Consider the following 57,671-nt stretch of genomic DNA (forward strand, 5'->3'; position numbering starts at 1 on the left):
ATTGCGCTGGACGCCAGCTGGGCCAGCGCGCGGGACGACCGCGCGCAACGTGCTCTGCTCGACGGTGTTCTGGCCGAGGCGGGCCGCGACGGACGTACCGTCGCGCTGCTGCAACTTAGCGATCCGCAGCCGCCCGTCTTTCAGGCAGCCGAGACGTGGCGCAGTCGGCTTGCTGGGATCGTACCTGCAGCTTGGGCGCCGACGCCCGACATGATGGAGGAAGCCGCCGGGATGCTGGGCGAGGATCGTTTCGACACCCTCTGGCTCTCCGATGGGCTCAGCCGGATGGGCCGCGATACGCTGCTGTCGGCGTTTGAGGCGCGCGGCGACGTGATCATCCGCCAAGGCGCCGCGCCGCTGCTGGCGTTGTTGCCTGCGCAGGCAAAGGATGGCGCACTCGAATTGATGGCTCAGCGCCTCGTCCCCGGCGCCGCACGGGAGGTCAATGTTCTGGCGCATGGCCGTGATCCATCCGGCGCGCCGCGCGTTCTGGCCACGCTGCCTTTGACGTTTGAGGACGGCGCGCGCGAGGTGACTGGCGCGCTGACGCTACCATCCGAGCTACGCGCCCGCCTGACGCGGTTCGAGATCGCGGGTCAGGGGCACGCGGCCGCCGTGACACTGATTGGTGACGATCTGGGCCGCCGCGAAGTCGCGCTGATTGCAGGCCGCGAGGATCGCGAGGGGCTAGAGTTACTGTCGCCGCTGCACTATCTGGACCGCGCGTTGGACCCCAGCGCCGACATTCTGACAGGCGCGCTGATGGATGTTTTACCCGCCAACCCGGATGCCATCGTTCTGGCCGACGTTGCCACCCTATCAGCGGCCGAGAAGGCTGGCCTTATGGAGTGGGCCGAGGCGGGCGGCACGCTGGTACGTTTTGCCGGGCCTCGTCTTGCGGCCAGCGACCTGTCGCGCGGCGCCGAGGATGCGCTGATGCCCGTACGGCTACGCGCCGGGGGCCGCAGCGTCGGCGGCGCGATGAGTTGGGGGGCGCCCAAATCGCTTGCGCCGTTCGCGGCCGATAGCCCCTTTGCCGGGCTGGCGATCCCTAGCGACGTCACCGTTACCGCGCAGGTGATGGCCCAGCCCGATCCTACACTCGCGGACCGGGTTATCGCGCAACTTAGCGACGGCACTCCGCTCGTCACCCGCAAGCGGCTCGGGCAGGGGCAGATCGTGCTGTTTCATGTCACTGCCAACGCCGAGTGGAGCAGCCTGCCGCTGTCGGGCCTGTTCGTGCAGATGCTGGAACGGCTGGCTGTATCAGGTAGTGCCGAGGTGCCGGACCCCGCTGAGTTGGTCGGCACGACATGGCAACCAGCCGAGGTACTCGACGGATACGGCGTGCTGCGCGGCGCCGACACCCTGCCGGGGGTGCCGGGCGAGGAGCTGATTGCCGCGCCTCTTGGCCCCGATTTGCGGCCGGGGATCTACAATGGTGAGGACCGCCGCATCGCGCGCAACATTATGGTGACAGGTGACGTGCTGGAGCCTGCCGCATGGCCCGCGCGCGCGAATGTCATCGGGATGGAACGGCTCGCTGAGACGCCGCTGGCGGGCTGGCTTTTGGCGCTGGCGACCTTGCTGCTGAGCGCCGATATTCTCGCTTCGCTAGGGCTGTCTGGACGCCTGCTTCCCGTTCGCGCCGCCGCGCTGATCGCGGCGTTTTTGTTGCTGCCAGATCCCTCCTCCGCACAGGACCGTCCGCCCGAGGCGCTGGCTGATGAGGTGACGCTGGCGCATGTCATCACCGGCGATGCCGCGCTGGATGATATGGCTGCCGCCGGGCTGGAGGGGCTGGGCCAGACGCTGTTTTTTCGCAGCACGGTAGAACCTGCCGCGCCCGAGGCCGTCAATCTGGAGGCGGACGAGCTGGCGTTTTTCCCGCTGCTATATTGGCCGATCACGCCCGCACAGCCGATCCCTTCGGATGCCGCCTACGTCAAGCTAAACGCATATCTGCGCAGCGGCGGCATGATCCTCTTTGATACGCGCGATGCCGATATTGCGGGCTTTGGCGCGTCCTCGCCCAATGGCGCGATGCTTCAGCGGCTGGCCGCCCCGCTGGATATCCCCCCGCTAGAGCCCCTGCCGTGCGATCATGTCCTTACGCGCACGTTCTATTTGTTACAGGACTTCCCCGGTCGCTATTCTGGCCGCCCCGTTTGGGTCGAGGCGTCGCCTGAGGATGCTGAGGCGGCCCCCGGTATGCCATTTCGCAATTTGAACGACGGTGTGACGCCTGTCGTGATCGGCGGCAATGACTGGGCCGCGGCATGGGCGGTGGACGAGCGGGGCAATGCCATATTCCCCGTCGGGCGCGGATATGCGGGCGAACGGCAGCGCGAGATGGCGTACCGGTTTGGCGTTAATCTGGTGATGCATGTGCTGACGGGCAACTACAAATCCGATCAGGTGCACGTGCCTGCACTGCTCGATAGGCTGGGCCAATGACCGGCAGCATCGTCTTTGATCCGTCCCTGCCGATCTGGTTGATCGCCTGCCTTGGTGGCATGGCGCTGGCGGCGCTTGCGCTGGCAGCGTGGCGCGGCCTGTCGGGTTGGGCGCTGCGCGGTATGGGCGCGGCGGTGATACTGGCGGCTCTGATGGGCCCCAGCCTTAGCCGCGAGGACCGCGAAGATCTGAGCGATATCGCCATACTGGTCGAGGACGCGAGCGCCAGTCAGGGGCTGGCAGACCGCGGCGATTTGACGGCAACTGCGGCAGATACGCTGGACGCCCGGTTGGCTGCGCGGGGGCTAGAGGTGCGCCGCGTCAAGGTGGCGGATGGCGAGGGCAACAGCGGCACGCAACTGATGACTGCGCTGGGCGACGCATTGGCGAGCGAGCCGCAGGGCCGCATTGCAGGAATGTTCCTGCTGAGCGACGGACGCCTGCACGATCTGGACCGCGCTCCAAACCTGCCGGCGCCCCTGCATTTGCTGCACACTGGCCGCAAGGCCGATTGGGATCGCCGCCTGATCGTCGAAGGCGCCCCGGCTTTTGCCATTCTGGACGAAGAAATCACCCTGACCCTGCGGATCGAAGATAGTGGCGCCGCCCCCGCAGGCGTGACCGAAGTGCCGCTGGACGTGTCGGTAGATGGCGAGCGGCCTCAACGCTTTACCGTGCCCGTCGGGACCCCGATTAATTTGCCACTCGCGCTGCCGCATGGCGGGCGCAACGTGCTGGAATTTATAACGCCCGAAGCGGACGGGGAGTTGACCGCGCGCAACAATACCGCGCTGGTCCAGATCAATGGCGTGCGCGACCGGCTGCGCGTTCTGCTGGTCTCGGGCGAGCCGCATGCAGGCGGGCGCACTTGGCGCAACCTGTTGAAATCAGATAGCTCTGTCGATCTGGTCCACTTCACCATTTTGCGCCCCCCGGAAAAGCAGGACGGCGTCCCGGTCGACGAGCTAAGCCTGATCGCCTTTCCCACGCGCGAGCTGTTTTTGGAAAAGATCGACGATTTCGATCTGATCATATTTGATCGCTACAAACGGCGCGGCATCCTGCCGGCGCTCTATCTCGAAAACGTCGCTGACTATGTGCAAAAGGGAGGTGCCGTCCTCTTTGCCGCCGGGCCGGACTTTGCCGGGGCAAACAGCCTCTATCGCTCGCCCCTAGAGGCGATTGCGCCCGCCCGCCCCACCGCACGCGTAATCAGCGGCGCGTACCGCCCCAAAACCACCGATCTGGGTGCGCGCCATCCCGTCACAGCGGGGCTGGAGGCAATGCATGACGGCCCGTGGGGCCGGTGGCTGCGCCAAATAGAAGTAGATGAGACGGCTGGCGATGTCCTGATGTCGGGCGCCGAAGAAAAGCCGCTGCTGGTGCTGAACCGCGTTGGCGAAGGGCGTGTATCGCTGCTGGCGTCCGATCATGCGTGGCTGTGGAATCGTGGATATGAGGGCGGCGGTCCGCAGCTGGAGCTGCTGCGTCGGCTTGCCCACTGGATGATGAAGGAGCCGGAGTTGGAGGAGGAGGCCCTATGGGCCGAGGCCACGGGCCAGACGATGCGTATCATCCGCCGCACGCTGGGCGAGGGCGCAGAGGACGTGACCGTTACTGCGCCCGATGGCTCTGAGGTGACTTTGCCGCTCAGGGAGGTCTCTCCGGGCCGGTTCGAGGCGCTGTATGACGGGCCGCAGATTGGCCTTTATCGGCTGGCCAGTGGCGACAAAAGCGCCGTTATCGGCCTTGGCCCCGCCTCTCCGCTGGAGTTTGAGCAGACGATTGCAGATCTAGAGACGCTTGACCCGCTGATTGATGGCGCCAATGGCGGCATTCGCGCGATTGAGGAGGGTGTGCCTGCTATCCGCGAGGTGCGGACGGGCCGCCCCGCCGCCGGGCGTGGATGGCTGGGCATTACGCCGCGCGCCGCCTATGCAACGCGGTCCGTGACGCAAACCGCGCTGCTGCCCGCGTGGCTGGTACTGGTGCTGATTGCCTCACTGGTGACCAGCGCATGGCTACGCGAGGGGCGCAGATAAAGCGCGATACTAGAGCGGGATATCGACTGCCACTACGGGTTCGGAAAGATCGCTCTCGGTGCACCTTGCGCGGACAAAAACCCGCCGGGTACCGTCTGGTAGCGCGACCTGATGCAGGCTGCGGGTAAACGGCTGCTCGTTCACATGCGGATGGCGCAACGTACGCGTCGCCAGCACGGTGCCGTCCTCAGCCAGAATATCCCAGCGATCGGCGTAATGATCCCAGCCGGTGTCGCCATGCTGGAGCGTCACAGAGAATTGCCAGCCCATGTCATCATGCGCGACGGTTACGCCTGTCACCACAGGTGCCTCTGCCAATGCGGCGACGGGTATAACGGCAAAAAGGGCGACGCTGAGAATCGATTTCATACAGCCTGTATACAGATCCCATTGGCGCGCGCACAGGGCCGCGCCATGCCTTGCCTTGGCCGGGCGGTCACAATACCGTGGGTGTCTAGAGGAGGATGGTCCATGGACATGCCCGTACCCGACGCTGCCATCGTCACTGGCAAAGAGCGCATCGTTGCGAGGCTGGCGGCAGCATTGCCGCCCGGCACAGTCATATCCGACCCTGCGGAGACGCGCGCCTATGAATGCGATGGATTGGCGGCCTACCGCTGCGCGCCGCTTGCCGTGATCTTGCCGCGCACGACCGCCGAGGTATCGGCGGCGTTGAAAATCTGCCATGAAATGCGCGTTCCTGTCGTGCCGCGCGGCGCCGGTACGTCGCTGGCCGGAGGCGCGCTGCCGACCGCTGATTGTGTTATCTTGGGCATCGCGCGGATGACCGAAGTGCTGGAGGTCGATTTGGACAGCCGCATTATCCGTGTCGAAACGGGGCGCACCAATCTGGCGGTGACAGGCGCTGTCGAAGAGCATGGATTTTTCTATGCACCCGACCCCAGTAGCCAGCTGGCCTGCGCCATAGCTGGCAATATCGCGATGAATTCGGGCGGGGCGCATTGCCTGAAATACGGTGTGACCACGAACAATCTGCTGGGTGTAACCATGGTCATGATGGACGGCACAGTCACCGAAATCGGCGGGGCTTATCTGGATGCAGGCGGGCTGGACCTGCTGGCGCTGATCTGCGGCTCCGAAGGGCAACTGGGCGTCGTGACCGAGGCGACCTTGCGCATCCTGCCAAAGCCTGAGGGCGCGCGCCCCGTGCTGATCGGATATGACAGCAACGAGGTCGCCGGCGCCTGCGTGTCGGATATAATCAAGGCAGGCGTTCTGCCCGTTGCGATCGAATTCATGGACCGCCCTTGCATCCGCGCGACCGAGGCGTTTGCGAGTGCAGGATACCCCGATTGTGAGGCGCTTCTGATTGTTGAGGTCGAAGGGAGCCCGGCGGAAATCGACGAACAGCTGGCGATAATCCTTGAGATCGCCCGCCGCCATGACCCGGTGGAACTGCGCGAAAGCGCATCGCCCGCGGAGAGCGCGCGCATTTGGCTGGGCCGAAAATCAGCGTTTGGTGCGATGGGGCAACTGGGCGATTACATGTGCCTCGATGGCACAATCCCGGTCAGCCAACTGCCCTTTGTGCTGCGCCGGATTGGCGAGTTGAGCGAGGAATACGGCCTGAAGGTCGGCAATGTGTTTCACGCCGGCGATGGCAATATGCACCCGCTGATCCTCTATGACGCCAACACGCCCGGCCAACAGGAGCTGTGTGAGGCGCTGGGCGCCGAGATCCTGAAGCTGTGCGTCGACGTGGGCGGCTGCCTGACAGGCGAGCATGGTGTAGGCATCGAAAAGCGCGACTTGATGGAATATCAATACGCGCCGGACGATCTGGAGATTCAGATGGCGGTCAAGGATGTGTTTGACCCCAGCTGGCTGCTGAACCCGGCCAAGGTGTTTCCGCTGGGGGCCAGCGCGGTCCGTCGAATGGCCTCTGCGTGATGGGTCAGAGATTCGCGCCCGTAGCGACCGTTTTTTGGATATTTAAGGCAAGAAGAAAGTGATGCGTCCCGAAACCGAAGCAGAGTTAGCGCGCATGATTGCGGGCGCAAACGGCCCCTTGCGGATTGTCGGCGGCGGCACGCGCGGCTTTGGCGCGGGGACAGGCGAGGCGCTGTCGACGGCGGGGCTGAGCGGCGTGACCCTTTACGAGCCGGGCGCGCTGACGCTGGTGGTGCGCGCGGGCACACCGCTTGCTGAGGTCGAGGACGTGCTGGCCGCCGAGGGGCAGCGTCTAGCATTTGAGCCGATGGACCACCGCGAACTGCTTGGTACGTCCGGTGTGCCGACGATTGGCGGAATGGTTGCGGCGAATGTTTCGGGGCCGCGCCGGATAGCGATTGGAGCGTGCCGAGACTTCCTTTTGGGCGTGCGCTTTGTTGATGGCATGGGGCGCGTGTTGAAAAACGGCGGCCGTGTGATGAAGAATGTCACTGGCTATGATCTGACGCGGCTCATGGCAGGCAGCTATGGCACGCTGGGCGTGATCAGCGAGGTGTCGCTGAAGGTATTGCCGATCCCGCGTGCCTCGTTGACCTTAGCCGTAAGCGGATTGGACGGGGCGCGCGCCGTGACGGCGCTGTCGCAAGCGCTGAGCTCGCCTTTTGAGGTGTCGGGCGCAGCGCATGTGGCGGCGGGCAGCATGCGCACCCTGATCCGCCTCGAAGGCTTTGAGGCGTCGGTGGCCTACCGCGCCGATCAACTGCGCGCACGGCTGGCCGAATTTGGCAACTGGCAGCTGGAGGAAGATTACGCGGTATGGCGAGAGATCCGCGATGTTTCGGCCCTTCGAGGTGGCGGCGATGTCTGGCGTGTCTCGGCGCGGCCAACGGATGGGCCTGTGCTGGCGGCAAGAGTGCCCTGCGCGGATGTGGTATATGATTGGGGCGGCGGCCTGATCTGGCTGCGAGTGCCCGAAGGGACGGATGTGCGCGCGGCGCTCGGTAACTTTGCAGGCCATGCGACGCTGGTACGCGCGGCGCCGGAGGTCAAGGCGCGCCTTGGGGTGTTTCATCCAGCAACGCCGCCCATTGCCGCCATCGAGGCAGGGCTGCGCGCGCGATTCGACCCGCGCGGCATCCTCAACCCCGGCCTCATGTCACCGCGAGAGGGAGCCGACTGATGCAGACGCATTTTACGCCCGAGCAGTTGGCCGATCCCGATACCGCGCAGTCTAACCAAATCTTGCGCGCCTGTGTGCATTGCGGATTTTGTACCGCGACATGCCCCACATATCAGATACTTGGCGATGAATTGGACAGCCCGCGAGGGCGCATCTATCTGATCAAGGATATGCTGGAGAACGACCGCGTGCCAGATGCCAAAACGGTCAAGCATATCGACCGCTGTCTGTCGTGCCTGGCTTGCATGACGACCTGCCCGTCGGGCGTGCATTACATGCATCTGGTCGATCATGCGCGGGCCTATATCAACGAGCATTACAAGCGACCGCTGGGTGATCGCGCCCTGCGCTGGATGCTGGCGCGAATCCTGCCCTATCCTACGCGCTTTCGCCTCGCGCTTCTGGGGGCCAAGGCGGCGCGTCCCTTTGCCCGATTGATGCCCGATCCACGGCTGCGGGCGATGCTGGAAATGGCGCCAAAGCGTATTCCGCCGGTTAGCCGCAATGACGACCCGCAAACGCATTCCGCGCGCGGTACCCCGCGTAAGCGCGTTGCGCTGATGACGGGCTGTGCACAAAAGGCACTGAACACCGACATCAATGACGCTACGATTCGCCTGCTGACGCGGCTGGGTTGCGACGTGGTGGTGGCTCGCGGTGCAGGCTGCTGCGGTGCGCTGGTGCATCATATGGGCAAAACCGGGGAAAGCCACGCAGCGGCGGCGCAGAACGTCCGCGCTTGGGGCGCTGAGATGGATGCAGGCGGCCTGGATGCCATCGTCATCAATACGTCTGGCTGCGGCACAACGGTCAAGGATTACGGGCATATGTTTCGCGAAGATCCGCTGGCGGAGCAGGCCGCGCGGGTATCTGGAATTGCGATGGATATCAGTGAGTTGCTGATGCAGCTGGACATGCCGGAAGCTGCGCCAAAATCGCAGGTCGTCGCCTATCATGCCGCGTGTTCGCTGCAGCATGGGCAGCAGATAAAGACCTATCCCAAAGACCTGCTGCGCCGCGCCGGATTTACCGTGACGGAGCCTGCGGAAAGCCACCTGTGCTGTGGATCTGCCGGCACCTACAACTTGATGCAGCCTGAGATTTCAAAGCAGCTAAAAATGCGCAAGGTAAAGGCGCTGGAGGCACGAACGCCCGATATCATAGCGGCGGGCAATATCGGATGCATGATGCAGATCGGTAGCGCCACGGACATCCCTATTGTCCATACTGTCGAGCTGCTGGATTGGGCGACGGGCGGTCCTTTGCCCCCCGCTCTTGCCAATGTGCCAAATCGTGCGATTGGCGCCTAAGTTTCGCCCCAAACCGCCGCTATCTCGGCACGAACAAACATAATTTTCCGGAGATACCGCATGCTGCGCACCCTGCTTTTCGCCCTCTCGCTGGGCCTGACTTGGGGTGGCGCACCGATTCCCGGCCATGCGGAGGAGTCAGCGCTAAAGCGCCTTGATACCGGCGACGATGGGCGCGGCTGGGAGGCTGTAGGCCGGCTAGAGCTGGCTGGGCGCGGGTTTTGCACCGGGGCGCTGATTGCGCCGGATTTGGTGCTGACGGCTGCCCACTGCCTGTTTGATAGCGAAACAGGCGTTCGGCTAGACCACGAAAAGATCGAGTTTCTGGCTGGCTGGCGCAATGGACGAGCCTCGGCCTATCGCTGGGTCAAGCGCGCTGTCGTACATCCTGATTATGCACATGACGGCGAAGTCGTGGCCGAGCGGGTGCGCAATGACGTTGCCCTGCTGGAACTGCGCCAGCCCATCCGTAACGCGCGGGTCGAGCCATTTGACACGGACAAGCGCCCGAAGCCCGGCCAGCGGGTCGGCGTGGTCAGCTATGCACGTGGACGCTCTGACGCGCCGTCCTTGCAGGAGGTTTGCGAGGTGATTGCACGGCAAGAGGGCGTGCTGGTCATGTCTTGTGACGTCGACTATGGCAGCTCAGGCGCGCCGATATTTACCTTCGACGGGGGCGCGCCGCGCGTCGTATCAGTCGTGTCTGCAATGGCCGAAGTGGACGGTAAAAAGGTATCGCTGGGCACCCAGTTGCAAGCACCATTAGAGGTGCTGAAGGCCGAGTTGGCCGCCGGCATGGGCGGACGGTCCGGCGTGGGGCCGTTTATGGCCGAGGTTGGCACGGTGCGCGACACCGGCGCCAAGTTTGCCAAACCATGAGGGTACGGGACGCGATATATGCCGCGCTAATCTGCGCGCCAATTCTGTCGCTGGCCGCTCCGGCGCTGGCAGGCGGGCTGATCCGGCTGACAGACCGCGATGATCTATTCGGCTGGGAGGCTGTGGGCCGGCTAGAGCTAGAGGGCAAAGGATATTGCACCGGCTCGCTGATCGCACCTGATTTGGTCCTGACAGCGGCGCACTGCGTTTTTGACGATGCAGGCGCGCCCATCCCGCCTGAGCGAATTTCCTTTCGCGCCGGGCTTCGCGATGGTGTTTTCATCTCTCAAAGCGGGGTCGCGCAGGTCGCAGCGCACCCGGATTATACCCCCGGCCCGCGTGTGACCAGCGACATGGTGCGCCATGATGCAGCCCTGTTAAAGCTGTCTCAGGCAATCCCTGCTGCGGTCGCCAGTCCTTTTGTCTTGGCTGGTGCTGAGGCGCGGCAGGGCTTGCGCGTGAGCGTGGTCAGCTATGGGCGGGGCCGCGATGCGGCGCTGTCGTGGCAGCGCGATTGCGGCGTAACCGGCGCGGGGCGCGGCCTGCTGGCATTCGATTGTGACGTCACTTTCGGTTCGTCCGGGGCGCCTGTGTTTTCGCGTAGGCAGGGGCAGCGCGCGCGCATCGTTTCGCTGATCTCTAGTGGGGGCGCGGATATCGCCTATGGCATGACATTGCCCGGCATCGTGGCCGACCTAAAGGTAGCCTTGCGCGCCGCGCCGCGCCAGCAAGTTGCCAGTCCGCGCCGTGTGCAAGTTGGTCAGGGCGGCGGCGCGATGGGTGCCAAATTCCAGAAACCGTGAGGCGTGTGGCCGGACTTGAAACCGCGCCGAGCCTTACCCAAATATCACATGCCGGATGCCGCAAGGGTCCGCGCATCTAACCGCCTGTCCCATGTGGGAAGGCATATCATAATGGTATCGCTCAATGGAGGATGACCCATGCGAAACTTTGATTTGGCCCCGCTATACCGGGCCACTGTCGGCTTTGACCAAATTGCGGACGTAATGGACCGCGTTTTGACCGCGGACACCGCGCAGCCGACGTATCCGCCCTATAATATCGAAAAGATGGACGATGACGCGTGGCGCATTTCCATCGCCGTTGCAGGCTTTGCCGAGGATGATCTGTCGGTCGAGCTGCGAGAGGGCGCGCTGATCGTTTCGGCCCGCAAGGCGGATGACGGCGAGGCGCGTACGTATCTGCACCGCGGCATCGCCACCCGCGCATTCGAGCGGCGCTTTCAACTTGCTGACCACGTCCGCGCGCTGAATGCCACTCATGCGGATGGGATGCTGCATATCGACCTCGTGCGCGAAGTGCCCGAAGCGCTGAAACCGCGCCGGATCGCGATCGAACGCCGTTCTGATAGCGCACGGGATGCCGAAAACGCGAAACCCGTTAACTGATACGCGTAACGCCCCGCCGGATAGCCGGCGGGGCGTCATTTTAGTATGGCATTAGTCTGAAACTTAGACTGACATGCAGATGTATTTCATCTCCAGATAATCTTCGATGCCGTGGTGGCTGCCTTCGCGGCCCAGACCCGATTGCTTGACGCCGCCGAATGGCGCGACCTCAGTCGAGATGATGCCAGTGTTCACACCGACAATGCCATATTCCAGCGCTTCGGCCACCTTGTAGACGCGGCTCAGATCGTTGGCATAGAAGTAGCTGGCAAGGCCAAAGATTGTATCGTTGGCCATCGCGATCACATCATCCTCGTCCTCAAACTTGAAGAGCGGCGCTAGTGGGCCGAACGTCTCGTCCGTGGCGAACTGCATGTCCTGCGTCGCGCCCGTGATGATGGTGGGGGGCAGGAAATTCCCCTCACGCTGCGACGGCTCACCGCCGCCCATGATGACGGTGCCGCCTTTGGATTTCGCGTCGGCCACATGCTCTTGCACCTTGGTGATCGCGTCCTTGTTAATAAGCGGGCCGAGCGTGACGCCCTCGTCCATGCCATCGCCCATCTTCAGCTTTTCAACGGCTGCCTTCAGCTTTTCGGCGAAGGTGTCATAAACGCCGGCCTGCACATAGATGCGGTTCGCGCAGACGCAGGTCTGGCCGTTGTTTCGGAACTTGCACAGAATCGCGCCCTCAACGGCGGCATCCAAATCCGCATCGTCGAATACGATAAAGGGTGCGTTGCCGCCCAATTCCATCGAGCATTTCATGACCTGATCGGCGGCCTGCTTTAGCAAGATGCGACCAACTTCGGTGGAGCCAGTGAACGTCAGCTTGCGCACGGCAGGATTCTCGCAGAACTCCTTGCCGACGTCGGACGACCGCGAGGACGTCACGATGTTAAAGACGCCCGCGGGGATGCCCGCACGGTCGGCCAGAACGGCCATGGCGGTGGCCGACAGCGGCGTTTCTGCCGCTGGGCGTCCGACAAAAGCACAGCCAGCGGCAAGCGCGGGTGCGGCCTTGCGCGTGATCATCGCATTGGGGAAGTTCCAAGGCGTGATGGATGCGGCAACGCCGATGGGCTGCTTGATCACCATAATACGCTTGTCCCGCTGGTGGCCGGGGATCGTCTCGCCGTAGATGCGCTTGGCCTCTTCGGCGAAAAACTCGATGAAGGACGCGCCATAGGCGACTTCGCCCTTGGCTTCGGCCAGCGGCTTGCCTTGCTCGGCGGTCAGGATGGTGCCCAGATCATCCTGATGTTCCATCATCAGGTCGAACCATTTGCGCAGCACATTTGCGCGCTCCTTGCCGGTCCACTTGGCCCATTCCTTTTGCGCCTTTTCGGCGGCGGCAATCGCCTCACCGACCTGAGCGCGGCTAAGGTCGGCAACCTTGGCCACGACGTCCCCGCGCGCGGGGTTCATCACGTCGAACGTGGCATCGCCGCTAACCCACTTGCCGTTCACATAGGCCTTGTCGGCCAGCAGGCTGGGGTCCTTGAGCAGGGATTTAAGGTCTGTTTTGCTCATGTCATGCATCCTTTTCGGTTTGTATTGGCTTTCCGCCTGAATCTGCGCAAGGCAAAGCACCTTGCGACGGTCTTGTCCAGATAACGCGCGCGGGCATCGGTCAGTTCACGCCCAGATACCGGCTAAGCACGCGGGACCACGCATCGCTTCGCAGATAGGTCAGCAGGGCGCGGTTCATCGGCTCGCGCAATTCGGAATCTGTAGGCAGGGCGATGCCGTAATCCTGCCGGCCTATGGCGTCGTCCAGAATCTGCACCTCACTTTCGAACTCGTTAAGCGCGACGTATTGCATCAGCGGCTTGTCATAGACGAACGCTGCAATCTTTTCGTCCAGCAGCGCCTGCAGGCCGTCTTCGATGCTATCGTAGCGCGCCAGACGAATACCGCGCGCGGCCATTTCCTCGGCCCCCGTCGTGCCGGTGACGACGCCGACGCGGTGCATTTTCAGATCCGACACCCCTTGGATCGAATTGCCCAGGCTGCCGACGGTCAGCGATGCCGCGATGGCGGCGGTAAAGCTGGCGACGATCAGCATAGCAGTAAACATCCAGATCACGCCCACGATCCGCCCGCCCAGAGTGCGCGGCGACTTGTCACCGTAGCCGACTGTGGTCATCGTGACCGCCGCCCACCAGAATCCATCGCCCAGACCTTGGGCCGTGGAGCGGGGGAATTCCTCGTTGCTGCGCCGTTCAAACGCCCAGACGGCGGCGCCGGCAGCCAGTAGAACGGTCGAAAGCGTGGCAATCGCGACCGCGAACTGCCAAGTAAAGAGGTTCTTTACCACCTGAAACCAGCCACTTCCGGCGTCTGGGTTTATCGCGATACCAAGGCCAGTCGTGTAGTAGGGAAAGGTGAAATCCAGCTTGGCCTCTCGCGCGGGCGTGATCGTGATCGCGGCGATGGCGGCGTCGACTTCGCCATCCTCCACTGCCGCCAGCATTCCGTCCAGCGTATCCTCTCGCCACTCGATGGTGCGGCCTAGATCGCTTGCGATGGCGGTCATCGCGTCAATGGCAATACCGCTCCATTCGCCGCCCGCCCCGACAAAGGCGAAGGGCGGTGTATGTTTGGTTGCGACGATGAGCGGGCCTGTCTCAGCGGTGGCTTGCTCGGCTGCGTCCTCTGGCTGCGTCTCTTGGGTCTGTGCTTGCGGCACTTGGGTATCTTGTGCAGCGATCGGCGCCGGGCTGATCAAGATTGCAAAGAGCAGGGCCAGCGCAAGAGCAGGGGCGCGTGTGGCAAATTTTATCAAGGTGCGAAGTCTCCGGTAGTGGCGATATTTTCGGTCTTATCGGTATTTGGGCCAAAAGGTTCAAGGGTCCAGCCCTAAGCTGACTTGCCGAACCTGCCATGCCAGCACGGCAGTCTATCCCCCTGTGCGGGCCGCGCCAGATAGACCGCGCGCGCGATCGCCCGCGCAAGGCAGGTCGCGGCGGCGTGGCCTAGCAGCATGGTGTCGCCGGCAGCATCAAGAGGCCGGGTTCCGGTGCTGGCAGCGAATACCAGATCGCCGTCCATTAGCGTGTGCGATGGCAGCAGCGCGCGCGCCATACCGTCATGCGCAGCAATCGCCAGCCGCGTGCATTGTGATTGGTTCAGCGCGGCATCTGTCGCGACGATGGCGATGGTCGTGTTACCGCCAGCCAGCTTTGTGCGTGGCAGATGCACGTCGCCAAAATAGCGCGCAGGGCCCAGCCCGCCGAATTCGCCCTCTATCTCGAACGGCGCTGCCCAGAAATGCGGGCCGTCCGCGACGGTGGCCGATCCGAGCGCATTGACCGCGACCAACGCACCGACAATGTGCCCCGATGGCAGGATAATCGAGGCCGAGCCGAGACCGCCCTTCAGCGTCGCTGTCGTGGCACCCATGCCAGCACCTACGTTGCCCAGATTGAAACGCGTATCCGCCGCCGTCAGCGCATCCTTGCCAAGCTGCTTGTAGGGATTTTGTGCCCAGTCCTTTTCCCCGCCATTCAACAGATCAAAGAGGATCGCGCCCGGGACGATCGGTACGCGAACGTCGCCAACGGCATATCCTCGCCCTGCTGCGCGTAGCGCATCCGCGGCGCCCGACGCCGCGTCTAGCCCAAAGGCCGAGCCGCCCGACAGCACCAACGCGTCTACTTGTTGCACGGACCGATCCGGCGCCAGCAGATCCGTCTCGCGCGTGCCGGGCGCACCGCCCATGACGTGCACGCCTGCGGTGAAGGGCGCATCAGCAACCAACACCGTCGCGCCAGATTTTAGCGCCGTGTCCCCGGCGTTGCCGATACGCAGCCCCGGCACGTCGGTGATAAGGTTCATCGGGCCTGTGCGAGCGGTCATGTGCGGGGTGTCCTGCATCCATTTCATTTAAATATCTTGCCAGAATACACAGCATCGGCAACAAAGACAGCAGGCCGAGGCGGTGGCGCCGCTTCTCCGATTCGGAACAAGGCCGCTTGCAATCCAACAGTCCTGAACGCCGGGACCTTTCTTTTCTTAGGAGGGTCGAAATGACTGAACGTCCAGAAATGTATCGCTTTCACAATGGTGAAAAGGCTCAGCTGCAATTCAGTAGTGCCGAATATGACGCGCGCCTCAAAGGTCTGCGCGCGCGCATGGCCGACTTGGGGGTCGACGTCGCCGTATTCACCTCGATGCACAATATCGCATATTATTCGGGATTTCTTTACTGTGCCTTTGGTCGCCCTTGCGGCCTTGTCGTCACGGCCGATCAGGATGTGACCATTTCCGCTGGTATCGACGCGGGACAGCCCTGGCGCCGCTGCCATGGCGACAACATTACCTACACCGACTGGCAGCGTGACAACTACTGGCGCGCGATCCTGTCCGTATGCGGCGAGGGCAAAGTCGTCGGCTTTGAGGCCGACCATCTGACGCTGTTGCAAAAGTCCAAGATGGACAGCTTCCTCAAGCCGTCGAAATTGGTCGATATTGCGCCGACGACAATGGTTCAACGCATGCACAAGAGCCAGGCCGAGCTGGACCTGATCCGACGCTGCTGCAAGGTCGCGGACGTGGGCGGCTACGCCGTCAAGGACGCGGTCAAGGTCGGCACGCGCGAGATTGACGTGGCCATTGCAGGCCGCGATGCGATGGAGCTGGAGATTGCCAAAGAGTTCCCAGATGCGGAATACCGCGACAGCTGGGTCTGGTTCCAGTCAGGCATCAACACCGACGGCGCCCACAACCCCGTCACCGCGCGCAAGTTGGAGACAGGCGACATCTTGTCACTAAACACCTTTCCGATGATTTCCAGCTACTATGTCGCGCTGGAGCGGACGATGTTTGTCGGCGAAGTCGATGATGCATCGCTGAAGATCTGGGAGGCGAATATTGCCGCGCATGAGTACGGCATGAGCCTGCTAAAGCCCGGCGCGTCCTGCTCGGAGATCACGCACAAGATCAACGACTTCTTGCAGGAGCGGCAGTTACTGCAATACCGCACCTTTGGCTACGGCCACAGCTTTGGTATCCTGTCGCATTACTATGGCCGCGAGGCGGGACTGGAGCTGCGCGAGGATATCGACACAGTGCTGGAGCCCGGCATGGTCATCTCGATGGAGCCGATGCTGACCATCGCGAACGACCAGCTCGGTGCAGGCGGCTACCGCGAGCACGACGTGCTCATCATCACAGAGGACGGCAACGAGGACATCACCGGCTATCCCTACGGCCCGGAATTCAACGTCGTCGGCTAAGGCTTGATATGATCGAATGAAAGCGGGCGGCCTATCGTGGCCGCCCCTTTTTCGTCCCGATAGCGGTGAGGCCACCAAGCTCGGCACTCGCAGGGCTTGCACTCATCTATTTCCATGTTCCACCGTTCCGCATTACAAAGGGATAACGCGCACCTTCGAGAGGAAGATCATGCTGGCACTGGCAAAGCTCGTCCTCATCGGAGGGGCCATTCTAACGGTGCTTTATATTGCGCTGTCGATCTGGTCCCGGCGCACTAGGCGCGGCAAGCTGGAGGCCGAATGGCTGGTATCAGGCAGACCCGGCGACGAGGACGAATTCGTCGACGCAGGTCTAAAGGAATATGACGGATCGGTGAGGCGAAAACTGATTCTGGGCGTTTACGTGGTGCCGGTCGCCGTTATCGCGACGATTGTATATTGGACGAATTTCAAGTGAGGGGGCCTGAATGGTCTATTTAAAATGGGTTTTCTGGGGCGTGTTTTGGGCGGTAATCATTGGATTTCTGCACTATACGTTGCCGCAGCATGACATCGCGCGCATCACCGACACCTATGAAAAGCGCGTCGATTTCGGTGAAAACTCGATCTTCTGGGCGAATTCGGATTCCGGCAATGCCGCTGCGCCGACCAATCGCGACGTATTTTTCATCCAAGCGTTTCGGACCAACGGCAAACCGATGATTTACCGCAACGAGGATACCGGCTGGGGCTGGCCGCCTTACTTCAAGTTCGACACGTCGAATTTGCAGGCCGAGGCCTCGGACCTGATGTCCAAGCGCAGCGCCAGCGCCGCCCAATGGGTGTCGATCACGCACTACGGCTGGCGCAACGAGTTCCTCTCGATTTTCCCCAACGCGATCTCGGTCAAGCCTGTCTCAGGCCCGGATGTGACGATCATCCCTTGGTTCAACATTATCTTGCTGACCGTTCTAGCCGCGCTGTTTTGGGGCATCTGGGCGCGCTGGCGCAAGTTTCGCACCCGCCGCGAGAAGCGTAAGGTCGATGAATATACCGAAGGCTGGGGCTGAGCGCCGTTAAAAAACGGCCTCCCGGCATCAGGCCAGATTGCGCGGCGGGTAAGTCCAGTCTAACGTCACCGCATGGCGATCCCAGTCGAAACCTTCTTTCTCAGCGCCGATGGCGAGGGCACGCTTCAGGCGCGCATCCAGCAGATGATCGCCGAGGGCATCCTTTCGGGCCGCTTTGCCAAGGGGGAACGGCTGCCATCCTCGCGCCGCCTTGCCGCGCATCTGGGCGTCAGCCGGATTACTGTGACGCTCGCCTATACTGAATTGCAGGCAAACGATTATCTGGCCGCGCGCGATCGCTCTGGCTTTTACGTATCAGACGGCGCGCCTGAACCGTCCAGCTTTGCCCCCGCGCACCCAGTGCAGGATCGTATCGACTGGTCCCGCGCGCTAGGGCGGCGTTACACCGGGGGGCGTTCGCCGGAAAAGCCGCAGGATTGGGCGAGTTATCCCTATCCGTTTCTATATGGCCAGAGCGATGCCAAGTTGTTCGACCATGCGAATTGGCGGCACTGCGCACTCCGCGCGCTGGGCCTCAAGGATTTTCACGCGCAGGCCACTGACTACTACGACCGCGACGATCCACGCCTGATCGAATTCATTACCCGCCACACGCTGCCCCGGCGCGGCATATTGGCCGAGCCGGACGAGATATTGGTGACAATGGGGGCGCAAAACGCGCTGTGGTTGACTGCGCAGGTGCTGCTGACGCAGCGCCGTACGGCGGTGGTCGAGGACCCATGCTATCACGGTCTCAGCGATATTCTGGAGCAGTCGCGCTGTCACACGCATGCCGTCCCCGTCGACGCGCGCGGCCTGCCGCCCGGCGATTTGCCAGCCGAGGCCGACGTGATTTTCACCACGCCCAGCCACCAATGCCCGACCAATGCGACCATGCCGATGTCGCGCCGCCGTGCCCTACTGGCCCGCGCGCGGGACATGGACGCATTGATTGTCGAGGACGATTACGAGTTTGAAATGTCGTTCCTCAATCCGCCGTCGCCATCGCTGAAATCGCTGGATCGGGACGGGCGCGTCATCTACGTCGGCAGCTTTTCCAAGTCGATCTTTCCGGGTCTGCGTCTTGGGTATCTGGTCGGGCCGCGCCCATTCATACGCGAGGCGCGCGCACTGCGCGCCAGCGTGCTGCGCCACCCGCCCGGCCTGATGCAGCGCACGGCGGCGTATTTCCTCAGCCTTGGCCATTACGACAGCCTGATCCGCCGCACCTCGCGCGCCTATGCCGACCGCCGCCACGTAATGGAGGACGCACTGGCCCAGCATGGCCTGACCGTCGCAGGGCGTGGCCTGCATGGCGGATCGTCCATCTGGATGCGCGCGCCAGAGGGGGTGGATATCGGCCGCGTCGCCGCCGCTCTGCGCACCAAGGGCGTGCTGATAGAGCCGGGTGCGTCGTTCTTTCACGGCGATAACCCTCCGCTCAATTTCTACCGTCTTGCCTATTCGTCGATCCCGTCGGACAAGATCGGCGCAGGAATCGCGCTGCTTGCAGATGCCCTGCGGGATGCCAGCTAATTGGCGCCATCACGCGGCGCCAACTGGCCCTATTGCGCGCGCCCAGCGGGCCTTAGTTTCGCAAAACCGCCACCGCGCCCTAACCCTCCAAGGATATCGCCATGAAAATGACCACCGAAGAAGCCTTCGTCAAAACCCTGCAAATGCACGGTATCGAACATGCGTTCGGCATCATTGGGTCAGCCTTCATGCCGATTTCGGATATTTTTCCGAAGGCGGGCATCACATTCTGGGACTGCGCGCATGAGGGATCGGGCGGCATGATGGCCGACGGTTATACCCGCGCGACTGGCAAGATGAGCATGATGATCGCGCAGAACGGACCGGGCATCACCAACTTTGTCACCGCTGTAAAAACCGCCTATTGGAACCACTCGCCCCTGCTGCTGGTCACACCGCAGGCGGCGAACAAGACGCTGGGGCAGGGCGGATTTCAGGAGGTGGAGCAGATGGCCGCCTTTGCCGACATGGTCGCCTACCAAGAGGAAGTGCGCGACCCCACCCGCGTCGCCGAAGTGCTGAACCGCGTGATCCTGAACGCCAAGCGCGCCAGCGCGCCCGCGCAGATCAACATGCCGCGCGATTTCTGGACGCAAGTGATTGATATCGACTTGCCGCAGATCGTCAGCTTTGAACGCCCATCAGGCGGCGACGAGGCGCTGGCAGAGGCGGCTGAGCTGCTGTCGAACGCCAAATTCCCGGTGATCCTAAACGGTGCGGGCGTTATCCTTGGCGGGGCGATCGATGCATCGATGAAGCTGGCCGAGCGTCTAGATGCGCCCGTCTGCGTGGGCTATCAGCATAATGATGCCTTCCCCGGATCGCATCCGCTGTTCGCCGGGCCGCTGGGGTATAACGGGTCCAAGGCTGCGATGCAGTTGATCGCGCGCGCCGACGTGGTTTTGGCGCTGGGCACGCGGCTGAATCCGTTTTCGACCCTACCGGGCTACGGCATCGACTATTGGCCCAAGGACGCCAAGATCATTCAGGTCGATATCAACCCAGATCGGATTGGCCTGACCAAGAAGGTCAGCGTCGGCATCATTGGTGACGCGAAAAAGGTTGCGACTTCGATCCTGTCCAAGCTGTCCGGCACCGCCGGCGACGAGGGCCGCAAGGATCGCCGCAATCTGATCTCGACGACGAAATCCGCATGGGCGCAGGAGCTGTCCTCGATGGATCATGAAGAGGATGACGAAGGCACCACATGGAATCAGCGCTGCCGCGACGACAAACCTGACTGGATGAGCCCTCGCATGGCATGGCGCGCGATACAGGCCGCCCTGCCGAAGGACGCGATCATCAGCAGTGACATCGGCAACAACTGCGCCATCGGCAATGCCTATCCGACGTTTGAGGAGGGGCGCAAATACCTCGCGCCCGGCCTTTTCGGGCCTTGCGGGTACGGCCTGCCCTCGGTCGTGGGGGCCAAGATCGGCTGCCCCAATGTGCCCGTCGTCGGCTTTTCCGGTGATGGCGCGTTCGGCATCGCGGTGACAGAGCTGACGGCTATCGGCCGCGGTGAATGGCCGGCGGTTACGCAGATCGTTTTCCGCAACTACCAGTGGGGCGCGGAAAAGCGGAACTCGACGCTTTGGTATGATGACAATTTTGTCGGCACGGAGCTGGACACACAGGTTTCCTACGCCGGAATCGCCAATGCCTGCGGGCTGAAAGGCGTCGTTGCGCGCACGATGGAGGAGCTGACGGACGCGCTGAACCAAGCGGTCAGGGACCAAATGGAAAACGGCGTGACCACCCTGATCGAGGCGATGATTAACCAAGAACTGGGCGAGCCCTTCCGCCGCGATGCTATGAAGAAACCTGTCGCCGTGGCAGGCATCGACGCTGCGGACATGCGCCCGCAAACGGTATGATCTCGCGCGCCATCCTCGTCCTCAATGCCGGATCATCAACGATCAAGGCAGCGGTGTTCGTGAATGGCCGCGAGGTTGCCCGCGCGGGCAGTGATGCGGTGCCCGATCACGGTGCCGCCCTCAGCCGCGTGATGGCGGATCTGGCTGCGCAGGGCCATGCGATTGACAGCTTTGCCGCCGCCGCGCACCGCGTTGTGCATGGCGGCGAAGCGCTCGGCACCTCTGCGCGGATCACTCCGGAGGTCCGTGCGCAGATCGCGGACTGCATCCCGCTCGCGCCACTGCATAATCCGCATCATCTGGAAGTGATCGACAGCATCGCTGCACTCGCGCCGGACCTGCCGCAATTTGCCAGCTTTGACACTGCGTTTCATGCCAGCATCCCTGAGGTGGCAACGCGCTATGCCCTGCCCTGCACGCCCGACACGCGCGGTCTGCGTCGCTATGGATTTCACGGCATCAGCTATGCCGCACTTGTCGAGGCGTTGCCGCGCCAAACTGGCCAGCCGCTGCCGGGCCGCCTGTTGGCGTTCCACCTTGGAAATGGAGCGTCGATTTGCGCGATCCGCGAGGGCCGCTCTGTCGGCACCACGATGGGTTATTCGCCCAACGCTGGCCTGACCATGGGCACCCGCAGCGGCGACATGGACCCGGCGGCGGTGCTGGAGCTAGCCCGCCGCTTGGGCGTGGACGCGGCAGAGCATTTGCTGACCCACGCGTCGGGGCTACTGGGCCTTTCGGGCGACAGCTTTGACATGCGCGCGCTGCAGGCATCTGGCGCTCCCGGCGCGCAGCTGGCCATTTGGCATTTCTGTTATTGGTCCGCGCGGCACGCAGGCTCGATGATCGCGGCGATGGGCGGACTGGACGCCATCGCCTTTACCGGCGGGATCGGTGAGAATGCGGGTGACATCCGGAATGATATTCTGCTTAAACTGAAATGGGCAGGAGACGTTCCCACCCATATCGTGCCCGCGCAGGAGGAAGCCTTTGTCGCGCGGGAGGCGTCCAATCTGATGGAAGGCCCCGAATTTGCAGCATAAACAGCCCGACCTCGATCTTTCGCCCCACGTCTCGGACGAGGTGCGCAAGACGACCTGCTATATGTGCGCCTGCCGCTGCGGAATCGACGTGCATATGAAAGGCGGCAAAGTCGCCTATATCGAGGGCAACCGCGACCATCCCGTGAACAAGGGCGTTTTGTGCGCCAAGGGTAGCGCCGGCATCATGCAGCACAATTCGCCTGCACGGCTGCGTGCGCCTCTGCGCCGCGTCGGCCCGCGCGGATCAGGCGAGTTCGAGGAAATCAGCTGGGACGAGGCGCTGAGACTCGCGACCGATTGGCTGGCACCCTTGCGCGAAACCGCGCCCGAAAAGCTGGCGTTCTTTACTGGCCGAGATCAATCGCAGTCGTTCACCAGCTATTGGGCGCAGAATTTCGGCACGCCGAACTACGCGGCGCATGGCGGATTTTGCTCTGTCAATATGGCGGCGGCGGGCATCTATACGATGGGCGGGGCATTCTGGGAATTTGGCACCCCCGACTGGGAATATACCAAGCTGTTCATGCTATTTGGCGTCGCCGAGGACCATGACAGCAACCCGATCAAGATGGGCATCGGCAAGATTAAGGCACGCGGCGCGCGCGTGATCGGCGTCAATCCCATCCGCAGCGGGTATAACGCCGTCGCCGATGATTGGGTCGGCATCACGCCCGGCACCGATGGTCTGTTCATCCTCGCCCTCGTGCATGAGTTGATGAAGGCGGGCCGGATCGACGTTGATTACCTGTCACGCTACACCAATGCCCCGGTGCTGGTGAACGGTGATCCCAAATCGCCCGAACACGGCCTGTTTTTGCGCGATAAGGACGGCAAGCCGCTGGTGATCGACCGGGGCACCGGTAAGCTGGCGGCGTTTGACGCCCCCGGCATACGCCCCGATCTGCATGCCACGCACCGCGCGGCGGGCGTCACGCACCGCCCGGTCATGCATCTGATGGCCGAGCGCTACCTTGATCCGCAATACGCCCCCGAGGCCGTGGCCGAACGGTGCGGTCTGACCCCGCAGAAGATCCGTAATATTGCAGCCGAACTGGCGCGCGTCGCCTTTGACGAGGCGTTCACGCTGGACCGTGAGTGGACTGATTTCCGCGGCGAGACACACCAGACGATGACAGGCCGCCCTGTCAGCTTTCACGCGATGCGCGGCATTTCCGCCCATTCAAACGGGTTTCAGACCTGCCGCGCGCTTCATGTTCTGCAAATCATCCTTGGCACCGTCGAGGTGCCCGGCGGTATGCGGTTCAAACCGCCATACCCCAAGCCGGTATCGGCACATCCGCGCCCGCACTCGGGCAGCGCGCCGGGCAAGCCGCTGGACGGCCCTCATCTGGGCTATGTCACCGGCCCGGATGATCTGTGCCTCAAGGCGGACGGCAGTCCCGCGCGCATCGACAAGGCATTTACGTGGGAAAACCCGCTATCTGCGCACGGCATGATGCACATGGTGATCTCGAACGCGCATGCGGGCGATCCCTACAAGATCGACACGCTTTTCCTTTATATGGCGAACATGTCGTGGAACTCGTCCATGAATACGGGCGGCGTGACCAAGATGCTGACCGACACGGGCGAGGACGGCGAATACGTCATCCCCCGCATCATTTACTCCGACGCCTATAGCAGCGAAATGGTGGCCTATGCCGACCTGATCCTGCCTGACACGACCTATCTGGAGCGCTACGACTGCATTTCGCTGCTGGACCGTCCGATAAGCGAGCCGAATGCAGCTGCCGACGCAATCCGCTGGCCCGTGGTCGAGCCGGACCGCGATGTGCGCGGTTTTCAATCTGCCATGTGCGAGTTGGGCGCGCGCCTGAATCTGCCGGGCTTCGTAAACGAGGACGGCGGCCAGAAATACGCGGACTATGCCGACTATATCACGAACCATCAGCGCAAACCGGGCATCGGTCCGCTGGCTGGTTGGCGCATGGGCGAGGCTGGTCTGACCCACGGACGCGGTGCCCCGAATGAGGCGCAGCTGGACAGCTACATCAAAAACGGGGGCTTTTGCACACAGCACATCCCCGAGGATGCGCAATATTACAAACCGTGGAACATGGCCTATCAGGACTGGGCGGTCGGCATCGGTATCTTTGACAGCCCGCATCCCTACATCTTTGATCTTTATTCCGAGCCTTTGCGCCGTTTCCAATTGGCGGCCGAGGGGCACGGCGACCGCCAACCGCCGAATCATCTGCGCGAGCGCATAAAGGCCACGATGGACCCTTTGCCCATCTGGTACGCCGCGCTGGAGGACGGCCATGTAGACAGCGCCGAGTATCCTATTCACGCCCTCACCCAGCGGCCCATGGCGATGTATCACAGTTGGGGATCACAAAATGCGTGGCTCCGGCAGATCCATGGGTACAACCCGCTCTACCTGCCGACCAAGCTGTTTGAGCAGCATGGATTTGCCGACGGTGACTGGGCTCGTGTCACCTCGGCCCATGGAGAGATTACGGTGCCGGTGGCCCATATGGCCGCTCTGAACGAGCATACCGTCTGGACGTGGAACGCCATAGGCAAGCAAAAGGGCGCTTGGGCGCTAAAAGACGGCGCGCCGGAGAGCACCAAGGGCTTTTTGTTGAACCACCTCATTCACGAACTGCTGCCGCCCAGGGGTGACGGCCTACGCTGGGCCAACTCCGACCCGGTAACAGGGCAGGCCGCATGGTTCGACCTGCGCGTCAAGCTCCAGAAGGTTCGCGCACCGGCTGAGGCGCACCCCGCGATGCCCAAGGTTCAATCTCCTGTCGGGACCGGCCCGGACAAACTCGCTTGGAAGGTAGGAAAATGACCCCGACGCAGCGCACACTCTTGGCGATCTTTGCCTTCGTCGCCTTAATCCTCGGCTCGTTCATCTGGTTCATCGCCACATGGGACGCTGAGAGCGAGAAATCGATCACGCGCACAATCGGGGCATTTGCCCAGCCGGGGGAAACGGCATGACCGCATTGCCCGCATCCACCGAGCGTAAGCTGGGCCTCGTCATTGATTTGGATACTTGTGTTGGTTGTCATGCATGCGTGATTTCCTGCAAAGGCTGGAACACCGAAAACTACGGTGCCCCGCTTAGTGACCAGCGCCCTTATGGCGAGGACCCAAGCGGCACGTTCCTCAACCGCGTCCACAGCTACGAGGTGCAGCCGCTTGCCACCTCTGACGCAGTGCAACCCGCCGCGCAGGTGGTCCATTTCCCTAAATCATGTCTCCATTGCGAGGACGCGCCTTGCGTCACCGTCTGTCCCACCGGGGCCAGCTACAAGCGAGTCGAGGACGGTATCGTTCTGGTGAACGAGGCTGATTGTATCGGCTGCGGCCTTTGTGCGTGGGCGTGCCCGTATGGTGCGCGCGAAATGGACGCGGCTGAGGGCGTGATGAAGAAATGCACCCTCTGCGTTGACCGCATCTATAATGAAAACCTGCCTGAGGTAGACCGCGTCCCCGTCTGTGTGCGCACTTGCCCGGCAGGCGCGCGCCACTTTGGCGATTTTGCCGATCCGGACAGCCACGTCAGTAAACTAACGGCAGAGCGCGGCGGGTTTGACCTGATGCCTGAGCAGGGAACCAAGCCGGTCAACAAATATCTGCCGCCGCGTGCGCGCGATCAATTGGATGAGGTACCGCAAACCGACATCCTGGCCCCGTTCCTCGATACGGTGGCAGAGGAATCCACAGGTTTCGTCGCCTGGCTTGACCGCGCGCTTTCAAAGGTCTGACATGCATCCTGCCCCCTCCGTCATCGTATTCACCACGCTCTCCGGCCTTGGCTTTGGCCTGCTATTCTGGCTGGGGCTAGGCGTAATCGCACCCACAGGTTGGGCCGCGTTTGCGTTCTTTGTGATCGGCTACATCCTTGCGGTTGGCGGCCTCATGGCGTCCACCTTTCACCTCGGCCACCCCGAACGCGCGCTCAAGGCGTTCACGCAGTGGCGCACCAGCTGGCTTAGCCGCGAGGGCTGCGCCGCGGTGGCGGCGCTGACAATCATGGCAATCTATGGCGCGGGCCTCGTCTTTTTCGATCAGCGCTGGGCGCCGCTGGGCTGGCTGGGTGCGGCGCTCTGCCTTGGCGTGACTTTTACGACCTCGATGATCTACGCCCAGATGAAGACAGTGCCGCGTTGGCGCACTTGGCTGACCCCGGCGCTTCTACTGGCGATCTCACTGGCTGGCGGCGCGCTGTTGGCAGGGCAGGTCGCGTTAACACTTGTCCTGTTACCCATTGCCGCGCTCATCCAGATCGCGTGGTGGATGCGCGGCGATGGTGCGCTGGCCCGCTCTGGCACGACCCTCGCGACGGCCACTGGCCTCGGCCAGATCGGCGACCCGCGCGCGTTCGAGCCGCCCCATACCGGTACGAATTACCTCTTGCGAGAGTTCGTCCATGTCGTTGGCCGCCGCCATTCCCGCAAATTGCGCGCTATCGCATTTGGGATGGGCTATGTGCTGCCGGTGTTGCTGCTGGGCCTGCCGGGCGGGCATATCACCGCTGCGCTTGCGGTCGCCGCCCACATAATTGGGATTGCCGCCTCCCGCTGGCTCTTCTTTGCCGAGGCCGAGCATGTCGTCGGCCTTTACTATGGCAAGCGATCCGCCTGAGGGGTGCCAGGCCTCTCAACTTGGCACACATACCCGTTTCCCATTCGGAGCCACACATGCACCTCTTTGATCTGCGCACCATCCCGTCCAAGCCATGGGTCAACGGCGCAGGCACGCGGCAGGAGCTTGCCTCCAGCCAGCAGCACGCCACGACCGCATGGTGGCTGAGCGTCGCCAAAATTGAGCGGGACTGCGCGTTTTCCACCTATCCGGGCCTGGCGCGACTGCACGTCGTCATTTCCGGCCCCGGCACGCATCTGGTGGGCAAGGGCGTTGATCTGCACGCGCGTCCCATGGTCCCCGTGGCCTTTGACGGTGACACCGCCTTAGAGTGCCGCCTGAATGGCGGACCCTGCACCGCGTTCAACGTGATCTACGACCCAGCTCAAATACGCCCCGATCTGGTGGTGTTGGACGCAGGCGCCCATAGGGTAACAGCCAGCGAAATCGCGGTATTCTGCGTTTCCTGCAACGCTTCGGTTAATGGCTCGGGGCTGCGATCAGGGCAGGGGGCAATCGTGCAATCTGAAGCGACAATCACGGTCAATCCTAGCGCCAAGGTTCTTTGTGCGCGGCTTAATCCAGTCTAGATCGCGTCCGATAACGCACCGATGAGACGTGCGGTATTCAGCCACGATTACTCCGCTTATGAATGCTGTGTAACTGTGAGGGATTTAAGAAAACTCGCTAGGATCACAGTGAAACCCGATCACCAACTTTGGCCCGTATAGGTCGACAACGCTGCGCAGTATTGGCCGCCTCGTATGCGCTATGTGAGAACCGGCCGGAAGTTACTCTTAAAAATGGGACTCGCAACTAACTACTCCCGGACCGGTCCTCGGGCCCGCCGCTTCGCGATCGTGTTTCGCACGAGGCGGCGGGCCATGTGCGAAGAGTTAGGCAATGGACGTTTGTTAATCAATTTCATGGCCATGTTATTGGATAGCCGGAACTTTTTGCTGCCTATCTTGGTTGTACAAGTCTTTTGCAGCGTCGGATGTTCGAGGCCCCAAAAACCTTTTCCATTGAAAAAAAGGCCCCACAGTTTCCTGCGGGGCCTCCTTCATTTTCTAGCAAGCCTAAGCCCGCGTATCAGTCGTCTGACTTCAACGCTGCGCCAAGGATGTCGCCCAGCGATGCGCCCGAATCGGAGGAGCCATACTGCTGAACGGCCTCTTTCTCTTCGGCGATCTCGCGTGCCTTGATCGACAGGCCCAGACGGTGCGACTTGGAGTCGATGTTCGTCACGCGCGCATCTACCTTATCACCGACCGAGAAGCGCTCGGGGCGCTGCTCGGCGCGGTCGCGGCTGAGGTCAGAGCGGCGGATGAAGGATTTCATGCCCTCATATTCCACTTCGATCCCGCCATCCTCGATGGATGTGACCGTGACCGTGATGATCGCGCCGCGCTTCACGCCGCCAACCGCCTCGGCAAACTTGTCGCCGCCCAGGTTCTTGATCGAAAGCGAAATGCGCTCCTTGTCGGTGTCGACTTCGGAGACGACCGCCTGGACCATGTCGCCCTTGCGGTAGTTCTGGATCGCATCTTCGCCGCGCTCGTCCCAGCTGATGTCGCTGAGGTGAACCATGCCGTCGATTTCGCCTTCGAGGCCGATGAACAGACCGAATTCGGTGATGTTCTTGACCTCGCCTTCGACCTCGGTGCCCTCGGGGTGTGTTTCTGCAAACACTTCCCATGGGTTACGCATGGTCTGCTTGAGACCCAGCGAAACGCGGCGCTTGGCGCTGTCGATTTCCAGAACCATGACTTCGACTTCCTGGCTGGTCGAGACGATCTTGCCGGGATGCACGTTCTTTTTGGTCCAGGACATTTCCGAGACGTGGACGAGGCCTTCGACGCCCGGCTCCAGCTCGACGAATGCGCCGTAGTCTGTGATGTTGGTGACGCGACCGGTGTGGCTGGATTCCAGCGGGTATTTCGCGGCAACCATGTCCCACGGATCTTCCTGAAGCTGCTTCATGCCCAGGCTGATACGGTGGGTTTCTTTGTTGATCTTGATGACCTGCACCTTGACCGTCTCGCCGATGGCGAGGATCTCGGACGGGTGGTTGACCCGGCGCCATGCCATGTCGGTGACGTGCAGCAGGCCGTCAACGCCGCCCAGATCGACGAATGCGCCGTACTCGGTGATGTTCTTGACGACGCCGTCAACATTGTCGCCCTCGGTCAGCTTGCCGATGACTTCGGCGCGCTGCTCGGCGCGGCTCTCTTCGAGGATCGCACGGCGCGAAACCACGATATTGCCACGGCGGCGGTCCATTTTCAGAACCTGGAACGGCTGCTTGAGGCCCATCAGGGGGCCGGCGTCGCGTACGGGGCGCACATCAACCTGCGAGCCGGGCAGGAACGCAACAGCGCCGCCCAGATCGACGGTAAATCCGCCTTTGACGCGGCCAAAGATGGCGCCTTCGACGCGCTCTTCTGCGGCGTATGCCTTCTCCAGACGGTCCCATGCTTCTTCGCGGCGGGCCATTTCGCGGCTGATGACAGCTTCGCCGCGCGAGTTTTCGGCCGAGCGCAGGAACACTTCAACTTCGTCGCCGACGTTGATGTTCGGCTGCTCGCCGGGATCTGCGAATTCTTTGAGGTCGACGCGGCCTTCCATCTTGTAGCCAACGTCGATGATGGCTTGGCCCGCTTCGACAGCGATAACCTTGCCTTTGACGACAGAGCCCTCTTCGGGCGTGTCCATTTCGAAGCTTTCGTTCAGAAGGGCTTCGAATTCCTCCATCGATATATCTTGAGCCATGTGGTCTCGGATTCCTTTATGGGTTTTTTCGGGCCGTGCGGTTGTCTCCGCCGGTCTTGGGGTTTCATTGGTCAGGCGATGTGCAAAACGCCGAAAGAGGGCCCGTATCCGGGGCCCTGCTCGATATCCTTCGGGATTGCGGTGATTACCGCCTTAGTGACAGGCGCGCGTATATGCCGGATGGGGGCGATTGGCAAGGGCGCGGGCTAGCTTTGCTGCGCGCGCTCTACCTCTGCGATAGCCGCCGCTAGCGCTTGGGCAATGGTCAGCGTTGAGGTGTCCAGCAGAACCGCGTCGCTTGCGGGCTTTAGGGGGGCAGCCGTGCGCGCGCTGTCGCGGGCATCCCGCAGGCGCAGATCTGCGAGCACGTCGTTGTAGGTAACGTCGTGTCCGGTAGCCGTCAGCTCCGTTAGGCGGCGCGCGGCGCGTACGTCATCGCTAGCGGTCACGTATAGCTTTACGTCCGCGTCGGGGCAGATGACGGTGCCGATGTCGCGCCCGTCCAGCACCGCGCCGCCCGCGCGGGAGGCGAAAGCGCGTTGGAAGTCAATCAGAGCCTGACGTACCTCGGGGATCGCCGCGACCCGGCTGGCGGCTTGTCCAACCTCGGGGGTGCGCAAATCGCCAGCCTTCAAATCGCTGGGCTGAAGTGTTCGAGCGGCCTCCACCGCATCCATTCCGGCCAGCATGCGGCGGCCGGTGGCACGGTAGAGCAGCCCGGTATCGAGATGGGCAAATCCAAAATGCGCAGCCAGTTGGCGCGCAACAGTCCCCTTGCCGGCCGCTGCGGGCCCGTCGATCGCGATTGTAAATGCCATTGCCGCGCTCCTCGCCGTTTCCGCCGCTAATGGGTAGAGCATGGCGCGGCCCGCCTCAAGCGAGGAGCGTGCGAAAAATGCTGCTGGCGGGTGCTGCATTATCAGGACACGCGGTGGTCTAGGCGGCGTCCAAGGGCAGGTTCAGCGTGACGACCAGCCCATCTGCCTGCCAGTCGAAATGCAGCGTGCCGTTTGATGCGGCAATTAGCTTGCTCACGATTTCGGCGCCGTTTTCGCGCACGGGTGGCGTGACTGCGGGGCCGCCGCGCTCTTGCCAGATCATGCTGAAATCGCCCTCATCCGAGAGGCTCCACGACAGCTGTATATGCCCTGTTTCACTGCCGAGGCTGCCATGTTTGACCGAATTCGTCGCCAACTCATGCAGCAATAGCGTCAGCGAGGTAACCGTGCTATTCGGCAGCGTCACGTCGCCGCCATGAAGCCTGACCTGCCCCTCGCCCAGCGGCGCATAAGCCAAAAGCAAAGATCGTGCCAAATGCTCAAACTGCAGCGTATGCGGCTGATCGCCTGACAGGGTATCGAAATGCGTCTGGCCCAGCGCACGAAGACGCTGAATGACCTTATCGCTGAATTCTTGTGGGTCGGTTTCTGTCCGCCCCGTCATCTTGATGACGACGCTCATGACGTTGACGATATTCTTGAGGCGGTGCATCAATTCTGACGCGCGCAGCTCTGTGGCGCGGCGTTCCTGCTCGCGCAGCGCCGTTACGTCCAACTGCGAGCCGAACCGGAAGATCAGATTGCCCGCCTCGTCAAAGATCGGGCCGAGTTGCAGCGCATTGATGAATTTCTCGCCATTCTTGCGATAATTGACGATCTCTATCATCGCCACCTCGCGCGCGGCCAGCGCTGTGTGAATCGCCTCGATACTCGCGCGCGTCGTTTCGGGCCCTTGGAGGAAACGGCAGTTCTTGCCGACGAAATCCGCTTGGTCATAGCCAGTCAGTTCGCAGAACGCCTTGTTGGCAAATACGATCGGCTCGTCAGGCAACGTTGGGTCAGTGATGCAAAGTGCTAATCTACTATGCCGGATAGCGTTCGCGAACACTTCGTTTTCGCGCAGCTTTTCATACGAAAAATCGGCGATATTTGTTATGTGGGCAGACATAATATTTTCGCCGTTTATTCCAAGTAATGCAGTATCTAAGCCGAATTTGTATCGATGAGCAAGCGAGATAGGCTTGAACCCCTTAGCTCAGGGCGGCCCCTTGTATCAAGTGGCGGCCTCCAACGCTTGTTGCAAGTCGGCGATCAGATCGCTGGCATCTTCGATCCCTATAGACAGGCGCAAGAGGTTCGGATGCACGTTAAAGCCGGGACCGGACACTGTCTTGCGATGCTCGATCAGGCTCTCGACGCCGCCAAGGGATGTGGCGGGATAGAAAAGCCGGCAATGTCGCGCCGTGTCGATGGCCGTCTGCTCGCTGCCGCGCGTGATCAGCGACAACATTCCTCCGAACTGCCCGCCGGTCTGGCGCGCGGCGATGTCGTGGCCGGGATGAGTGGGCAGGCCGGGGTAGAGGACCGATTGCAACTGGGGGTGTCCGCCAAAGTGCTGCGCGAAGGTGATTGCACTGGCGCTTTGCCTCTCAATCCGCAGCATCAGCGTGCGCATACCCCGCACCAGCAGCCATGCGTCGAAACTGTGCAGGACCGTGCCTTGCAGCTTGCGGATGTCCGCGATTTCGTCCCACATCGCACTTGGCTGCGCGACTGATAGCGCGCCGGCGGTGACGTCGGAATGACCGTTCAGGTACTTCGTCGCCGAGTGGAAGGAGATGTCAGCGCCAAGGTCCAGCGCGCGGCAGCAGGGTGGCGGGGTGGCGGTGCAATCGGTGATCAGCTGCGCGCCCGCGCTGTGCGCGATGTCGGCGGCGGCCGCGATGTCGGTGACGGTCCAGTCGGGATTGTTGGGCGTTTCCACCCACACCAGTGCGGTCTGGCCTGCGCGCATTGCCGCGCGCATGGCGTCCAGATCGCCAGCGGGATAGAGATCGACGACGAGGCGCCCGGTGCCGTGATGCTTGCGCAGTTGGTGCAGGACCCCGTGATACATCACGTCCTGTGCCACCACATGCGCGCCCATTGGCAGTGCCTCCAGCACCGCATTTGCCGCTGACATGCCGGAGGCAAAAAGGAGGGTGGAGGCCGCGCCCTCGATATCGGCGATGACCGCCTCGGCCAGTTCAGTCGTCTCGTTGCCGTCGCGGCGATAGATGTAGGACTGGCGCGGGGCATAGTCCGGCCCGCGCGCATAGGTCGCCGACGGTTGGATCGACGGGGTGACGGCGCCTGTCCGCTCTTCCACATGGTGCAAGGCCTGCGCGAGGCGCGTGGCGGGCGAGAGGGGTGCGTTGCGGAGGTCGGGCATTTTTGGCGGACCTTTGCTGTATCGGCGGGTAAAGCGAAGCCCGGGCGCGGTATTAGTTCCGCGCCCGGTAAATGCTAGTCAAGCGCGTCCGAGCAGCGCTGGCAAGTGCCGGGATGCTTATGCGTGCCGACATCTGGCAGGATCTTCCAGCAGCGTAGGCACTTATCGCCCGGTGCCTTTTGGAAAATGACGGCGATGCCGTCTGCCTCGGGCAGGGTGAACGCATCCTGCGGTCCGGTGCCTTTTTGGGCGTGGATCGCTGATGTGATGCAAACATCCTCAAACGGGACGGATTCCAGCGCCGCCAGCGTGGCTGCGTCTGTAACAAACACCTCCGGTGCCGCCTCAAGCGAGGAGCCGATGACCTTGTTCGTGCGCTCCACCTCCAAGGCCGCAGTCACGACGCGGCGCGCCTTGCGGATAGTGGTCCACTTGGCCGCCAATTCTGGATTTAGCCAGCTTTGCGGTGTGTCCGGCATGTCCTGCAGGTGCAGGGACGATCCGGCGCCGGGGAAACGCTCTAGCCAGACCTCCTCCATGGTAAAGACCATGATGGGGGCGAGCCATGTGGTGAGGCGGTGGAACAGCAGATCAAGCACCGTGCGCGCGGCGCGGCGGCGCGTGCTGTCGCCATCGCAATAGAGCGCGTCCTTGCGCACGTCGAAGTAGAAGGCCGACAGGTCCAGCGTGCAGAAATTCAGCAATGTCTGGGTGACGCCCTGAAAATCATAGGCGGCGTAGCCATCGCGCACGCGGGTATCCAACTCGGCCATGCGGTGCAGCACCCACTGCTCCAGTTCCGGCATCTCGGATGCCTCGATGCGGTCAGCCTCGTCAAAGTGTGCCAGCGCGCCAAGCAGGAAGCGCATGGTGTTGCGCATTCGGCGATAACTGTCAGCAACGCCCTTGAGGATTTCGGGCCCGATGCGCAGGTCGGCGGTATAATCCGACTGCGCGACCCAAAGGCGCAGGATATCGGCGCCGTATTGCTTGGTCACGTCGTCGGGCGACACTGTGTTGCCGACCGATTTGGACATTTTGTTGCCCTTGGCATCCAGCGTGAAGCCGTGGGTCAGCACGCCGCGATAGGGCGCGCGGCCCATTGTGCCGCAAGCCTGAAGCATCGACGAGTGGAACCACCCGCGATGCTGGTCCGTGCCCTCAAGGTAGAGGTCTGCCAGCCCGTCCTCAGACCCATCCGCGCGGTCGCGCAAGACAAAGGCGTGGGTGGACCCGGAATCAAACCAGACGTCGAGAATGTCGTCGACCTTGTCCCACTCATCGGGGTTGACGATGCCCGACAGAAAGCGGTCCTTGGCCCCGTCCTTGTACCACGCATCTGCGCCTTCGGCCTCGAATGCCTCAAGGATGCGGGCGTTCACCTGCTCGTTCTTGAGCAGGAAATTCTCATCGGTTGGCAGCGCGCCTTTGCGCGTGAAGCAGGTCAGCGGCACGCCCCACGCGCGCTGGCGCGACAGGACCCAATCGGGCCGCGCCTCGATCATCGCATAAAGGCGGTTGCGGCCTTTTTGCGGGGTCCACTTCACCAGCTCGTCGATGGATGTCAGCGCGCGCTCGCGGATGGTGGTGCCGTAGGTGTCCTGTCCGTCGCCCACAGGGCGGTCGATGGCGGCAAACCATTGCGGCGTGTTGCGATAGATGATCGGCGCCTTGGACCGCCAGCTATGCGGATAGCTGTGCTTGACCTTGCCGCGTGCCAGAAGCCCGCCCACCTCGGTCAGCTTGTCGATGACAGCCTTGTTGGCGTCACCCTCTTTGCCTTTGGGCGTCAGGATCGCCTTGCCGCCAAAGAAAGGTAGACCCTCGCGGAAGGTGCCGTCGTCCATGACGTTATAGGTGATGACCTCGCCCAACTTGCCGAGATCGCGGAAAAGCTCGAATTCTTCCATACCGTGGGAGGGCGCGCAGTGGACGAAGCCGGTACCCTCGTCGTCGGTGACGAAATCGGCGGCGAGGAAATAGCGGGGGGTATCCCATTCGCCCAGAGAGCCTTCAGCGTGGGCGAGTGGGTGGGACAGGGACAGGCCCGCTAGTTCATCGGCAGTCACGCCGCGCACACGTTTCCACATGCCCTCTTCTAGGCGCGCGCGCCTGAATACTTCGCCTGCCAGCTTGTCGGCCAGAAGGAAGCGCTCGCCGGGGGCGGCCCAGCACTCATCGGGTGTGTCTGTGACTTCATAGAGGCCGTAATCATAGTCTGCACCGTAAACAACAGCCTTGTTCGATGGGATGGTCCAAGGCGTCGTGGTCCAGATGACGACATTGGCGCCTACCAGATCGCCCGGCGTCGACACAGGGAACTTCACCCAGATCGTGAAGCTGTCCTTGTCGTGATACTCCACCTCGGCCTCGGCCAGCGCGGTTTGTTCTACCGGCGACCACATCACGGGCTTGGACCCTTGATACAGCGTGCCGGTCATCAGGAATTTCTGAAACTCCTCTGCGATGATCCGCTCGGCGCGGAAATCCATTGTGAGGTAGGGGTTTTCCCATTTGCCGGTGACGCCGAGGCGCTTGAATTCACCCCGCTGGATATCCACCCAGCCCTCGGCGAACTTGCGGCATTCCTGGCGGAAATCGACGATGTCGACCTCGTCCTTGTTTTTGCCTTTGGCGCGGTATTGCTCCTCGATCTTCCATTCGATCGGCAGGCCGTGGCAGTCCCAGCCGGGGATATAGCGGGCATCCTTGCCCATCATCTGCTGGCTGCGCACGACCATATCCTTAAGGATCTTGTTCAGCGCGTGACCGATATGCAGGTGGCCATTCGCGTAGGGAGGGCCGTCATGCAGGGTAAAGGGCGCGCGGCCCGCAGATTTCTCGCGCAGGCGGTCATAGATGCCGATCTCTTCCCAGCGGGCCAGCCAATCCGGCTCGCGCTTGGGCAGGCCGGCGCGCATTGGGAAATCCGTCTGCGGCAGGTTCAGCGTGTCTTTGTACTCGGGGGCGGTCTGGGTCGCGGTATCGGGTGTGTCGGCGCACATTTCGGGCGTCCTTTATCTCGGGCAATTCGGGCGATGTGAGGGGGCGGCGCGAGTGGCTCGAACGCCTTGTCCCGGCGGCTCAGATCTCAGAGCGCCGGGCATGTAATTCGGGTAATGATCGCGATCAGATGCGCCATGCGCGCGTTATAGGCCGGCGGCGCGGCGGCGTCCAGAGGCGCGCGGCGATGCTGCATTCTACGCGGTGAGTTGGCTTGGCACGGGCGGGTTGGTATGAGCGGGCGGCAAAGGAGACGCGTCATGACAAACCCGCTGGCCCAGTTCGAGATTTCGCACGACCAGATAGGGCGCGTCGTGACGGTATTTTATGCCAAGGTGCGGCGCGATCCGGTGCTGGGCCCGATCTTTGCCGCGCATCTCGGGCCAAAGGGATGGCCCGCGCACGAGGAGAAGATCACCCGTTTTTGGGCGAATGCGATCCTTCGGACACGCGGCTATGACGGCAATCCCATGCAGGTGCACAAGGTCGCAACCGATGTGCAGGCCGAGCATTTTGCCATCTGGCTGGGCCTTTTTGATACCGTTTTGGCCGCGGAGTTGCCCAAGGACACCGCGCGGCGCTGGTCCGCACTGGCGCACCGGATCGGGCGCGGCTTTCAGGTGGGGCTAGAGATGCGCGCGCCGCCGGGCACGGTGCCGAACCTGCGCTGATAAATCATGCCCCTGTCAGCGGCACCCGCGCGCCGGGGCGGATCACGGCCGGGTCATAGGGCGTTCGCGCAAACACCTGCTCGACTAACAGTGCAAAGTCGCTGAGAGGTAGCGTGTCGTAGTCTGGATCAAAGCTGGCCTGATCCCAGCGTTCGCAGAATTCGGCGCAGTCGTCGAAATAGGGGTGGCCGCGATGCCGCTCACGCTTGTCCGGGTCGGCGCCGTCCAAGTGGTGGCCGTAATATACCATCTGGAAATCGCCGTGGGTCTGCACGCACCATGTGCATTGCTCGCGTACAAAGGGTTTGAGAATGGTGGCGGCGTATTCGTCGTGATTGTAGGGCGCATAGATATCGCCAATATCGTGCAGCAGCGCGGCGACAATCCAATCGGTGTCAGCCCCGTCGCGCTGTGCGCGGGTGGCCGATTGTAGCGAATGGCCCAGCCGCGTGATCTTGTAGCCCGATAGCCCCTTGTCCAGATCCACAAGCGCGGTCAGCAGGCGCTGGGCGGTGTGGCGGGTATGGTCGATCTCATGGCGGTTCAAGAAGTCGTAATCCTCCTTCGTACCGTCCTTCATTTGAGTAAAGCTGACGTGATCCATCGGGTTCTCCTGTTCTGGCGGCCTTGCGGGCACTACCCTGATGGGACATCGTTTTTGGGGGCAAGCGCAAGCCCTTTGAGCGGCAGGAAATAGCAGGGGATAGCAAGCATGGCGTGGCGCAGTTGGGTCCGGCGGATATATGAATGGGTGCTGCCGGGCGGCGAACGCGACCTGCGCAAGGGGCGCGAGGGCGGCCATGCCCGGCGCGGACCAGTGACGCATGTTGTGATCCTTGACGGGACGATGTCGTCGCTGGTGCCGGGCTGCGAGAGCAATGCAGGCCTTACCTATCGCCTACTGTCCGAGGCGCGCGGCACGCATCTGAGCCTTTATTATGAGGCAGGGCTGCAATGGCAAGACTGGCGCAGCACGCTGGGCGTGATGATGGGGCACGGGATCAACCGGCAGATCAGGCGGGCATACGGGTATCTGGCCAGCCGCTATAGGCCGGGTGACCAGATATATCTGATGGGATACTCGCGCGGGGGATACGCCGTGCGGTCGCTGGCCGGAGCTATTGACGAGATCGGCCTCCTGCTTCGCGATGCCGCGACGGAGCGTAATGTGCGGCAGGCGTGGCGGCATTACCAATGCGGCAGCAGCGCGGATGTGGTGCAGGCGTTTCGTGATGCAAATTGCCACGCGTCAGTCCCGATCCAGATGGTCGGCGTCTGGGACACGGTCAAGGCGCTGGGCCTGCGCTTGCCTATTCTCTGGCGCTTTGGCGCGGGGGCCTACGCGTTTCACTCACACACGCTGGGTGCGCCGGTGCTACGGGGCTATCAGGCGTTGGCGTTGGACGAGACGCGCGTCGCCTATGGCCCCGTGATGTGGCAGACAGATGCCACCACCCAGGCTGACGTGCAGCAGGTGTGGTTTCGCGGCGCGCATAACGACATCGGCGGGCATCTGACGGGGTTTGAGGCTGCGCGCCCGCTTGCGAATATCCCGCTGGTCTGGATGCTGGAGCGGGGCGAGGATGCAGGCCTGCCCCTACCCGAAGGTTGGCGCGAGCGATACCCTTGCGATGTTGGTGCGCCCTCTGTTGGCACATGGCGCGGCTTGGGCTGGATATTCCTGCTGCGGCGCAAGCGCATCGTAGGCGTCGATCCGTCCGAACGCGTGCATGAAAGCGTATTTAAAAGCGAAACGCCGCCCGAATGAGGGGCGGCGCTGACTTTGCGGGCACGCTTTAGGCGACGTCGCGCAGCTCAACCTTGGGCGTGATCCCCAGAGCGTGGCAGATATCGCGCGTCAGTTCGGGGCGGTTCAGCGTATAGAAGTGCAGATCGCTCACGCCATGCTCCATCAGCGTACTGCACAGCTCGGTCGCGTGGGCAATGGCCAGCAGGTCGCTGCGCCCGTCACGCTCGGCCGTTTGGAACGCCGAATTCAGCCAAGCCGGGACCGTAGTGCCGCACGATTCGGCAAAGCGCCGCGCGCCAGTCCAGTTCTCGATCGGGAAAATGCCGGGGATGATCGGTTTGTCGATGCCAGCCGCGGCACAACGATCGCGAAAGCGCAGGAACGTGTCGGCGCTAAAGAAGAACTGCGTGATCGCCTCGTCTGCGCCCGCGTCAAACTTGCGCTTTAGCCAGTCGATATCGGCACTCGTGTCTGCCGCCTCTGGGTGGGCTTCGGGGTAGGCGCCGACGCGGATGGTGGTGAAATCACCGCGTTCCTTTAGGGCCGCGATCAACTCGCAACTGTCCTTGAACCCCTCGGGATGGGGGCTAAAGCCGCTGCTGCCCTTGGGCGCATCACCGCGAAGCGCCACGATCTCGCGCACGCCGGCCGCGTGGAACTCATCGGCGATGGCCATCGTCTCGGCCTTTGTCGCATTCACGCAGGTCAAATGCGCAGCCACGTTCAGGCCGGTCGCGCTGTGCAGCGTGCTGACCGCCTCGCGCGTCAGCGTGCGGGTCGTGCCGCCCGCGCCGTAGGTGACCGAAACAAAGCGCGGCGCCAACGGGGCCAGCGTATGCACGGTATCCCACAGACGAAATGACGCCTCCAGCGACTTGGGAGGGAAGAATTCGAATGATACTCTGGGCGCATGCATGATCAGGTTTCCTATCAAAGCTGTTGAGCCTTTGTTGCAATGCAGCGTAGATTACGCAAATTCATAATATTCACGATCTATATGAGGCTGGCTAATAATGCACATCGAGTTCAGGCATTTGCGAACAATCCGCGCGATCCACGCTTGCGGTGGGCTGGCACGCGCCGCCGATCATCTGAACATCACGCAATCAGCCCTTAGCCACCAGATAAAGGGGCTGGAGGATCAGGCGGGGGTAGAACTGTTCGTGCGCCGCTCCAAGCCGATGACGCTGTCGGCCGCGGGCCTGCGCCTGCTGCGCGTCGCGAACAAAGTGCTGCCCGAGATCGAGGCGCTGGAGGCCGAATTTAGCGGCGTGCGCGACGGCAGCTCTGGCCGCTTGCACATCGCTATCGAGTGTCATGCCTGTTTTGAATGGCTGTTCCCGGTGCTGGAGGCGTTTCGGAAAAACTGGCCCGAGGTCGATGTCGATATCCGCCCCGGCCTCGCCTTTGACGCGCTGCCCGCACTGCAAAAGGAGGAGGTGGATCTGGTCGTCAGTTCCGATCCCGAAGCGCTGCGCGGCATCGGGTTCAAGCCGTTATTCGATTACGAGCCGGTGTTTCTGGCATCCGCCACGCACCCGCTGGCGCAGAAGGCGTTTATCGAGGCCGAGGATTTTCGCGGCGAGACACTGATCACCTACCCGGTCGATCGCTCGCGGTTGGATGTGTTTACTGAGTTGCTGACCCCCGCCAAGGTAGAGCCTGCCAGCATCCGCCAAGTGGAACTGACCGCAGTGATCCTGTTGCTGGTCGCATCAAATCGAGGCGTCGCCGTCCTGCCCGACTGGGTCGTGCGCGAACTGCGCACCAGCACTGACTATGTCGTGCGGCCCATCACAGAAGGCGGCCTAACCAAGCGTCTCTATGCCGCGATCCGCGACGACGACGCGGCCAAGCCGTTTATGGCGCATCTGCTGAAACTGGCGCGGGAGATTCCGGTGAAGTTGCAGAGAAGGGAAGGGGTTTCGGGGTGAGGCATAACTGGAGGGGGCGAATGTCTTCTTGGAGCCCAGAGTGACCAAAACCGCCGATTTCGCAAGCGGCGGCTTTCGCCAAATTGCCACGACGTGATCTCAGGCAGAGTCCGGCGCGTTTAACCTCTACCAACCGGCAAAACGACCAGTGAAATGGGCCGGGCCGTATCGCCGGTCGCGCTTAGGGCTTTTTTAAGGGCCGTGAAGGATGATGTGCCGACTCGATTAAAGGGACAGCAGCGTGCTTCATACTTTTTCCGCGCTCAACGAGAACGACATTGATGCTGGCGGTTCGTTGCAGGAGGGCGAAAGCTTCACTATGCCCGCAGGCTTCAGCCATGAGATACAGGTTGAGGATGATGATTCCCACCTATCTGGGGATGTCGACAATATATCGGACGATTCTACCCAGTCGTCAGAGGTCTATGACGACGGCGGTTTGGTCACCAGCGGCACGATCTATGTCGATGAGATTTGGACGCTGGAGGCGCCGGACGGCACGACCTATACGGCCTATCAAATCGAAATCGAGGGAACTGCAAAGGATTTCGTGGCTTTTGCCGCACCGCCGCCGCCGCCCGGTACGGTACTAACTTTGATGTCCAGCAACGCTACCCCCGATCCGGTATCATACTCATCGATCCATGACGAAAACGCGCCGGTGTGTTATGTGTCGGGAACCCTGATCGACACACCGGACGGTCCTCGCGCGATCGAGACACTCTGCCCGGGCGATCTTGTCAATACCGTAGATGACGGGCAGCAGCCGGTCCTTTGGATCCATCGCGGACATCAGGCTCTTGAAGGTACTTGTTCAGAAAAGCGTCCGGTCCTGATCCAAGCTGGGGCCTTCAGCAAGGGGTGCCCGTCGCGCGACCTCATCATCTCACCGCAGCACCGAATTCTGGTAGGCAGCCAGGGGCAACTAGGCGACCTGTTTTGCGGCGAGCGCTTCGCGCCGGCAAAGGCGCTCACCTTATTGCCCCGTATCCGGCATATGCGTGGCAAGCGGCAAATTACCTGGATACACTTCGCATTGAAGCGGCATAGCGTCGTGCGCGCCAACGGGTGTTATTCGGAATCGCTGCTGCTGGGGCCGATGGTGCTAAAGGGTCTTTGCCGACGTGAGCGGAGGGCCTTAGATGAGATATTCGGCAGTGCGGTGCCCAAACAGGTGCCCTTGAACGGCCCGCCCGCACGAGAGACCCTGACCGTCGGCGAGGTGAAACGCCAAATTGCCCGGCATCTCAAAAAGGAGGGCGGTCGCGTCGCAGATGAAGTTCGGAAATGGGATCGTGATCTTGAGATGGAGCGGTACGAGGCACAGCAGATGCGAGAAGCGTCATAGGCGCTATCCCGCGCACCAGTACACGGATGCTGATACCGGCAAAGCGGCCATTGCAATTTCACGGTTAAACGTCGGCTTCGTCCGCATAGCAGGCATCGAGGGTGGACCGGCCTTGTTTTCTAACACCCCCGCCCCTTGCAGCCAACCCTTGCCCAGCCTATACGCGCGGCTTGACCCGAGCTAAGGACGAGACCCCATGGCACTCAGCGCAAATCTGAACGTGATGATGAAGGCGGCCCGCAAGGCGGGGCGCGCGCTGGCCAAGGACTTTCGCGAGGTTGAGAACCTTCAGGTCAGCATGAAGGGCGCCGGCGATTTCGTCAGCCGCGCCGATATTCAGGCTGAGCAGATCATTAAATCCGAGCTGATGAACGCGCGCCCCACCTACGGCTGGCTGGCCGAAGAGGGCGGCGAGGAGGCGGGCACAGACCCTACCCGCCGCTGGATTGTTGATCCGCTGGACGGCACGACAAACTATCTGCACGGGTTGGCGCATTGGGCGGTGTCCATCGCGCTGGAGCATAAGGGCCAGATCGTCGCCGGTGTCGTCTATGACGCGTCCAAGGACGAACTCTTCTTTGCTGAAAAGGGCGAGGGCGCGTGGATGAACGAGTCGCGCCTGCGCGTGTCGGGGCGCGACAAGCTGATCGAGAGCATATTCTCCACCGGCCTGCCATTTGGTGGCCGTGCCGATCTGCCGCACACGTTGCAGGATCTGGCGCGCCTTTTGCCCACCTGTGCCGGTGTGCGCCGCTTTGGTGCAGCGTCGCTCGACCTCGCTTATGTTGCGGCTGGCCGCTATGACGGATTTTGGGAGCGGCGACTGCAATCGTGGGATATGGCCGCTGGCCTGCTGATCGCCCGCGAGGCCGGTGCATTGGTCGAGCCTATGACCGAAGGGCGCGAAATTCTGGACGAAGGCGCGGTTATCTGCGCCAACAACGCCATATTCAGCAAATTCGCCAAGATTATCCGCAATCAGTGATCCTTAGCTGTCGGATGGGTGATTGCGCCCGTCGACCCAGCCGATATCGCCCAGATCGCGGGGATTCACCCCCTCAAGTGCGGCTAAGTTGACACCGTATTCATTCGGATTCGACCGTCTGCGATGGTGCGTGTAAATCCCGCAGATCGAGCAGAAGTAGTGCTGCGCCGTGCCGGTATTGAATGTGTAGAGCGTCAGTTTATCGGCGCCGCGCAGCACCTCGATCCCATTTAACGGAGCCGTGACTGCCGCCGCCCCGCGACGCGCGCAAAAGCTGCAATCGCAGCGGCGGGCGGTCGCAAGCCCGTCCGACAATGTCACGCGCAGTTCCACCGCTCCGCAATGGCATGTTGCCTTCATCATCTCACCTCTTGCGTTTGACGTTTGGAATATGCGAGCGCGCATAGGCATAGCGCGTCTCGTCATGGGGCGGATGGCCGTGCGTGCGCTTCCAGAATTGGATGCCGCCCCGGCGCAGCAGTAGTGGAATAGTCAGAACCGCGCCGATGACAAAGCCGCCAGCATGGGCCCAGTATGCCACACCGCCGCCGCCCGTCTGCATCGACAGCCCGCCAAACAGCTGAAAAACGAACCACACGCCCAGCATTAGCCACGCAGGAATGGGCACGACCCTGAATATAAAGATCAGGATGATGAGAATATCGACCTTTGCCTTGGGGTATAGCAGCAGGTAGCCGCCCATCACGCCCGCGATGGCGCCAGATGCGCCAACGGTCGGAACCAGCGAATAAGGCTCGGACGCCAGTTGCACCAGTCCGGCGCCGATGCCGCAGGAAAGGTAGAAGGCGAGGTAGGGCAGGTGGCCCATCTCATCCTCAAGGTTATCGCCAAAGACCCAGAGGAATAGCATGTTGCCTGCCAGATGCATCCAGCCGCCATGCAAAAACATAGAGGTAAACAGCGTTTCATACGCGCTATCATACACTATTTTTGCCGGAATCATCGCCCAGTTCACATAGAATAAGTTCAGCGAATATGGGTCGCTGAAGAGAGACCAATAGCTGAGGAATACGCCGATATTCGCCACGATCAGCGCGTAGGTTACATAGGGCGTACGCCCCGACGGGTTATGATCGCGGATGGGAAACATGGGGCCACGTTGGCCCCATGTCTCAGTGCCGTCAAGTTACGACGCGCCGCCCAAGAGCGCGGCATTTCCGCCCGCCGCCGTGGTGTCGACGCAGACGTGCCGCTCGTTCAGAACGTAGCCTGCATCGGGCAGCCCTGTGATCAGCGGCAGGATCGGCCCGGTTCGTTTGCTGAGCGCTTGCGCATAGGGCCGCGCCATGCCCGGCTCGCCCCAGTATAGTGCGCCGGAAAAGCCGGTGAGCGTGGTTAGCGCCTCGGGCGGGACCGTTCCTGTTACCTCGACAGCCATGCCGCCAAGGCCGACGATTGAGCGGGCTTGCGCCTTGGCCGACTCGCGGCCCGGACCCATGCAAAGAAGCGGCTGGCGCGCGTGGCTGGTCAGGCGGTTTGACTCGCCCGTCGGGCCGGGCATCAACTGGTCCTCGCGGGGGGCCATTTCTACGGTCTTTGCCTTGTTTAGCATCGCTTGGATGTCCTTGGCGGCCATGATCCCTTCGAAATCCTGACCGGCCATTGGCGCGGGATGCGCGGTAAAGCGGGGTAGGTAGTGCGGGCCGCCGGCCTTTGGCCCGGTGCCCGACAGCCCCTCACCGCCAAACGGCTGCGATCCGACAATCGCGCCAATCTGGTTGCGATTGACATAGATGTTGCCGGCCTGCACCCGCTCGGTCACGTATTGCACGCGGTCATCGATGCGCGTCATCAGGCCGAATGTCAGGCCATATCCGGTGTCATTGATCGCATTTATAACCTTGTCCAACTCGGTCGCGCCGAAAGTCGCCATGTGCAGGACGGGGCCGAAAATCTCGCGCTCCATATCCTCGATACCATTCACACGGATCAGGGTGGGCGCGATGTAGGTGCCGGAATTGGGTGTCTTGAGCTCATGGATCAGGCGCCCTTCGGCGCGGGCGGTCTGGATATGCTCGGCGATACCTGCGCGGGCTGTCTCGTCGATGACCGGGCCGCAATCGGTGCTCAGATCCCAGGGCATGCCGATTACCACGGCGTCCATTGCGCCTACCAGCATTTTGGTGAATTCCTCAACAATATCCTCCTGCACGTAGAGGCAGCGCAGGGCCGAGCAGCGCTGTCCGGCGGACTGGAACGCCGATTCCACGATGGCCTGCACGGCCTGTTCGGGAAGCGCGGTACTGTCGACGATCATCGCATTCATGCCGCCAGTCTCGGCGATCAAAGGCGCGCCGGGGGCGAGGTTGTCGGCCATGGCGCTACGGATCTTCATCGCGGTCGCGGTGGACCCTGTGAACGCGACGCCGGATACGCGCGCGTCAGACGTCAGCGCGGCGCCCACTCCGCCGCCGCCGGGCAGCATTTGAAGCGCCGCTTTCGGCACGCCTGCCTTGTGCATAAGGCCTACGGCGAAATGAGCGATCAGCGGTGTTTGCTCGGCCGGCTTGGACAGGACGGCATTGCCAGCGGCCAATGCTGCCGCGATCTGGCCGGTAAAGATAGCGAGCGGGAAGTTCCACGGGCTGATGCAGGTGAACGTGCCGACAGGTCCCGTATCTGGTGCATTGGCGCCGTAGTAGCGCAGGAAATCGACGGCCTCGCGCAATTCGCCCACGGCGTCCAGCTGGCTCTTGCCTGCCTCGCGGGCGAGGATGGCGAAAATCTCGCCGAAGTTTTCCTCGTAGAGATCGCCAATGCGCGCCAGAATTTTGCCGCGCTCGGCTGCGCTGGCGGTCCAGGGGGCGGACATGCTCAGCGCCGTCTCGATGTCGGCGCGGCTGGCATTGGCAACGGTGCCGAGGCGGTCGGCGGGATCGGCGGGGTTATCGACGTTCACCGCATCCTCGGGCTGGGCCTTGGCGGCCAGCACCGGCGCAGCGGTCCATTCGGCGGTGGCAAAGGGCGTGCGCGCGGCCTCAATGTCGTCCAGTGTTGGCTGGTGTTTCAGGTCGAAACCTTTGGAGTTCACGCGCTCAGGCAGGAACAGCTCAGGGCCGGTTGGCAGATCTATGCCCTCCTGCTCGACCATGTGAAACGGATCGGCGGCAACGAGTTCGGGCGCGACATCCTCATCGACGATCTGATTGACGAAGCTGGAGTTGGCGCCGTTTTCCAGCAATCGGCGCACGAGATATGCCAGCAGATCGCGGTGCGCGCCGACGGGCGCATAGATGCGGCAGCGCGTGCCCTCTTCCTTGAGCACGATGTCGTGCAGCGCCTCGCCCATGCCATGTAGGCGCTGGAATTCGTACGCTTCGGGATCGGTGGCCATGTCCAGAACGGCCGCAACCGTGTGGGCGTTATGTGTGGCAAATTGCGGATAGATCCGGTCCGTCATCGACAGCAGCTTGCGCGCGCCGGCGATATAGCTGACGTCTGTTGCGGGCTTGGACGTAAAGACTGGAAAGCCGTCAATGCCGTCGACTTGGGCGCGCTTAATTTCTGTATCCCAATAGGCGCCTTTGACCAGACGCACCATGATGCGGCGGTCCAGCCGTGTGGCCAGATCGTAGAGATAATCAAGGACGTAGCCAGCGCGCTGGCCGTACGCTTGCACCACCACACCAAAGCCGTCCCAACCTGCCAGAGCAGGCTCTGCCAGCACCGTCTCGATGACGTCCAGCGACAGGGCGAGGCGACCCGCCTCTTCTGCGTCGATGTTCAGGCCCATACCTGCGGATTTGGCCAACAGCGCGAGGCTGCGAAGGCGCGGCACGAGGATGTCCATAACCTGGCTGCGCTGCGCGACCTCATAGCGCGGATGAAGCGCCGACAGCTTGACTGAAATACCCGGGTTTTTGCGGATATCGTCATTGGTGCACGCCTGCGCGATGGCGCTGATGGCGCGGCTATAGCTAAGGTGATAGCGCGTTGCGTCACGATCGGTTCGCGCAGCCTCGCCCAGCATATCGTAGGAGTAGGTGTAGCCCTTTTTCTCCAGCTTTTCGGCGCGCTCCATCGCGTTCTGGATATTCTCGCCCAGCACAAAGTTGCGGCCCATTTCCTTCATCGCGCGCGCGACGGCGGTGCGGATCACAGGCTCACCCATTCGCTTGACCGCGCTGCGCAGATGGCCGACGGGACCCTTGCGATCCTCCTTCAGCACCTTGCCGGTAAGCATAAGGGCCCATGTTGAGGCGTTGACCAAAGACGAGGTAGATTGGCCCATATGCTTGCCCCAGTCGCTGGGCGCGATCTTGTCCTCGATCAGGGCGTCGATCGTTTCCGCGTCTGGCACGCGCAGCAGCGCCTCGGCCAGACACATCAGTGCGATACCCTCATCGGTCGATAGGCCATACTCCGCCAGAAACACCTCCATCAGACCCGGATTGGACGACGCCCTAATGGCACGCACCAGCTCTGCGCCGCGGGCGCAGATCCGCGCGCGATCCTCAGGCGACAAGTTCGCTTCGGCCTTGAGCCGGTCAATAGTTGCGGCCTCGCTTGCATAAGTTTGCAAGTCAACGGCGCGGCGGGCGTCTGTATCGTATGGCATAAGGGCATCCTTTGGTGGCAGTGGCCGAAGGGCGGTGATGAATTGAACTAGCGTAGCACGGAATGTTTGGTTATTTTTCCTGTTAGATGTCATTTCGCAATGCGAATGAGTGGAAATGAGGCCTGGCGCTATGCAAATCGATCTGGATAAGTTCGACAAGGCGATCCTGCGTGTGCTAACCACCGATGGGCGCATTAGTATCACCGATCTGGCCCACCGAATCGGCCTGTCCAAGTCGCCCACGCAGGCCCGGCTGCGCAGGCTGGAGGGGGATGGCGTGATCTCCGGCTACCGCGCGATGATAGACCCGATCCGGCTGGGGCTGGATCACGTTAGCTTTGTCGAGGTGCGCCTGACCGACACGCGAGAGGCTGCACTGGCCGCGTTCAACGATGCGGTGCGCAAGATCCCCGAAGTTGAGCAGGTGCACCTCATCGCCGGAAATTTCGATTATCTGATGAAGGTCCGGACCCGCAACATGAACGAATACCGCCAGATGCTGGCCGACCGGATCAGTACTTTGCCGCATGTCGCAGGCACCAGCACCTACGTCGCGATGCAGGCGGTCAAGGAAAATGCGCCAGAGGATGCGATCTGAACGGACATGATCTGCGCGGACGTGATTTGACTGAAACCTGTGGAGCGGTGTTAACGTGGGGTATGAAACATATCTTAATCGCCCTTAGTCTCGCGGCCGCCCCAGCCCAAGCGCAGACTTGCCCGCCTGCGCCCTCCCACTCAGATGCGCTGCAGGCGCTGGTGGCTGAGGCGCAGGCCGCCCCGGACCGCGCCGCCGGTATGGACGTGTCAAACCGGATGTGGATGCTATGGACCGACGCGCCTGACGACCACGCGCAGGAATTGCTGGACGAGGGCATGGCGCGGCGAGAGAGCTATGATTACGATGGCGCAATGACCGCGCTGGTGGCGTTGATTGAGTACTGCCCAGATTACGCAGAAGGATATAACCAGCGCGCGTTTGTCCATTTCCTGCGGCAGGATTACGCCGCCGCGCTACCCGATCTAAACCGTACGTTGGATTTATCGCCGCAGCATGTGGCCGCCCTGACCGGCAAGGCGCTGACCCTGACTGCGCTGGACCGCAGGGGCGAGGCCGCTCTGGCCCTGCGCGCGGCGCTAAAAATGAACCCGTGGTTGTCCGAACGCAGCTTGCTACCCGTGCTAGAGGAGGCCGAAGACGCGCTTTGATGTCTGCGGGCGCTTTACACGGGCGCTGACGTGGGTATGGTCCGCCCCAATGCGGGCGTGATGGAATGGTAGACATACCAGACTTAAAATCTGTTGGGGCGTGTCCCCGTGCGGGTTCGAGTCCCGCCGCCCGCACCAAAGGGGAATTTTCACAGAAAATTCACCGCCGCACTTTCCTCAAACACGCACAAAAGGGGCAGGCGTTTCGCGCAGCGAAATGCCGAGAGCGGGCATAGATCCCCCAATTACGCTCTTACCTCCACGCCCCACTCAACGCGCCCGATTCCCACCATCCGCGCCAGCCTGCACAGTTCGCCTTCCAGCCGCGCGGCACGGGGCGCGGGCCAGCGTATGCCCCGCTCCGGCCAAAAGCCCGTGACGCGCAGCCAGCCTGCCTTGCGATCCGCCTTCAGCTCGATCCGCCCGACAAAGCGGTCGCCCTCCAGCAGCGGATAGACGTAGTAGCCCCAGCGCCGTTTTTCGGCAGGCACGAACATCTCGTTCACGTATTCAAATCCAAAGAGCCGCTTGAGCCGCGCCCGGTCGCGCACAGCCGGATCGAACGGGTTGAGGATGCGCAATCGGGCGGTAGGGGCGGGCAGGGCGGCGAGGCGGTCCTCAATATCGGACGGGGCCAGCGCTGGGCGCAACACTCCGTCGGCGCCAGTGACCTGCACCTCGCGCGCGCCGCACCTCGCGGCCCAATCGCGCGCCTCGCTGGCGTCCATAGCGGCCCAAAAGCGTTGGACTTCGCCGCAGGTTGCGATGCTTAACTTATCCAGCGCCGCATCGCATAGCGCATCCACGCAGGCAAGATCATCGGCCTCTGCATGTTCCTGCGAGGGAAAAACGCGGTGTGCCAAATCGTAAAACTTCACAAAATTTGTGCGCTTGCAGGTTGCCAGATCCCCGGCATACCACATCTGGTCCAGTGCCTTTTTATGCGGCGGGCGCGCCCACATCTCGCGGCTTGCGGCCTTGGTGTCGAACGCGTGGGTCGAGAGCGGCCCTTCGGTCTCAATGCGGGCGCGAACGGCGGCAATTTCGGCGCGGCCCAGCCCCGAGCGATACCATTCGCCCTGCGCTTTTTGGCCCATGCGGGCGAATTGGCGACTCCAATGCGGCAGTACTTCCATCGGGATCAGGGATGCATCATGAGTGAAATGCTCAAACAGATCGCGCCCCAGCAGCGGCCACAACATCCCCTCGCGGTAGTTCGGATTGCGTGACCATAGGATGTGATTATGTGCGCGCGTCACGTTGCGGATCGTGTCAATCTGCAGGAAGCCGATCTGCCGGATCAGCGCCATCACGTCAGGCCGCCCCGTACCGATTTCAGCGAGTCCGTTGGTCCAGAGCCACAAACGGCGCGCCTCGCGATTGCCGATGATGAGCCCATCACTCACAGTGTCGCACTCATAGCGCTGCGCTCACGGGGTGCTAAGCTGGATCAGCGCCTCGTTCAGGTCGCGCCCCTCTAGGGTTAAAACCGCCTCAAGAAACACCCGGCCTGCAAGGCAGGCGTCGCGATTGCTGGCTTTGTCCAGATTGGCAAAGCTACGCATCACCGCCGCGCCATCGGGGCGGGCTGCTATATAGCGCGTGAGCACATCGAATATCATCGCTTCGGCGCGTGCAGCGCGCTCTTGTGTCATGCGGGCCGGGCCGCGCGACGCGCCCAACTGGGCCGCGCGTAACTGGATGCGATAGTAATTGCGCAGCCCTTCGACATTCAGGCGCGCCGCGACGCGCGCTGTCTCTTCGGCCATGCGGTCAGGGGACAATTTTCCACTAACGGCGCGCCCGCAGACGGAAGGCGACATGCCGCCCAGAACCGCCTGCTCGACCAAGTAATAATAGCGCAGATCGCGTAGCGGCAGATGCCCCAAACCTTGATCAATAACGCTCCACAACAGGCCCTGCGCCCGCGCTATCGGGACGCGGGCGCCATCGCGGACCGCCAGAACCCGGTCGGCGATATACCCTGCAATGACGGGATCTTGCAGCATGTCGGCGGCGTGCTGTGTCGCCAGATCCAGCTTTTCACCCGCGAATCCCAGCGCAGATAGATCGGCGCGCACTTCGCCCTCTTGGTGCAAGCGCCCCAGCAGGCGGATCAGATCAGCGCGGCTGACCTCCTGCTGCGCGCCGGATTGTGCATGGGCTGCACCCGGGATGGCCACGTTCATTGACGCAGCGCTTCCCAGCGTCCAAAGCATCGCCGCAAATAATTTGATCGTCACCTGCTGCACGATGGGGCTCCCTTGTTTCGACTGTTTGCTGCGCCCCTAATATAGGCACAGCTTTGCGAGCCACCACCCCTAGTGGTTTGGCGCGCATGTGCAAGCAGACCGGCGGATCGCTGCCCGTGGCAGAAGGGAGCGGATAATGTTGCAGAGCAAGAGAGCGGTGGAATTCGTCCGCGATCCTTGCTAGGCATCGCCGCATCGCAGCAACTTCGAGGCACGCCAGATGAGCGCCACCGCCCGCAAGACAGCCCCGCTTCCCTCCGATATCCGCGCCATGAAGGGCGGCGCGCCCATTGTCAGCTTGACCGCCTATACCACGCCGATGGCGCAGATAATGGACGCCCATTGCGATTTTGTGCTGGTCGGTGACAGTGTCGGCATGGTGCTGCACGGCCTGCCGTCGACCACCCTCGTCACGATGGATATGATGATCATGCACGGCCGCGCCGTTGCGCGCGGGCTGGACAAGGCGATGCTGGTCATCGACATGCCCTTCGGCAGCTACGAAGAGGGGCCGGCGCAAGCGATGCGTAACGCCGCCCAACTGATGCGCGAGACAGGCGCAGCAGCGGTCAAGCTGGAGGGCGGCGCGCATATGGCCGAAACCATCGCGTTTCTCACGGCGCGGGGCGTGCCCGTGATGGCCCATATCGGCCTCACGCCCCAATCGGTGGGCACGCTGGGCGGTTACAAGGTTCAGGGGCGCGGTGCTGCGGCCAGCGCGCTTAGTGAGGATGCCCGCATGGTGGCCGAGGCCGGCGCATTCGCGGTTGTCATCGAAAAGGTGCCAGCCAGCCTCGCCGACCGGATCACCGCAGATGTAGCGATCCCGACCATTGGCATCGGCGCGTCGCCCGGCTGTGACGGTCAGGTACTGGTCGTCGACGACATGCTGGGCCTCTTTACCGCGTTCAAGCCGAAATTTGTCAAACGCTACGCCACTTTGGGCACGGACGGGGAGGCGGCGATTGCCGCCTATGCCGCTGACGTCCGCGCGCGTGCATTCCCTGCGCCCGAGCATACATTCGCCGACGAGACGCCCAGCGCATGACGGCCCCGATCCTGCGCAGCCGCGCCGAATTGCGCGGCATGACACGGCCTTGGCGCCTTGCGGGCGATACCATCGGCGTCGTTCCCACCATGGGCGCACTGCATGACGGCCACCTGTCACTGGTGGCGGCGGCAAAGCAGACCTGCGACCGCGTCATCGTCACGATCTTTGTCAATCCGCGCCAGTTCGGCTCGCCCGAGGATTTGGCCAACTATCCGCGCACCGAAACTTCGGATGCCGCAAAACTGGCGCGCTTTGACGTCGATGCGATCTATGTGCCGGACGGGGATGAGATGTATCCGGATGGCTTTGCCACCACAGTCTCGGTCACAGGCCTGACCGAAGTGATGGACGGCATTCACCGCCCCGGCCATTTCGAAGGGGTTGCCACGGTCGTCGCAAAGCTCTTTGCCCAGACATCGGCAACCGATGCGTTCTTTGGCGAAAAAGACTTCCAACAGCTTCAGGTCGTGCGCCGGATGGCCCGAGATCTGGACATCGGGGTCACGGTCCACGGCTGCCCCACCATTCGCGAGATTGACGGGCTTGCCATGTCCTCGCGCAACCTGTTGCTGTCGGACCGCGCGCGCGTCACTGCGCCCGTGCTACTGGAGCAGATGCAAGCGCTTGCCGATGCCGCCATCGAGGGCCGTGATTACGCCGCCGCCCAAAGGGCATCGATCCGCGCGCTGGAGCGAGCGGGCTTCACCGGTGTCGACTATCTTGAAATGCGTGCCAACGATGATCTGTCACTGCTTACCGCACCCATGCGGCCTGCGCGCCTCTTTGCCGCCGCATGGCTGGCAGGCGTGCGCCTGATCGACAACATCGCTGTGGAGGGTTGAAGCCCTGCGGCAGCGCAAATCCGGCCGCCGCAAAGTAAAAGGATCTAGCCGATTTCAAATTGCAGCGGTTTGATCTGCTGAAAATAGCCCGTCTTTCGCAGCGCATCGATCGCGGCCTGCGGCACCGGCGCATCGACATAAAGCAGCGCGATTGCCTCACCGCCCGCATTGCTGCGCCCGAGGGTGAAGTTGGCGATGTTGACGTCGTGCGCGCCCATCGTCTCGCCCAGTGCACCGATTATCCCCGGCTCGTCGCGGTTCGTGACATATAGCATATGTTCGCCAATTTCAGCGTCGATATTGATACCTTTAATCTGGATAAAGCGTGGCTTGCCGTCAGAGAATATGGTTCCACCGATCGAGCGTTCGCGCTTGTCCGTCACTACCGTCAGTTTAATGTAGCCCTCAAATGCGCCTGATTTGTCCTGATGGGTGGTGCTGATCTTGATGCCGCGCTCCTTGGCCACCACCGGCGCGCTAACCATGTTCACCTCGGGATTGACGGTTTTCATAATTCCCGCAACCGAGGCTGAGGTGAGCGCAGCAAGGTTCATCTGGCTCGCCACACCGTCGTAAAGGATATTGATCGCCTTGATTGGCTCGTCCGTCATCTGGCCGATGAACGCGCCCAAGTGACCTGCCAATTTGATCCACGGGCCCATTATCTTGGCCTCTTCGGCGGTGACCGACGGCATGTTCAGCGCGTTCGTCACCGCACCTGTCAGCAGATAGTCCGACATCTGTTCGGCCACTTGCAGGGCCACATTTTCCTGCGCCTCAGTGGTTGCCGCGCCTAGATGGGGTGTGCAGACCACATTGGGCAGACCGAAAAGCGGGTTTTCGGTGGCCGGCTCATTGGCAAATACATCGAAGGCGGCGCCAGCGATGTGGCCCGATTTCAGCAGGTCGGCCACTGCCTCCTCATCCACCAGACCGCCGCGGGCGCAGTTGATGATACGCACGCCTTTCTTGGTTTTCTCCAGGTTTTCGCGGCTGAGAATGTTTTTCGTCTGGTCGGTCAGGGGAACGTGCAGCGTGATGAAATCGGCGCGGGCCAGCAGATCGTCTAACTCGACTTTTTCGACGCCCATCTTGTCGGCCTTGGCCTCGCTGAGGAAGGGGTCATAGGCTATTACTTTCATCTTGAGGCCGCGCGCGCGGTCACAAACTATGCCGCCGATATTGCCCGCGCCGATCACGCCCAGCGTCTTGGCCGTCAGTTCCGTCCCCATAAAGCGGGACTTTTCCCATTTGCCTGCCTGGGTCGAGGCGCTTGCCTCGGGGATCTGGCGGGCGACGGCGAACATCATTGCGATGGCGTGCTCGGCGGTGGTGATCATATTGCCGAACGGCGTGTTCATCACGATCACGCCCTTTTTCGAGGCTGCGACTTTGTCGATGTTGTCGGTGCCGATGCCGGCGCGCGCGATGACCTTCAACTTGTGCGCGTTTTCAAGAATTTTCTCGGTAACCTTGGTGGCCGAGCGGATGGCGAGGCCGTCATAATCACCGATGATTTCGGCAAGGCGGTCCTTATCCTTGCCCACGTCGGGCTGGAAATCCACGTCGATGCCACGATCGCGAAAGATCTGGACGGCGGTTTCAGACAGCTTGTCCGATACGAGTACTTTGGGAGCCATTTTCAGCATCCTTATCAAATATGAGGGAGGGGCGGCGGGCCTACGAGGGCCCACCTGAAATCATGCAGCCTGGGCGGCCAATTCGGTGTGATAGGCCCATTCGATCCATGGCATCAGCGCCTGAACGTCGGACGTCTCGACCGTTCCGCCGCACCAGATGCGCAGGCCCGGGGGGGCGTCGCGGTAGGCGCCGATGTCATAGGCAACGCCTTCGGCCTCCAGCCGTTTGGCGACTGCCTTGGCAAATGCTGCGCCGTCCGCGATCTGCGGGTCGGTGAACCGCAGACAAACCGACGTGTTGGAGCGCGTCGCCGAATTTGCCGCGAGGTTCGCGATCCACGCGTTTTCAGCGCAAAAATCCGCTATAGTGCCTGCATTGGCGTCCGCGCGGTCCATCAGGCCCGGCAGGCCGCCGACGCACTGCGCCCAATCCAGCGCCAAGAGGTAGTCCTCGACCGCCAGCATTGAGGGCGTATTAATCGTCTCGCCCTTGAATATGCCCTCGATCAATTTGCCGCCTTTGGTCAGGCGAAAAATCTTGGGCAGTGGCCATGGGGGCGTGTAGCTCTCCAGACGCTCTACCGCGCGGGGCGATAGGACGATCATGCCATGCGCGGCCTCGCCGCCCAGCACCTTTTGCCAGCTGAAGGTGGTGACATCCAGCTTGTCCCAAGGCAGATCCTGCGCAAACGCGGCCGAGGTGGCGTCGCAAATCGTCAGGCCCTTGCGGGCGCCGCTGATCCAGTCACCGTTCGGCACGCGAACGCCAGAGGTCGTGCCGTTCCAGGTGAAAACGACGTCGTTATCCGTGTCGACGCCATTCAGATCGACAATCTCGCCATATTCGGCGGTCTTAATTTCAGCGTCCAGTTTCAGCTGTTTGACTGCGTCGGTAACCCAGCCTGCGCCAAAGCTCTCCCACGCCAGCATTTCGACCTTGCGCTGGCCAAGTAGTGACCACATCGCCATTTCGACCGCGCCGGTATCGGAAGCGGGCACAATGCCGATGCGGTAATCATCGGGGATGCCCAGCACAGCGCGGGTTCCGTCGATTGCAGCCTGAAGCCGTTCCTTGCCCACAGCAGCGCGATGGCTGCGTCCAAGCGGGGCGCCGGACAGCTTCTCCAGCGAAAATGCGGGGGGTTTTGCGCAGGGGCCGGACGAGAAGCGCGGATTACTCGGCCGCAGATCAGGTTGGCGCGCAGCGCTGCGCACGGGGTCGTTCATAGCCATTTATGCTATCCTTCCAGATAAGCGCCCTTCGTTGGGGAAGGGTGTCCCGCCGCAATAGCTAGGGCGGTGCGTGCCCTTTCGCAAGCGGATAAATGGGGCTATAGCGGCGCTTCGCGAATTATTTACGACGGTTTTTATCTATAGCCCGGAGTTACCGCTCATGTTTATCGCTACTCTGATTGCTGCCCCCGGCGGGCTGGAGCCTAGCCTGACGGAAAGCCTGCGCAATGCGTGGGGCGGGGGCGACATCCAGTGGCTTAGCCCCGATGAGGCAGCAGAATTCACGCTATCCGAAGTGCCGGGTAACCTGTGGAATGTGTGGGATGATCTACAAAAGCTGAGCGTTGATCTGGCGGTGCAGCCGCAGGCGGGCCGGCGCAAGGCGATGCTGCTGGCGGATATGGACAGCACTATGATCGCGCAGGAATGCATTGATGAGCTTGCCGAAGTGGCTGGCGTTGGCGAGGCGGTGCGCGCGATCACCGCCCGCGCGATGAACGGCGAACTGGATTTTGAAGGCGCGCTGCTTGAGCGTATGGCGCTGCTGAAAGGTCTGCCCGAGACGGTGGTAACAGACGTTCTGAACGCGAGGATTACGTATGCGCCGGGCGGCGCGGCGCTGGTCGCCACGATGCACAGCAATGATGCGCATACGGCGCTGGTATCGGGCGGCTTCACCGCGTTCACCGGGCCAGTTGCGGCGGCGCTCGGCTTTGACGAGGATCGCGCGAATGTGCTGTTGATCGAGGCGGGCGCGCTGACTGGCGACGTCGCGCGGCCCATCTTGGGGCGGCAGGCCAAAGTCGATGCGCTTGAGGAGATTACCGCACGGCTGGGCCTGAGCGCCGCTGATGTCATGGCCGTTGGTGACGGCGCAAACGATCTGGGAATGCTGGGCCGGGCCGGGGCGGGCGTCGCGCTGCATGCCAAGCCGGCCGTAGCGGCAGAATGCGACCTCAGAATTAATCACGGCGATCTGACCGCGCTGCTTTTCTTGCAGGGTTATGCGCGGACGGAATTCGTAGATGGATGACATGACCGGCTTTGGGGCGTAGCATTGCCCTAGCCTGCGGGCCGCAGATCTATGGCCGCAAGGGTATCAACCTCAAGGGAGTATGACCCATGTCCAGCACATTCATGTTTGTCTTTCACGGCGGCGGCAAGCCCGAGACGCCCGAGGATTGCGATAGGGTCATGGCCGCATGGACCGCTTGGATGACGGGCATTGGCGATGCGATGGTCGATGGCGGCAACCCTGTGGGTATGTCCAAAACAGTCGGCGAGGGCGGCGTGACGGACAATGGCGGCGCCAATCCAGTGTCAGGTTATTCCATCGTGCGCGCGGATAGCATTGATGCGGCTTGCGAATTGGCCAAAGGCTGCCCCATCCTGGAGGGTGGCAAAGGCACGGTCGAAGTGGCGGAGATCATCCAGATGTGATGTGGTAGATGAGCCCCGGTAGAACGTTTTTAGGCTAGCAGACCTGGCGCGGGCTTAATCATTCCTGTATCGATCCCGCGCCAGTTGCGCACGACCTTGTTCATGAACATCTGCGTCGATGGATGCGCGGCGTCCAGCACACCCAGCCGCACCAGCAGCGCGGCGATGGCGCACTCTGCCCCGCGCGTGCCGCCATCTGTGACCTTCAGCGCGATGCCCAAGCCGCGTCCGGGTATGATTGCGATGAAAAATGCCTCGGCACCTGTCTTTAGCGCGACCGGCTCTTTGCAGGCGCGCATCAAGAGGGTGCAGGCGCGCCCCTCTCCGGCCACCAGATCGGGGTGCGCGATCATTGCGTCGCGCAGGCGCGCGGCGGCGCTATCGCGCAGGCTGCCGCCCTCGCGCGCCTCGGCGAAGAACGCCATCGCGCGGGCCATGCCATGCAGCGATGTCAGGAAATTCGGCGCCGAGCATCCGTCGATGCCATAGCCGGGGCTGGCCTCGCCAGTCACCTCCTCGAACGCGGCGAGGCAGGCGCGCTGCACCGGGTGATCGACCTCGACATATTCTGGCCCAGCGCCCAGATGCTGCGCCACCGTCAGGAAGCCGGCATGTTTGCCCGAGCAGTTGTTGTGCAACTGGCATGGCTCTTCATGCGCGCGGATCAGCGCATATGCGGCGTCCTTGTCTTCGGGCATATGGCTACCGCAGCGAAAATCAGGCTCGCTCAGACCGAGGCCAGCCAGCCATTTTGCCACCCGGTCAGTATGGATCGCCGCGCCGTTATGTGACGCGCAGGCCAGCGCCAGCTGCTCTGGCCCGAGGTTTGCTGCATCCGCCGCGCCGCTTTCGATCAGGGGCAGGGCCTGCAGCATCTTGGAGGATGAGCGCGGATAGACCTGCACATTCGGATCGCCCCACGCCTCGACGATCTGCCCGCCCGGCCCGCATATAACCGCGTGGCCCAGATGCATGCTTTCGGCTATCGGGCCGCGCCAAATTTCGGTCATGGGGACGGGGGCAGGTGCGGGATTGGACATAAATTCTGGCTCCGGCGATTGGCAATGTGCGGGTTTCCGCCAATTCAATCTTTCGTTTCTGGCGCGTTCTAGGCTAGTATCGCACTGTCGAGAAGAATACCGCGATTGCCAAGCGGAAATCCCTGTGAGAAGCAGGTGGCTGGCAAGAGCGATCCAATTGAGGCTCAAGGACGGCTTGGA

General features: G+C 62.1%; 49 protein-coding genes and 1 tRNA gene (1 of these 50 running past the window's edge). 31 read left to right on the top strand and 19 right to left on the bottom strand.

Annotated elements, in window-relative coordinates:
- Both MK6180000_RS00275 and MK6180000_RS00280 read left to right on the top strand, forming a co-directional pair.
- Positions 1–2,457 carry the 3' portion of a DUF4159 domain-containing protein gene (locus MK6180000_RS00275; protein ID WP_171054485.1) on the top strand. 291 nt of this gene lie to the left of the window's left edge, so 2,457 of the gene's 2,748 nt are visible here — the last part of the coding sequence; its start codon lies off the left edge, out of view; the stop codon is at positions 2,455–2,457.
- Positions 2,454–4,499: a hypothetical protein gene (locus tag MK6180000_RS00280; RefSeq protein ID WP_138932899.1), complete on the top strand. Its 2,046-nt coding sequence runs from the start codon at positions 2,454–2,456 to the stop codon at positions 4,497–4,499. The genes MK6180000_RS00275 and MK6180000_RS00280 overlap by 4 nt, the downstream gene beginning before the upstream one ends.
- Positions 4,500–4,508: 9 nt before the next feature.
- Here the strand turns inward: MK6180000_RS00280 and MK6180000_RS00285 are convergent, their stop codons facing one another.
- A complete protein-coding gene (locus MK6180000_RS00285) occupies positions 4,509–4,868 on the bottom strand; it encodes a hypothetical protein (RefSeq protein ID WP_138932900.1) in 360 nt (119 codons plus the stop codon).
- Between the two features lie 102 nt (positions 4,869–4,970).
- On the opposite strand from MK6180000_RS00285, the gene MK6180000_RS00290 reads away from it, so the two are divergent.
- The 6 genes from MK6180000_RS00290 to MK6180000_RS00315 all read left to right on the top strand — a co-directional run bounded on the left by MK6180000_RS00290 (position 4,971) and on the right by MK6180000_RS00315 (position 11,188).
- Complete coding sequence (locus tag MK6180000_RS00290) at positions 4,971–6,410, top strand: FAD-linked oxidase C-terminal domain-containing protein (RefSeq protein ID WP_138932901.1); 1,440 nt, start codon at positions 4,971–4,973, stop codon at positions 6,408–6,410.
- A gap of 61 nt (positions 6,411–6,471) precedes the next feature.
- Positions 6,472–7,590 carry a glycolate oxidase subunit GlcE gene (gene glcE, locus MK6180000_RS00295; RefSeq protein ID WP_138932902.1) on the top strand — a complete coding sequence of 373 codons (1,119 nt, stop codon included), beginning with the start codon at positions 6,472–6,474 and terminating at the stop codon, positions 7,588–7,590.
- A complete protein-coding gene (glcF, locus tag MK6180000_RS00300; protein WP_138932903.1) occupies positions 7,590–8,900 on the top strand; it encodes a glycolate oxidase subunit GlcF in 1,311 nt (436 codons plus the stop codon). The genes glcE and glcF overlap by 1 nt, the downstream gene beginning before the upstream one ends.
- Before the next feature lie 60 nt (positions 8,901–8,960).
- Positions 8,961–9,779 (top strand): trypsin-like serine peptidase, encoded by an 819-nt coding sequence (locus MK6180000_RS00305; RefSeq protein ID WP_138932904.1) that lies wholly within the window; start codon positions 8,961–8,963, stop codon positions 9,777–9,779.
- On the top strand, positions 9,776–10,582 hold the full coding sequence (locus tag MK6180000_RS00310) for a trypsin-like serine peptidase (RefSeq protein WP_138932905.1): 807 nt from the start codon (positions 9,776–9,778) through the stop codon (positions 10,580–10,582). The genes MK6180000_RS00305 and MK6180000_RS00310 overlap by 4 nt, the downstream gene beginning before the upstream one ends.
- A gap of 138 nt (positions 10,583–10,720) precedes the next feature.
- On the top strand, positions 10,721–11,188 hold the full coding sequence (locus MK6180000_RS00315) for an Hsp20 family protein (protein ID WP_138932906.1): 468 nt from the start codon (positions 10,721–10,723) through the stop codon (positions 11,186–11,188).
- A gap of 63 nt (positions 11,189–11,251) precedes the next feature.
- Here MK6180000_RS00315 and MK6180000_RS00320 read toward each other — a convergent pair whose 3' ends face one another.
- The 3 genes from MK6180000_RS00320 to MK6180000_RS00330 form a co-directional block, all read right to left on the bottom strand.
- A complete protein-coding gene (locus MK6180000_RS00320; RefSeq protein WP_246040382.1) occupies positions 11,252–12,721 on the bottom strand; it encodes an NAD-dependent succinate-semialdehyde dehydrogenase in 1,470 nt (489 codons plus the stop codon).
- Positions 12,722–12,821: 100 nt separating this feature from the next.
- Positions 12,822–13,976 (bottom strand): transporter substrate-binding domain-containing protein, encoded by a 1,155-nt coding sequence (locus MK6180000_RS00325; protein WP_138932908.1) that lies wholly within the window; start codon positions 13,974–13,976, stop codon positions 12,822–12,824.
- Between the two features lie 74 nt (positions 13,977–14,050).
- Positions 14,051–15,049: a P1 family peptidase gene (locus MK6180000_RS00330; RefSeq protein WP_138932909.1), complete on the bottom strand. Its 999-nt coding sequence runs from the start codon at positions 15,047–15,049 to the stop codon at positions 14,051–14,053.
- 170 nt (positions 15,050–15,219) lie between these two features.
- Here MK6180000_RS00330 and MK6180000_RS00335 point away from each other — a divergent pair, with 170 nt between their 5' ends.
- The 11 genes from MK6180000_RS00335 (at position 15,220) to MK6180000_RS00380 (ending at position 27,122) form a co-directional block, all read left to right on the top strand.
- On the top strand, positions 15,220–16,428 hold the full coding sequence (locus MK6180000_RS00335; protein WP_138932910.1) for an aminopeptidase P family protein: 1,209 nt from the start codon (positions 15,220–15,222) through the stop codon (positions 16,426–16,428).
- 169 nt (positions 16,429–16,597) lie between these two features.
- Positions 16,598–16,864 (top strand): hypothetical protein, encoded by a 267-nt coding sequence (locus MK6180000_RS00340; RefSeq protein ID WP_138932911.1) that lies wholly within the window; start codon positions 16,598–16,600, stop codon positions 16,862–16,864.
- 10 nt (positions 16,865–16,874) lie between these two features.
- Positions 16,875–17,456, top strand: a complete 582-nt coding sequence (locus MK6180000_RS00345; protein WP_138932912.1) for a DUF1523 family protein — start codon at positions 16,875–16,877, stop codon at positions 17,454–17,456.
- A gap of 72 nt (positions 17,457–17,528) precedes the next feature.
- The gene (gene pdxR, locus MK6180000_RS00350; protein WP_138932913.1) at positions 17,529–18,992 is read left to right on the top strand and encodes a MocR-like pyridoxine biosynthesis transcription factor PdxR; all 1,464 of its coding nucleotides are present in this window, start codon (positions 17,529–17,531) and stop codon (positions 18,990–18,992) included.
- A 101-nt stretch (positions 18,993–19,093) separates the two neighbouring features.
- The gene (gene xsc / locus MK6180000_RS00355) at positions 19,094–20,869 is read left to right on the top strand and encodes a sulfoacetaldehyde acetyltransferase (RefSeq protein ID WP_138932914.1); all 1,776 of its coding nucleotides are present in this window, start codon (positions 19,094–19,096) and stop codon (positions 20,867–20,869) included.
- Positions 20,866–21,912 carry an acetate/propionate family kinase gene (locus tag MK6180000_RS00360; protein ID WP_138932915.1) on the top strand — a complete coding sequence of 349 codons (1,047 nt, stop codon included), beginning with the start codon at positions 20,866–20,868 and terminating at the stop codon, positions 21,910–21,912. The genes xsc and MK6180000_RS00360 overlap by 4 nt, the downstream gene beginning before the upstream one ends.
- A complete protein-coding gene (locus MK6180000_RS00365; RefSeq protein WP_138932916.1) occupies positions 21,902–24,730 on the top strand; it encodes a molybdopterin oxidoreductase family protein in 2,829 nt (942 codons plus the stop codon). Before MK6180000_RS00360 ends, MK6180000_RS00365 begins: the two co-directional genes overlap by 11 nt.
- Positions 24,727–24,882 carry a hypothetical protein gene (locus MK6180000_RS20190; RefSeq protein WP_171054486.1) on the top strand — a complete coding sequence of 52 codons (156 nt, stop codon included), beginning with the start codon at positions 24,727–24,729 and terminating at the stop codon, positions 24,880–24,882. Before MK6180000_RS00365 ends, MK6180000_RS20190 begins: the two co-directional genes overlap by 4 nt.
- A complete protein-coding gene (locus tag MK6180000_RS00370; RefSeq protein ID WP_138932917.1) occupies positions 24,879–25,652 on the top strand; it encodes a 4Fe-4S dicluster domain-containing protein in 774 nt (257 codons plus the stop codon). Before MK6180000_RS20190 ends, MK6180000_RS00370 begins: the two co-directional genes overlap by 4 nt.
- Position 25,653: 1 nt before the next feature.
- The gene (locus MK6180000_RS00375) at positions 25,654–26,532 is read left to right on the top strand and encodes a dimethyl sulfoxide reductase anchor subunit family protein (RefSeq protein WP_138932918.1); all 879 of its coding nucleotides are present in this window, start codon (positions 25,654–25,656) and stop codon (positions 26,530–26,532) included.
- Positions 26,533–26,588: 56 nt separating this feature from the next.
- The gene (locus tag MK6180000_RS00380) at positions 26,589–27,122 is read left to right on the top strand and encodes a HutD/Ves family protein (RefSeq protein WP_138932919.1); all 534 of its coding nucleotides are present in this window, start codon (positions 26,589–26,591) and stop codon (positions 27,120–27,122) included.
- Positions 27,123–27,624: 502 nt separating this feature from the next.
- Here the strand turns inward: MK6180000_RS00380 and rpsA are convergent.
- From rpsA to ileS, 5 genes are all read right to left on the bottom strand, one after another.
- Positions 27,625–29,412 carry a 30S ribosomal protein S1 gene (gene rpsA, locus MK6180000_RS00385; protein ID WP_342777733.1) on the bottom strand — a complete coding sequence of 596 codons (1,788 nt, stop codon included), beginning with the start codon at positions 29,410–29,412 and terminating at the stop codon, positions 27,625–27,627.
- A gap of 98 nt (positions 29,413–29,510) precedes the next feature.
- Positions 29,511–30,122 (bottom strand): (d)CMP kinase, encoded by a 612-nt coding sequence (locus tag MK6180000_RS00390; RefSeq protein WP_138932921.1) that lies wholly within the window; start codon positions 30,120–30,122, stop codon positions 29,511–29,513.
- 118 nt (positions 30,123–30,240) lie between these two features.
- Positions 30,241–31,251: a PAS domain-containing protein gene (locus MK6180000_RS00395; protein WP_138932922.1), complete on the bottom strand. Its 1,011-nt coding sequence runs from the start codon at positions 31,249–31,251 to the stop codon at positions 30,241–30,243.
- 105 nt (positions 31,252–31,356) lie between these two features.
- Positions 31,357–32,514, bottom strand: coding sequence for a trans-sulfuration enzyme family protein (locus MK6180000_RS00400; protein ID WP_138932923.1), 1,158 nt, complete (start codon positions 32,512–32,514; stop codon positions 31,357–31,359).
- A gap of 74 nt (positions 32,515–32,588) precedes the next feature.
- Complete coding sequence (ileS, locus tag MK6180000_RS00405; RefSeq protein ID WP_138932924.1) at positions 32,589–35,519, bottom strand: isoleucine--tRNA ligase; 2,931 nt, start codon at positions 35,517–35,519, stop codon at positions 32,589–32,591.
- A gap of 258 nt (positions 35,520–35,777) precedes the next feature.
- Between ileS and MK6180000_RS00410 the strand changes: the two genes are divergently transcribed.
- On the top strand, positions 35,778–36,188 hold the full coding sequence (locus MK6180000_RS00410) for a group III truncated hemoglobin (protein WP_138932925.1): 411 nt from the start codon (positions 35,778–35,780) through the stop codon (positions 36,186–36,188).
- A 4-nt stretch (positions 36,189–36,192) separates the two neighbouring features.
- Here MK6180000_RS00410 and MK6180000_RS00415 read toward each other — a convergent pair whose 3' ends face one another.
- On the bottom strand, positions 36,193–36,792 hold the full coding sequence (locus MK6180000_RS00415; RefSeq protein ID WP_138932926.1) for an HD domain-containing protein: 600 nt from the start codon (positions 36,790–36,792) through the stop codon (positions 36,193–36,195).
- Between the two features lie 108 nt (positions 36,793–36,900).
- On the opposite strand from MK6180000_RS00415, the gene MK6180000_RS00420 reads away from it, so the two are divergent.
- Positions 36,901–37,956 carry a DUF2235 domain-containing protein gene (locus MK6180000_RS00420; RefSeq protein WP_138932927.1) on the top strand — a complete coding sequence of 352 codons (1,056 nt, stop codon included), beginning with the start codon at positions 36,901–36,903 and terminating at the stop codon, positions 37,954–37,956.
- Positions 37,957–37,984: 28 nt separating this feature from the next.
- Here the strand turns inward: MK6180000_RS00420 and metF are convergent, their stop codons facing one another.
- Entirely contained in the window at positions 37,985–38,854 is an 870-nt protein-coding gene (metF, locus tag MK6180000_RS00425; protein WP_138932928.1) for a methylenetetrahydrofolate reductase [NAD(P)H], read from the bottom strand.
- A gap of 97 nt (positions 38,855–38,951) precedes the next feature.
- Between metF and MK6180000_RS00430 the strand changes: the two genes are divergently transcribed.
- From MK6180000_RS00430 to MK6180000_RS00440, 3 genes are all read left to right on the top strand, one after another.
- Complete coding sequence (locus tag MK6180000_RS00430; protein ID WP_138932929.1) at positions 38,952–39,872, top strand: LysR family transcriptional regulator; 921 nt, start codon at positions 38,952–38,954, stop codon at positions 39,870–39,872.
- 241 nt (positions 39,873–40,113) lie between these two features.
- Positions 40,114–41,220 (top strand): Hint domain-containing protein, encoded by a 1,107-nt coding sequence (locus tag MK6180000_RS00435; protein WP_138932930.1) that lies wholly within the window; start codon positions 40,114–40,116, stop codon positions 41,218–41,220.
- Positions 41,221–41,416: 196 nt separating this feature from the next.
- On the top strand, positions 41,417–42,205 hold the full coding sequence (locus tag MK6180000_RS00440) for an inositol monophosphatase family protein (RefSeq protein WP_138932931.1): 789 nt from the start codon (positions 41,417–41,419) through the stop codon (positions 42,203–42,205).
- A 3-nt stretch (positions 42,206–42,208) separates the two neighbouring features.
- On the opposite strand, the gene MK6180000_RS00445 is transcribed toward MK6180000_RS00440, so the two are convergent.
- The 3 genes from MK6180000_RS00445 to putA are packed head-to-tail and all read right to left on the bottom strand — an operon-like array spanning position 42,209 to position 46,784.
- Positions 42,209–42,565: a GFA family protein gene (locus tag MK6180000_RS00445; RefSeq protein WP_138936274.1), complete on the bottom strand. Its 357-nt coding sequence runs from the start codon at positions 42,563–42,565 to the stop codon at positions 42,209–42,211.
- 4 nt (positions 42,566–42,569) lie between these two features.
- Positions 42,570–43,316: a rhomboid family intramembrane serine protease gene (locus MK6180000_RS00450; RefSeq protein WP_138932932.1), complete on the bottom strand. Its 747-nt coding sequence runs from the start codon at positions 43,314–43,316 to the stop codon at positions 42,570–42,572.
- A gap of 36 nt (positions 43,317–43,352) precedes the next feature.
- Positions 43,353–46,784, bottom strand: a complete 3,432-nt coding sequence (putA, locus tag MK6180000_RS00455) for a bifunctional proline dehydrogenase/L-glutamate gamma-semialdehyde dehydrogenase PutA (protein ID WP_138932933.1) — start codon at positions 46,782–46,784, stop codon at positions 43,353–43,355.
- Between the two features lie 130 nt (positions 46,785–46,914).
- Here putA and MK6180000_RS00460 point away from each other — a divergent pair, with 130 nt between their 5' ends.
- The 3 genes from MK6180000_RS00460 to MK6180000_RS00470 all read left to right on the top strand — a co-directional run bounded on the left by MK6180000_RS00460 (position 46,915) and on the right by MK6180000_RS00470 (position 48,131).
- The gene (locus MK6180000_RS00460; RefSeq protein WP_138932934.1) at positions 46,915–47,382 is read left to right on the top strand and encodes an Lrp/AsnC family transcriptional regulator; all 468 of its coding nucleotides are present in this window, start codon (positions 46,915–46,917) and stop codon (positions 47,380–47,382) included.
- A 62-nt stretch (positions 47,383–47,444) separates the two neighbouring features.
- Positions 47,445–47,993 (top strand): tetratricopeptide repeat protein, encoded by a 549-nt coding sequence (locus MK6180000_RS00465; protein ID WP_138932935.1) that lies wholly within the window; start codon positions 47,445–47,447, stop codon positions 47,991–47,993.
- A 51-nt stretch (positions 47,994–48,044) separates the two neighbouring features.
- Positions 48,045–48,131: transfer RNA gene (locus MK6180000_RS00470), tRNA-Leu, on the top strand.
- Between the two features lie 107 nt (positions 48,132–48,238).
- Here MK6180000_RS00470 and MK6180000_RS00475 read toward each other — a convergent pair.
- Together MK6180000_RS00475 and MK6180000_RS00480 are read right to left on the bottom strand one after the other, a co-directional pair.
- Positions 48,239–49,399 (bottom strand): winged helix-turn-helix domain-containing protein, encoded by a 1,161-nt coding sequence (locus tag MK6180000_RS00475; protein WP_246040383.1) that lies wholly within the window; start codon positions 49,397–49,399, stop codon positions 48,239–48,241.
- Between the two features lie 24 nt (positions 49,400–49,423).
- Entirely contained in the window at positions 49,424–50,245 is an 822-nt protein-coding gene (locus MK6180000_RS00480) for a hypothetical protein (RefSeq protein ID WP_138932936.1), read from the bottom strand.
- Between the two features lie 220 nt (positions 50,246–50,465).
- On the opposite strand from MK6180000_RS00480, the gene panB reads away from it, so the two are divergent.
- On the top strand, positions 50,466–51,293 hold the full coding sequence (gene panB, locus MK6180000_RS00485; RefSeq protein ID WP_138932937.1) for a 3-methyl-2-oxobutanoate hydroxymethyltransferase: 828 nt from the start codon (positions 50,466–50,468) through the stop codon (positions 51,291–51,293).
- Complete coding sequence (gene panC / locus MK6180000_RS00490; protein ID WP_138932938.1) at positions 51,290–52,138, top strand: pantoate--beta-alanine ligase; 849 nt, start codon at positions 51,290–51,292, stop codon at positions 52,136–52,138. The genes panB and panC overlap by 4 nt, the downstream gene beginning before the upstream one ends.
- A gap of 44 nt (positions 52,139–52,182) precedes the next feature.
- Here panC and serA read toward each other — a convergent pair whose 3' ends face one another.
- Positions 52,183–53,778: a phosphoglycerate dehydrogenase gene (gene serA / locus MK6180000_RS00495; protein ID WP_138932939.1), complete on the bottom strand. Its 1,596-nt coding sequence runs from the start codon at positions 53,776–53,778 to the stop codon at positions 52,183–52,185.
- 60 nt (positions 53,779–53,838) lie between these two features.
- Positions 53,839–55,011: a phosphoserine transaminase gene (locus tag MK6180000_RS00500; RefSeq protein WP_246040384.1), complete on the bottom strand. Its 1,173-nt coding sequence runs from the start codon at positions 55,009–55,011 to the stop codon at positions 53,839–53,841.
- 160 nt (positions 55,012–55,171) lie between these two features.
- On the opposite strand from MK6180000_RS00500, the gene serB reads away from it, so the two are divergent.
- Both serB and MK6180000_RS00510 read left to right on the top strand, forming a co-directional pair.
- A complete protein-coding gene (serB, locus tag MK6180000_RS00505) occupies positions 55,172–56,044 on the top strand; it encodes a phosphoserine phosphatase SerB (protein WP_138932940.1) in 873 nt (290 codons plus the stop codon).
- 89 nt (positions 56,045–56,133) lie between these two features.
- Positions 56,134–56,451: a YciI family protein gene (locus MK6180000_RS00510; protein WP_138932941.1), complete on the top strand. Its 318-nt coding sequence runs from the start codon at positions 56,134–56,136 to the stop codon at positions 56,449–56,451.
- Positions 56,452–56,480: 29 nt separating this feature from the next.
- On the opposite strand, the gene MK6180000_RS00515 is transcribed toward MK6180000_RS00510, so the two are convergent.
- On the bottom strand, positions 56,481–57,491 hold the full coding sequence (locus tag MK6180000_RS00515) for an asparaginase (RefSeq protein ID WP_246040385.1): 1,011 nt from the start codon (positions 57,489–57,491) through the stop codon (positions 56,481–56,483).
- Between the last annotated feature and the right edge of the window lie 180 nt (positions 57,492–57,671).

The sequence above is a fragment of the Roseovarius arcticus genome (genome assembly GCF_006125015.1).
Lineage (GTDB): Bacteria > Pseudomonadota > Alphaproteobacteria > Rhodobacterales > Rhodobacteraceae > Roseovarius > Roseovarius arcticus.

Excerpts from the sequence above, each read along its gene's own strand:
- MK6180000_RS00510 (WP_138932941.1), top strand. The coding sequence starts at position 56,134 with ATGTCCAGCACATTCATGTTTGTCTTTCACGGCGGCGGCAAGCCCGAG.
- panC (WP_138932938.1), top strand. The coding sequence starts at position 51,290 with ATGACGGCCCCGATCCTGCGCAGCCGCGCCGAATTGCGCGGCATGACA.
- MK6180000_RS00380 (WP_138932919.1), top strand. The coding sequence starts at position 26,589 with ATGCACCTCTTTGATCTGCGCACCATCCCGTCCAAGCCATGGGTCAAC.
- glcF (WP_138932903.1), top strand. The coding sequence starts at position 7,590 with ATGCAGACGCATTTTACGCCCGAGCAGTTGGCCGATCCCGATACCGCG.
- MK6180000_RS00360 (WP_138932915.1), top strand. The coding sequence starts at position 20,866 with ATGATCTCGCGCGCCATCCTCGTCCTCAATGCCGGATCATCAACGATC.
- MK6180000_RS00420 (WP_138932927.1), top strand. The coding sequence starts at position 36,901 with ATGGCGTGGCGCAGTTGGGTCCGGCGGATATATGAATGGGTGCTGCCG.
- MK6180000_RS00280 (WP_138932899.1), top strand. The coding sequence starts at position 2,454 with ATGACCGGCAGCATCGTCTTTGATCCGTCCCTGCCGATCTGGTTGATC.
- serB (WP_138932940.1), top strand. The coding sequence starts at position 55,172 with ATGTTTATCGCTACTCTGATTGCTGCCCCCGGCGGGCTGGAGCCTAGC.
- MK6180000_RS00450 (WP_138932932.1), bottom strand. The coding sequence starts at position 43,316 with ATGTTTCCCATCCGCGATCATAACCCGTCGGGGCGTACGCCCTATGTA.
- MK6180000_RS00375 (WP_138932918.1), top strand. The coding sequence starts at position 25,654 with ATGCATCCTGCCCCCTCCGTCATCGTATTCACCACGCTCTCCGGCCTT.
- MK6180000_RS00415 (WP_138932926.1), bottom strand. The coding sequence starts at position 36,792 with ATGGATCACGTCAGCTTTACTCAAATGAAGGACGGTACGAAGGAGGAT.
- serA (WP_138932939.1), bottom strand. The coding sequence starts at position 53,778 with ATGGCTCCCAAAGTACTCGTATCGGACAAGCTGTCTGAAACCGCCGTC.
- putA (WP_138932933.1), bottom strand. The coding sequence starts at position 46,784 with ATGCCATACGATACAGACGCCCGCCGCGCCGTTGACTTGCAAACTTAT.
- MK6180000_RS00430 (WP_138932929.1), top strand. The coding sequence starts at position 38,952 with ATGCACATCGAGTTCAGGCATTTGCGAACAATCCGCGCGATCCACGCT.
- MK6180000_RS00290 (WP_138932901.1), top strand. The coding sequence starts at position 4,971 with ATGGACATGCCCGTACCCGACGCTGCCATCGTCACTGGCAAAGAGCGC.
- MK6180000_RS00335 (WP_138932910.1), top strand. The coding sequence starts at position 15,220 with ATGACTGAACGTCCAGAAATGTATCGCTTTCACAATGGTGAAAAGGCT.
- MK6180000_RS00345 (WP_138932912.1), top strand. The coding sequence starts at position 16,875 with ATGGTCTATTTAAAATGGGTTTTCTGGGGCGTGTTTTGGGCGGTAATC.
- MK6180000_RS00500 (WP_246040384.1), bottom strand. The coding sequence starts at position 55,011 with ATGGCTATGAACGACCCCGTGCGCAGCGCTGCGCGCCAACCTGATCTG.
- MK6180000_RS00340 (WP_138932911.1), top strand. The coding sequence starts at position 16,598 with ATGCTGGCACTGGCAAAGCTCGTCCTCATCGGAGGGGCCATTCTAACG.
- pdxR (WP_138932913.1), top strand. The coding sequence starts at position 17,529 with ATGGCGATCCCAGTCGAAACCTTCTTTCTCAGCGCCGATGGCGAGGGC.
- MK6180000_RS00410 (WP_138932925.1), top strand. The coding sequence starts at position 35,778 with ATGACAAACCCGCTGGCCCAGTTCGAGATTTCGCACGACCAGATAGGG.
- MK6180000_RS00460 (WP_138932934.1), top strand. The coding sequence starts at position 46,915 with ATGCAAATCGATCTGGATAAGTTCGACAAGGCGATCCTGCGTGTGCTA.
- MK6180000_RS00395 (WP_138932922.1), bottom strand. The coding sequence starts at position 31,251 with ATGTCTGCCCACATAACAAATATCGCCGATTTTTCGTATGAAAAGCTG.
- MK6180000_RS00320 (WP_246040382.1), bottom strand. The coding sequence starts at position 12,721 with ATGAGCAAAACAGACCTTAAATCCCTGCTCAAGGACCCCAGCCTGCTG.
- MK6180000_RS20190 (WP_171054486.1), top strand. The coding sequence starts at position 24,727 with ATGACCCCGACGCAGCGCACACTCTTGGCGATCTTTGCCTTCGTCGCC.
- MK6180000_RS00465 (WP_138932935.1), top strand. The coding sequence starts at position 47,445 with ATGAAACATATCTTAATCGCCCTTAGTCTCGCGGCCGCCCCAGCCCAA.
- MK6180000_RS00310 (WP_138932905.1), top strand. The coding sequence starts at position 9,776 with ATGAGGGTACGGGACGCGATATATGCCGCGCTAATCTGCGCGCCAATT.
- MK6180000_RS00330 (WP_138932909.1), bottom strand. The coding sequence starts at position 15,049 with ATGACCGCTCGCACAGGCCCGATGAACCTTATCACCGACGTGCCGGGG.
- MK6180000_RS00285 (WP_138932900.1), bottom strand. The coding sequence starts at position 4,868 with ATGAAATCGATTCTCAGCGTCGCCCTTTTTGCCGTTATACCCGTCGCC.
- xsc (WP_138932914.1), top strand. The coding sequence starts at position 19,094 with ATGAAAATGACCACCGAAGAAGCCTTCGTCAAAACCCTGCAAATGCAC.
- panB (WP_138932937.1), top strand. The coding sequence starts at position 50,466 with ATGAGCGCCACCGCCCGCAAGACAGCCCCGCTTCCCTCCGATATCCGC.
- MK6180000_RS00515 (WP_246040385.1), bottom strand. The coding sequence starts at position 57,491 with ATGTCCAATCCCGCACCTGCCCCCGTCCCCATGACCGAAATTTGGCGC.
- MK6180000_RS00390 (WP_138932921.1), bottom strand. The coding sequence starts at position 30,122 with ATGGCATTTACAATCGCGATCGACGGGCCCGCAGCGGCCGGCAAGGGG.
- MK6180000_RS00370 (WP_138932917.1), top strand. The coding sequence starts at position 24,879 with ATGACCGCATTGCCCGCATCCACCGAGCGTAAGCTGGGCCTCGTCATT.
- MK6180000_RS00305 (WP_138932904.1), top strand. The coding sequence starts at position 8,961 with ATGCTGCGCACCCTGCTTTTCGCCCTCTCGCTGGGCCTGACTTGGGGT.
- MK6180000_RS00315 (WP_138932906.1), top strand. The coding sequence starts at position 10,721 with ATGCGAAACTTTGATTTGGCCCCGCTATACCGGGCCACTGTCGGCTTT.
- MK6180000_RS00400 (WP_138932923.1), bottom strand. The coding sequence starts at position 32,514 with ATGCCCGACCTCCGCAACGCACCCCTCTCGCCCGCCACGCGCCTCGCG.
- MK6180000_RS00445 (WP_138936274.1), bottom strand. The coding sequence starts at position 42,565 with ATGAAGGCAACATGCCATTGCGGAGCGGTGGAACTGCGCGTGACATTG.
- glcE (WP_138932902.1), top strand. The coding sequence starts at position 6,472 with ATGCGTCCCGAAACCGAAGCAGAGTTAGCGCGCATGATTGCGGGCGCA.
- MK6180000_RS00440 (WP_138932931.1), top strand. The coding sequence starts at position 41,417 with ATGGCACTCAGCGCAAATCTGAACGTGATGATGAAGGCGGCCCGCAAG.
- metF (WP_138932928.1), bottom strand. The coding sequence starts at position 38,854 with ATGCATGCGCCCAGAGTATCATTCGAATTCTTCCCTCCCAAGTCGCTG.
- ileS (WP_138932924.1), bottom strand. The coding sequence starts at position 35,519 with ATGTGCGCCGACACACCCGATACCGCGACCCAGACCGCCCCCGAGTAC.